Origin of the sequence: Burkholderia sp. SIMBA_062 (assembly GCF_046534765.1) — a bacterium.
GTDB classification, from domain to species: domain Bacteria; phylum Pseudomonadota; class Gammaproteobacteria; order Burkholderiales; family Burkholderiaceae; genus Burkholderia; species Burkholderia ambifaria.
Map to the genome: position 1 here is coordinate 55,198 of NZ_JAWRYD010000026.1, position 47,970 is coordinate 103,167.

Here is a 47,970-nt window from a genome sequence, read left to right on the forward strand (position 1 = left end):
GCGGGCGGCACGCTCGACGTGCCGGCCGATGCGACGCTCGTGCTCGCGCGCGACGAAGCCGCCCAGCTCACGCTGCGCATCGAGGCGCACGGCGCCTGAGCGCACCGCGAAACCGTATCCCGGGCCGCCGGTTCGCGCCGCGGCCCGTTTGCATAGTTGGAATCACGCACACCATGACCACCGACACCACTGGCCGCACCGGCAATCCCGCTGCGGCCGCGAGCCCCGAGCGGTTTCGCTACGGTTTCCTGAAGGGCAACCCGCAGCTCACGAAAAACGGCGAGCTGAAACACCTGCTGTCGATCGAGGGCCTGCCGCGCTCCATCGTCAATCACATTCTCGATACGGCCGAGCAGTTCGTCAGCGTGACGGACCGCGAGGTGAAGAAAGTGCCGCTGCTGCGCGGCAAGTCGGTGTTCAACCTGTTCTTCGAGAATTCCACGCGCACGCGCACGACCTTCGAGATCGCCGCGACGCGCCTGTCGGCCGATGTGCTGAACCTGAACATCAACGCGTCGTCGACGAGCAAGGGCGAGTCGCTGCTCGACACGATCAACAACCTGTCGGCGATGCATGCCGACCTGTTCGTCGTGCGTCACGCATCGAGCGGCGCGCCGTACCTGATCGCCGAGCACTGCGCGCCGCACGTGCACGTGATCAATGCCGGCGACGGTCGCCATGCGCACCCGACGCAGGGCCTGCTCGACATGTACACGATCCGTCACTACAAGCGCGACTTCACGAAGCTGCGCGTGGCGATCGTCGGCGACATCCTGCATTCGCGCGTCGCGCGCTCGGACATCCACGCGCTCACCACGCTCGGCGTGCCGGAAGTGCGCGCGATCGGCCCGCGCACGTTGCTGCCGGGCGGTCTCGAGCAGATGGGCGTGAAGGTGTTCAACAACCTCGACGAAGGGCTGAAGGGCGTCGACGTGATCATCATGCTGCGCCTGCAGAACGAGCGGATGAGCGGCGCGCTGCTGCCGTCCGCGCAGGAGTACTTCAAGACCTGGGGCCTGACGCCCGAGCGCCTCGCGCTCGCCGCGCCCGACGCGATCGTGATGCACCCGGGCCCGATGAACCGCGGCGTCGAGATCGACTCGCAGGTCGCCGACGGTCCGCAGTCGGTGATCCTCAACCAGGTCACGTTCGGCATCGCCGTGCGGATGGCGGTGATGGGCATCGTCGCCGGCAACAGCGACTGAGCCCGCTTTCGCGCATCCTGATCCAGGCATTCAACGCAATCAACGCATTCACAGACAGCGCATGAAGATTCATATCCAAGGCGGCACGCTGATCGATGCGGTCGCCGGCACCGAACGGCTGGCCGACGTATTCGTCGCGGACGGCAAGATCGCCGCGCTCGGCACCACGCCGGCCGGTTTCAACGCGGAGAAGACGATCGACGCGTCCGGCCTGATCGTCGCCCCCGGCCTCGTCGACCTGTGCGCGCGGCTGCGCGAGCCCGGCTACGAGCACAAGGCGACGCTCGCGTCCGAGATGGCCGCGGCTGTCGCGGGCGGCGTCACGACCCTCGTGTGCCCGCCGGACACCGACCCCGTGCTCGACGAGCCGGGCCTCGTCGAGATGCTCAAGTTCCGCGCGCGCAACCTGCACCAGGCCAACGTCCATCCGCTCGGCGCGCTCACCGTCGGCCTGAAGGGCGAGGTGATCACCGAGATGGTCGCGCTGACCGAATCGGGCTGCGTCGGCTTCACGCACGCGAACGTGCCGGTGCGCGACACGCAGGTGCTGCTGCGCGCGCTGCAGTACGCGAGCACTTACGGCTACACGACGTGGCTGCGTCCGCTCGACGCGTTCATCGGCCGTGGCGGCGTCGCCGCGAGCGGCGCGCTCGCGTCGCGGCTCGGGCTGTCCGGCGTGCCGGTCGCGGCCGAGACGATCGCGCTGCATACGATCTTCGAACTGATGCGCGTGACCGGCGCGCGCGTGCACCTTGCCCGCCTGTCGTCGGCGGCCGGCCTCGCGCTCGTGCGCGAGGCGAAAGCCGAGGGGCTGCCGGTGACGTGCGACGTCGGCGTGAATCACCTGCACCTGATCGACATCGACATCGGCTATTTCGATTCGCAGTTCCGGCTCGACCCGCCGCTGCGCGGCGAGCGCGACCGCGAAGCGATCCGCGCAGCCCTCGCCGACGGCACGATCGACGCGATCTGCTCCGATCACACGCCGGTCGACGACGACGAGAAGCTGCTGCCGTTCGCCGAAGCGACGCCCGGTGCGACGGGGCTCGAACTGCTGCTGTCGCTCACGGTGAAGTGGGCCGATGAAACGAACACGCCGCTTGCGCAGGCGCTGCGCCGCATCACGGCCGCGCCGGCCGACGTGCTGCAGCTGCCGGCCGGCCGCGTGGCCGAAGGCGCCGCGGCCGACCTGTGCGTATTCGACCCGCGCGCGCACTGGCGCGTCGAGCCGCGTGCGCTGAAGAGCCAGGGGCACAACTCGCCGTTCCTCGGCTACGAACTGCCGGCCTGCGTGCGTGCGACGCTCGTGGCGGGGCGGGTCGCGTTCGAGCGCCACTGAACCACGCCGGATCCTCGCCATGACCGCTCTTCGCAAGCTGCGTCTCGTCTTTCACCTGCTGCGCGGCATGGCGATCGTCGCGCTGCGCTTTTCGCACGTCACGCCCGCGCGCCGCGCCGAGCTGATACGCCGCTGGTCCATCAAGATGCTGCGCATCTGCGGGATGCGTCTCGTCGTCCACAACGACGGCGCGCGGCTCGACGCGAGCGCGCTCGTGGTCGGCAATCACGTGTCGTGGATCGACATCTATGCGATCAACGCGTGGCGGCCGACGCCGTTCGTGTCGAAGGCCGAGGTGCGGCAGTGGCCGGTCGTCGGTTGGCTCGCGGAGAAGCTCGATACCGTGTTCCTGCAGCGCGAGAAGCGTACCGAGGCGATGCGGATCATGCACGAGATGGCCGAGCGCCTGCGCAACGGCGGGCTGATGTGCGTGTTTCCGGAGGGCACCACGTCGGACGGGCAGGCGCTGCTGCCGTTCCATGCGAACCTGTTCCAGGCCGCGGTGTCGGCCGGCTGCGCGGTGCAGCCGGTCTGTCTGATGTACGAGGACGCGCAGCGGCGGCAGTCGGTCGCGCCGGCCTACACGGGCGAGTTGTCGCTCGGGAAGTCGCTCGACATGGTGTTGCGCGGCGGCCCGCTCGTCGCGCACCTGTACGTGTGCGAGCCGATTGCACCGGGCGGTGACCGCCGCGCGACCTCCGCGGCGGCGCGCGACGCGATCGCGGCCGCGCTCCAGACGCTGCAGGCGAAGGTCGGCAAGCCGTCGCCCGAGTCGCTGGCGGAACTCGAGCGGCATGCGTATCCGGCAACCGAAGTCGGTGCCGGTGCGGCGGGTGAGGCGGCGGCCGAGGAGCCGGTGCCGGGGCGCGAGGGGTGATGTTTTTTCGCCCGCGCGTGTCGCGTGCGGGCTATTCGCCGCCCTGCGTGCGGCACGCTTCGCACTGCACTTGCGTGACCGTACGCTGTGCCGGGTCGGCCGTCAGTTGCACGGCCGACAGCTGGTTTCCCCACACGCATCCCGAATCGAGCGCGACGACGTTGTCGCGCAGCATCAGGCCGAGCGCCGCCCAGTGGCCGAACACGAGCGTCACGTCTTCGGTGCGGCGGCCCGGCACGTCGAACCACGGCAGGTAGCCGGGCGGCGCGCTGTCGGGGCCGCCGTTGGCCTTGAACTCCATCGCGCCGTCGGGCGTGCAGAAGCGCAGGCGCGTGAACGCGTTGAACGCGACGCGCATCCGGTCGCGTTTCTTCAGGGTGGGACTCCATCGATTCGGCTCGTTGCCGTACAGGTTTTGCAACGTTTCCCGCCAATCCGGCGCGCGCAGTGCGCGCTGCAATTCGTCAGCGAGTTCGAGCGCGAGCGACGTGTCCCATTGCGGCAGCACGCCCGCGTGCACGAGCAGCATCCCGTGTTCGAAATGCGCGAACGGGCGGTGGCGGACCCATTCGAGCAGGGCGTCGGCGTCGGGCGCGTCGAGGATCTCGCCGATGGTGTCGCCCGGGCGTTCGGTGCGGATGCCGGCGGAGACCGCGAGCAGGTGGAGGTCGTGGTTGCCGAGCACGACGGTCGCGCGCGGGCCGAGGTCGACCAGCGCACGCAGCGCGGCGAGGGATTCGGGGCCGCGGTTGACGACGTCACCGGCGATCCATAGCGGGGTGTCGGCGGGGGGGGAGAGCTTTTCTAGTAGCGACTGGAAGGCTGAGTGGCAGCCTTGGATGTCGCCGATGGCGATGGGGGGCGGGAGCATGGAGTCGTGAACGTGCGGTTCTGATCTAGGCGTACGTTAGCAGAAAGTCGCACAAAAACGGGCCGTCCGCGAGCTACCGTCCGAGCCGGAGGAATCCTCAAACGCGTATTTCCGCTTAGTCGACGCGGGTTTGGCGCGCTGTTTCAAGTTGTTAGCAGCATGGCTTTTGCGCCCGCAGACTTCTTATAATTCTTGGTTTCCTCCCGAAAATTACCATCAGATGACGCTGGCGGGCATGGCGACCGGGTAAAATGCCCGGCCTGAGGCGCCTCGGATAGATTGCCCACCTGCGCAATATGGGGCGTGGCAACGGCCGGGGCGGCGCTTGCCGTGCACTCCCGGGGCGCCAACAAGCCGATGCGTGCGGTGGTGCCTTCCGTCATTTTGCGGCGGGTGGGCTCATCGATGGGCCGGGGCGCCCCCTATTCCTTCATTTTTGAATGCTTGCATGCTGACCCTTTCACTTGCTGACCTAAAGAAAAGCATCACGGCGTGGCGGTTATGGACCCTGCTTGGCTGGCTCGAAATCCGGCAACGCTATGCGCGCTCGCGCTTGGGGCCGTTCTGGCTCACGATCAGTATGGGCGTGATGATCACGTCGTTGGGTATTGTCTACGGGACGTTGTTCGGGCAAAAAATCAACGAATATCTGCCGTTTCTAGCCGCGAGCATCGTGCTGTGGGGTTTGTTTTCGACGACCATCGTGGAAGGCAGCACCGCGTATATCAGTAGCGCGCCCTATATTCGGCAAATGTCCACGCCGAAACTGATCTACATCCTGCAGGTCGTGTGGCGAAACGTCATCGTCCTTGCCCACAACTTCGTGATCGTTGTCGCGCTGCTGGCAATCTACGGTGTGAAGAGTTGGGAGACGTTGCCGGTGTTCATTCCGGCACTGCTGGTGTATGTCCTGAACGCCACGTGGATCGCAATGGTGGTGGGCCTGCTGTCGGCTCGCTTTCGCGATCTGCCGCAGATCGTCAGCGCATTGCTTCAGGTTGCGTTCTACGTCACACCGATCATTTTCCGCCCCGATGCGCTGAATCGTTTCTCGTTCATTGTCGAGTGGAATCCGCTCGCGTATCTGATCGACCTCGTGCGCGGCCCGCTGATCGGGCAAATGCCCAGTGAATTGACCTGGGGAGTGACGATTGGCATGGCGGCGATCGGTTGGCCTGTTGCCATGTTGATGACCGGACGTTATCTGAAGCGCATTCCGTACTGGGTCTGAGAGAGACGATATGGCGTTTATCGAATTGCAGAGCGTAACGCTCGATTTACCGATTTTCGATGTACAGGGGCGCTCGCTCAAGAAGCAGGTGCTTAACATGGGGCGTCGCAACAGGATCGCCGAGGGCAACGACGGCGTGATCGTCGTGCGCGCGCTCGACGACGTGAGTTTCCGCTTCGAGCGCGGTGATCGCGTGGGCCTGATCGGACACAACGGGGCGGGGAAATCGACATTGCTTCGCGCGATGGCGGGCATCTATCCGCCGTCGGCGGGCCAGTTGTCGCGTGAAGGAAAAGTGGTGCCGCTCCTCGATATCGGCCTCGGTATGGACGAGAACTCGACCGGCATGCAGAACATCCGGCTCCGAGGGCTGCTGCTCGGCATGTCCGATGCGGAGATTCGTTCGAAACAGCGCGACATCGCGGAATTCTGCGAACTCGGCGATTATCTGGACCTTCCGATCCGTACGTACTCCAGCGGGATGAAGGTGCGGCTCGCGTTTGCAGTATCGACGGCAGTCGATGCCGAAATCCTGTTGCTCGACGAGGTAATGGGAGTCGGCGACGCATCGTTCATGCACAAGGCCGAAGCGCGATTGGCGGACCTGCATAGCCGTGCGGAAATCGTCGTGCTGGCGATGCACTCGAACTCCGAAATCCGCAAAGTATGCAACAAGGTCCTTTGGATGGAGCGTGGCCGTGTACGCGCTTTCGGGCCGACGGAAGAGGTCGTGTCGGCTTATGAGGCGACAACAGGCTGAGCGTATCGACCGGCCAGGCGTGCATGCGTGATGGCGGCGGCACACGACGGAACGATGTCCGGCGACGAGCCACTCCTGGCGGAGTGCGATCGGCTGCCTGCGTCTTGTCGTGCTGGGCCGGCCATGCCGCCGGACATCTCCGTTCAGGACAGCGAATTGCTCGATATCTGAGCGATGTACTTCACGAGTGCGCGCAAGAATATAGGTTGCGGCGGCGCCCCACCTGTACAAGCCGCCCACACGGCGGTTCCCGAGTCGTCGCTGGCGCGCGATGTGCCGAGGCCGAGCGCATGATTGTTGCGCACACAGCATGTTTTGACCTAGTGATCGTTGATGGTCTGCAGTGCCCGGCTACCTCATTGTGGCCTTTCTGCATCATTTCCCCCGCATTGCGGATAACGACCTCTGCGTCACTGGGCAACTTGATGTCGGCGGCGCACGGTTCGCGTTTCTCGGAGCGTTGCCGATTCTGCTGAGAGCACGCGATCGGCACGCGTGCCGCATCGCAGAGTGGTGCCGGCGACGCGATCCGTCACGGTTTGCCAGGTAGCATGCGTGGCACGATTCATCCAGTCCAGTTCATCCATTCGATGTGTGTCCTCCGCGAGATGGCAGTGCGGGACGATGTTGTCGCGCGATCATGGTCGACGCGATTGTGGCGAAGCAGTGGGTTCTTTACATATTCTGACGACGACAAGATAGACGCGTCTGGCGTTTGTCACGACCCGTATTTCGAATGTGCCTGGGACTCGTGTCTCTTCTATTCGCAGAGCATGTTTTGCCGCCTGGACGCGCTCCACAAACGGCTCCCGGAGAAGGGGCGGACTTCATGTCGGCTTCGAAGGTTCGCTGGATTACGACTTTGCGTTGCGCTGCATCGAGCAGTTCGATGCAGCCGGCATCCATCAACATTCCACAGCGACTGTATTGGCGACGCGTGCTAGCCGCGGGTGCGGCTTCGCTTGCCGACGCGAGGCCGTGTCCGATCGAGGGCGGCGAGCGCCCGCTGAACCAGCATTTCCTGCGGCGCGGCATCTGGGTTCCGTCGAATAGACGGGGCGAATCGGCCGTGCCCGCTACTCGCAGAAGTCCGTGCCACCTCTTGTGAGCCTCACCCTTCCGACACTGCGGCCTGCACCTGACTCGTCGTTGCGTCGGCAGTATTGTCGCGAAGACGCAGTACCCCGCACTTTGAAATCGTTATGGTCAATAACGGATCGGGCAATTCGATCAAGCTTGCGCATGTCAAATCGGTCGTGAGCGAGACGCGGATCCGTGTGCTGCGCGACGAGCGACCGTCCAATTGTTTCGCACTGCTAATGCGGCCATCAAGGACACCGACCGGCCACCCACCGCAGCCGCGTTATGGGTACTTCCGCCGTACTGCCGCGAATCGGTGGTTTTGGGGTCGCGACAGTGATGGGTTGCGGGGACAACCGGGAAAGGCAGGCGCACGTTGTGCCCGAAATCGCCCACATGCACAAGTGCTGGGTTGTGCTCGTGGCCGGCGATCCCCTGCAGGTTACATCTGTCTTTGGAGATTGACGACTTCCGTCTCCGTCGCCCTGCCACCGCGCGGCGAGCAATTGTGTTGAGGCCCACGACGCATCGCACTTGCTGTCGTCTCCTTGGGAGGGTCAGGTCGTCGGTAGCGTAGTGTCTGTATAATTGTTGGGGTTGTAACGTTTGCAGCATCATGTGCTATTCCATCGTTGAAGTCGATTGCGGTCGCGAAGTGTTGACGGGAAAGCAAATGGTTAAAATTTGGAGAGTTTTGGAATGGCGGAATCTGAAGAAAGCGTCTTGATCACGGGCGCTGGTGGGGTGATCGGCCACGCATTAAAGCAGGAATTGGCGGACTCGGGCTACTCGAACGTCGTCGCAATCACGAGCAGTGACGTCGATCTTAGAGATCAGAGCGCGACTGAAAAAATGTTCGATGAATTGCGCCCGACTATCGTTTTCCATATGGCGGCGCGGGTGTACGGCATCATGGGGAATATGTCCAATCGGGGCATCGCGTATCTGGACAACGTTCGAATCAACACCAACGTAGTCGAGGCTGCACGTCAGACAGGGTGCAAGAAGTTTGTCGCCATGGGCTCGACGGCCATTTACTCTGATCAGGTCCGTCTCCCGATGTCCGAGGAGCAAATCTGGGTTGGGGCGCCGCATCATTCCGAGGCTCCGTACGCACACAGCAAGCGCGGTATGCTTGCGCAGCTCGAGGCCTACAAAGATCAATACGGAATGGACTACGCATTTTGCGTATCCACCAATCTCTTTGGTCCGCACGACAAGTTCGACGAGAAATTCGGACATGTCATTCCGTCGCTTGTGTCGAAGTTCTATCGTGCATCTGTTCTAGGGCAGCCCATTTCCGTCTGGGGGTCTGGGAAAGCTGAACGGGACTTTCTCTTCAGTGGCGACGCTGCGTACGCGCTTCGCCTTATCGCCGAAAATCACACGGGCGCAATCAATCTGGCGACCGGTCAATCGCACACGATTCGGCATACGGTCGACACGCTTTGCCAGATTTCGGGCTTCAGCGGCAGCGTGGAATGGGATGCGACAAAGCCGGATGGCCAAAAACTGCGTGCATACGACATCTCGCGTCTGACGGCGTTGGGCTTCAAGCCTCGACTCTCGTTCGACGAAGCGTTGGCGATTACTTACGACTGGTATTGCAAGAACGTCGCGTCTGCCAGAAAGTAATTGCATGGCATTGCCCCTGGTGTGCTTGCGTGTAAAGGGACCGCACACCATCTCTCTAACGTGTGGTCATTCGAGTTGTTTGATCGATGAAATTTGTATCGTACGCGCAGAACTATGAAGATGTGATGCTCCGGCGCGCGCTCGCTAAAGTCGATCGCGGATTCTACATAGATGTCGGCGCAGCCGAGCCATATGCAGATTCGGTAACCGCAGCATTCTACGAGCGTGGCTGGCGTGGCATAAACATCGAGCCGATGCCTGGGCCGTTCGATAGACTGGCCCAGGCGCGACCTCAAGACGTCAATCTACAAGTTGCCGTGGAGAACAAGCAGACGGTCGCCCAGTATTTCGCAGTGGATGGCGGTAACGGGATTTCGACGGGCATTCAAAAACTTGCCGAAGGGTATAGGAGCGCGAACTGGGACATCAGCCAGGTAACCGTTGCGGTCACGACATTGCGCGATATATGCGCGACGTATGTCGGCGAGAGGCCGGTCCATTTCCTCAAGATTGATGTTGAAGGTAACGAGAGAGAGGTGCTGGCGAGTGCCGATTTCAATACCTTTCGCCCCTGGATCATCCTGGTCGAGGCCACGGAGCCGAATTCCCAGATACCGTCGCATGACGGCTGGGAAGCCCTTTTGCTGGAAGCTAAATATCATTTCGTCTATTTCGATGGTCTGAATCGCTTCTACGTGTCGGCGGAAAAGATGGATGAATTGAAACACGCCTTTATGGTTCCGCCAAACTGGTTTGACGGATTTATTCGGGCATCGGAGTCCGACATGATTCGGCGTACGACGGATCTGGAGCAGCAGCTCATTGAATCGCGGAAGCAGCTGCAAGAGGCTCATGAGGGATGGTCTTTGGAAAAGGGCGCACGAGAAGAATTAGAGGTGCGATTGAACAGCAAATATCACAACATGACCGATCAGCCGCATGACGAGCAGGCGTCGCAAGTTGTTTTGAAAGACACAAGCCAAGATTGTGTCGTGAAGAATTCCAACATCTCGCACGACGAGATCGACCAACTCAAGGCGCGGGTTGCGGCAAGTGAGGGAGATTTGGAGAATCATCGCGCCCAATTGGCCGAATTGCGCGCGCGATTGACCGAGAGTGAAAAGTCCGGACAGGTGCTGAGCGCGGAGCGCGACACGGCTTACCAGGAACTGTTCGAGTCATCCAGACATGCTGCTTGGCTGAGCCAGGAAAGAGTGCGCTTGCAGGAAAGGATCGACGAATCATCCAGACATGTTGCTTGGTCGAACCAGGAAAGGGGACGCCTGCAGGCGAAGGTCGACGAACTTGAGCACATGATCGGTCCGCTCCGCTTACAAGAGGAGCGTGTGTCGGCCGCGCTGCATGCGGTGCTTCAGAGTACATCGTGGAAATTGACCGGCCCGCTGCGTTGCATAAAGCGCATGATGCAACGCCGATCCCAGTATTAATGGAGCAAATTTTGGTATCGAATTCGATTTGCGTCATTGGTCGCTGTACTTTCGGGACTGGAATTGGCGCTGTGACTTATGCAGCGTGTGAGATGTTGAGCCGATTTTATGCTGTTTCCATTTTTCCGACCGAGCCACATCTCCGTACTGAGCGCGAAATCGTACTGCCGAACGGAACGGTGGTCCCGGTTTGCACCGATCTTTCGCAGGCGAAGGTTGTCTTCTATACGGACGTGCTATGGAACGGCGCGTATGACGTGAATTACACCCTGGTTCCGCCCGGTGCATTGCGATTTGCTCATATCGCTTACGACTCCGATGAGCTACCGTCTCAATGGGTCAAAGTCCTTAACGAGCACTTCGATTTTGCGCTCTTCATGAGCCGGCACTTGGAAGACGTGGCTCGGAAATCGGGCGTCGAGATAGGGATGGGTACGCTGCCACTCGCCTTGGACATTGAAGGACTGTTGAGCCGCCCCTATCGGGCTTCGTCGGGTGGTAAGATCAAATTCTGTTCGATTGCAGCATTTCATGCCCGTAAAGGTGTCGAGGCGCTTGTTGAGGGGTTCATTCGTGCTTTCGGTGATCGACAGGACGTGGAGCTCACGATACATTCAAATCTCGCGATCGGCTCAAGTTTTGAGCGCGTCAAGAAACTGGTCGACTCTAGAAAGGCAACGAATATTGTCATCAGTTGTGCTCCCCTGACTGATCAAGAGAAAAATTCGCTGATCGAGGATTGTGATGTTTTCGTGAATTGCTCCCGCGGTGAAGGATATTCCATCGGGCCGCGAGAAGCCCTCGCATTGGGGAAAGTACTCGCGATAACAGCTGTTGGTGGTCATAACGATCTGATTTCGACGCCTGGCGTTTTTGCTATACCGGCTACTATTGCGATGCCGGCACGCTACCCCGAAATCGATAATCTCGTCGTCGGCCGGCAATTTGCTGCGGATATCGACGACATCAGCATGGCACTCACGGACGCTTTTGAATACATTTCGTCCGGCATAAGTGCGACGACGGTCCGTGCGCGGCGGCAACTCGCCGCCGAGTTCAGTTTTACTGGTCTGGAGCTGAATTACGGCGAGTTGATCGATACCAAACTTCGGTCGTTTCGGCCCCGGCAATGCGGTTCACGCTTTACCAGATTGCCGGCCGAATTGCCAGCGACCGTGGAGCGGCTTCTGGGACATCGTTCTGCATCACTTCCTGGTGTTGATCGTACCGTTGTGCAGTCTCATGACGGCGGCTTCTTTTCGGTATTCAACACATTCATGAGCCATTTGGTGTGGGATCAGCGTGACAAGCGGTGTCACATGGTCTTGCCAGACTGGAACGTGGATCGCATGATCAAGCGCGTAGGTACGGCTCAATTCATGAGCTTTTGCTATGGGCGCCCGAACGAGGGAAATGTCTGGTCCAAACTGTTCGAGCCGCTCTACGGCCTCAGCGACGCAGATATGGACGACGAGGGCTTCCTGTACGCAAAGGGGCGTCCACCTGCCGCGGTGTTCAATCATGAACGTGAGCCGCAACTTACTTATGTCCACGCGTATAAATTGTATAAGAGCGGTCAATTTTCTCGTATTCGCTCGCAATACAACACGGTGTTCAGGGATCATGTGCATTTGCGCCCTCGATACCAGCGCGAATTGGATGAATTCCGGGCGAACTTTGCCGGGAAGTTTATGATTGCGGCGCACGTCAAGCATCCGAGCCACGTGATCGAGCAGCCGAGCGGAAAAATCGCACACATCCAATCGTATATAGACGGGATTAAGCGCCAGCTCGAGGCTCGTGGATTTGAAAAGGATTCTCCGGGCTGGGCGGTATTTCTTGCGACGGATCAGGATCGAGTAATCAACGTCTTCAAGGAAGAATTTGGCGACAAGATCTTTTGCTACGAGGATGTCCGTCGAACAACCGAGGCTGAAGATGCACGCTACGACCAGTTGGGGGCAGAGGAGCGCCGTGCAGAAGGCTTTCAGGTGCAACACTTGGTCGCTGCAAATCCGGATAACTGGAACATTAGGATGGCTTGGGAAGTGATTCGCGATGCGATGACCATGGCGCATTGCAATGTGCTTCTCCACATTGTCAGCAATGTTTCGACAGCAGTGTCGTACATGAATCCGGACATCGAACTGGTTTTCTGTTCCGCCGAAGAGGGTGAGTCCTCACGTCACTGAATGCTTGCTTTGCGTTTGGCGCCGAGGGGCATGCGCAGCGTCGAGCGCGCGCTGGGCTTAGTCGCTGGGCCTGATGGAAAACAAGTGGAGTCGACAAGCAAGTGCCGGTGCGCATGACAAAGCTAGTGGGTCTGCGTGACAAGTGCACCAGGCCTATCTGGTGACTTGTGTCTTAAGCGTGACGCTGTATTAGCGCTTACGGTGTCGCACCGCACGATGTGCCGCCGGTCAGTCGAATCGGTACGGCCTATCGACAGATTGTCGGTTGTGGCGGGACGTTTGATTCCAACACCGGCCGGCGATACGAGCGTGGGGGAGGAACGTCGCGGATTGAAGCGACTGTGTGAGACCTTTGGTTTTTAGAGTGTATATGCGAGTTACAGGAGATAGTTTGTCCACCAACGCTCAGGATCGCCCGTCTAGTGAAATTTTGCGTATCGCGGTGGTGAGTTCCCCGCGGAGCGGTAATTCGTGGATCAGATCGACGCTCGCGGGCGCACTGTCCATGCAGGAGATCGCGATTCACAATTATCTCGATGCTCCGGCCGTTTTACCGCCGAGGTGTTTTCTTCAGATCCATTGGTATCGCGAACCGAACTTTCAAGCTTGGCTTCGCGCGAATCAATTCCGAATATTGACGGTAGCAAGACATCCGCTCGACGTTCTCGTGTCGGCGCTGCACTACATTCGATACGAACCGGGAACGAGCCGATGGCTTGAGGGGAATGTGAAATTGCCTGGGGAATTGGCGAATGCCAGCCCGTCCTCCGCCGAATTTCTCGAGTACGCTCTTGGCATGGGCGCCGAAGATCTGCTTTCGATCACGTATCAATGGTGGAACGATCCCGAGGTGCTTCGCCTTCGATACGAAGATGCCGTTGCGAACCCTGAAGTGGTGCTTGGCAATCAAATCGCCGCATTAGGGGGCAGTGCACAGGATGTTGTTCCCTGGCTGGCGCACCTCAGTATCGACAAGATGCGTGCGACGCCGAACCGCCACGGATGGCAAGGAAGCCCGGGGCTCTGGCGCCGTTTGATTGTCCCTCAAGACGCCATTCGCATCTACAGAAGGCATCGAAGAATTTTTGATACCTTGGGCTATGCGATTCGGCCGTACTTTCTGACGCGTGCGGCGGCCTATCGTAACTGGATGGAGCGACTTTAGCAGGTCGCGCTTGCTGAATGGTCGTGTTTCATCACGTCACGGCTGGGTGTATGCCTAGCAAATTCCCGCTCGTCCAATAAGGCGGGGGCTATGTGTTTCATCAAGCGCTCGGGGTTGACTTGGGTTGGTAAACAGTGCCGTTCGCAGCATGGAGGACAGAACATCGCGGCGTCGCCGTGAGAGCGCAACGAGCGCTTGACTCTGACGCGGGCGTAGTAAGCCCGCGAGACGGTCTCGCGATGCCAGGAAGGCAGATAGGAGCAAGGCGCTTGAGCACCTTGTTGTCGCGTCCGGACGGAGGCTCACCGCGTATCGGCGAGCCCGAGCGTCGGATGACGGGGTAAGGTCGGCGTAGGCAGATGGGCAACTGAAGACTTTCCGGGAGACCGCGGTCAGGAGTGTGGCGGCGATCCTGACGCCGGCTCCCGGCATACTGGTCAGGGCCGGTCAAAGATCGTGAGCAAGCACCCGCCATTTTGCTTCGACAGTGAACGCCTCGCATTGCTTACGCGCGGCGGCAAGTTGCGGGGTCAAAGTGAGGCGCGACAATAGTGGGGGCCTGTGGGCGGGGCACGATCACGGCTTGTTCGCTCAGTGCTGAGCAATCGCAGTCGCCGGACGCTTACTTGCATCGCAGTTTACGCCGAGTGACGGGTACGGGGCACGTTGCAAAGCCGGCGGGTCGGTAGAACAGAATGCTATATCGGGAGCGATCTTAACGCCACTTCAACCGGTTGATTGTTTCGCCGATGCACGGGCCGGGCCTTGTATCAATTTGTTACCCGCATGAGTCTTGCTTCGCGCAATTTCCTATAATTGCCTTTTTCTCGCAAAAATTAGCACTTCGTGACAGTGACGATCATGGCGACCGGTTAAAATCCGGGACCTGACGTGGCTCGGGCGTTGCCACCCGTGATATGTCATGCGATGAGCGCCCGCCGGGCGGGCCGCACATTTCTAAAGGAAGTCTCATGATCCTGGTGACGGGGGGGGCGGGTTTTATCGGCGCCAACTTTGTTCTCGATTGGCTGCACCACAGCGTCGAGCCCGTGCTCAATGTCGACAAGCTGACCTACGCAGGCAATCTGCGCACGCTACAGTCGCTGAGTGGTAATCCGAAGCACGTGTTTGCGCGTGTCGACATTTGCGATCGGGCCGCGCTCGACGCACTGTTTGCCGAGCACAAGCCGCGCGCCGTCGCACACTTCGCAGCCGAGAGCCACGTTGATCGTTCGATTCATGGTCCCGCCGATTTCGTGCGGACCAACGTCGTCGGCACGTTTACGTTGCTCGAGGCGGCGCGCGCGTACTGGAGCGGGTTGAACGATACCGACAAGGCCGGATTTCGCTTCCTGCACGTGTCGACCGACGAGGTATTCGGCTCGCTGTCCTCGACCGATCCCCAATTCTCCGAAACGACGCCGTACGCGCCGAACAGCCCGTATTCGGCGACCAAGGCCGGCTCTGACCATCTCGTGCGTGCCTATCACCATACCTACGGCTTGCCGACGCTGACGACGAATTGCTCGAACAACTACGGCCCATATCAGTTTCCCGAGAAGCTGATTCCGCTCATGATTGCGAACGCACTTGCGGGCAAGCCACTGCCGATCTACGGCGACGGCCAGAACGTGCGCGACTGGCTGTACGTCGGCGATCATTGCAGTGCGATCCGCGAGGTGCTTGTGCGTGGCATGCCGGGCGAGACATACAACGTCGGCGGCTGGAACGAGAAAAAGAATCTCGACGTCGTGCACACGCTCTGCGACCTGCTCGACAGCGCGCGTCCGAAGGCGGCGGGTTCCTATCGCGACCAGATTACCTACGTGACGGATCGTCCCGGTCACGATCGCCGCTACGCGATCGACGCGCGCAAGCTCGAGCGCGAACTAGGGTGGAAGCCGGCAGAGACGTTCGAGACGGGCCTGGCGAAGACTGTCCGCTGGTATCTCGATAATCAGGCGTGGGTTGACGACGTCGTGTCGGGCGAATATCGCAACTGGGTCGAGACGAATTACGCGCAACGTACTTGAGGGCATGGTCGATGGCACGTAAAGGCATCATTCTCGCGGGCGGCTCCGGCACGCGGCTGTATCCGATCACGCATGTCGTATCGAAACAGCTCCTGCCGGTCTACGACAAGCCGATGATCTACTATCCGTTGTCCACGCTGATGGTGGCCGGAATTCGCGACATTCTGATCATTTCGACACCGCAGGATACGCCTCGCTTCGAGGCGATGCTCGGCGACGGCAGCCAGTGGGGAATGAATATCCGCTATTCGGTGCAGCCGTCGCCGGACGGGCTCGCGCAGGCGTTCATCATCGGGCGGGATTTCATCGGCAACGATCCGTCGGCGCTGATTCTCGGTGACAACATCTTCTACGGGCACGATCTGGCGAAACAGCTCGAGCGTGCGGACGCGAAGCAGTCGGGCGCGACCGTGTTCGCGTATCACGTACAGGATCCCGAGCGTTACGGCGTCGTCGAATTCGACAGGGACTTTCGCGCGCTGTCGATCGAGGAGAAGCCGGCGGTGCCGCGCTCGAACTATGCGGTGACCGGCCTGTACTTCTACGACAACCAGGTGTGCGACATCGCCGCCGGCATCAAGCCGTCCGCGCGCGGCGAGCTCGAGATCACCGACGTGAATTCCCGCTATCTCGCTGCGGGTGAACTCGACGTCGAGATCATGGGCCGCGGCTACGCATGGCTCGATACCGGCACGCACGATTCGCTGATCGAAGCAGCGACGTTCATCGCAACGTTGCAGAAGCGGCAGGGGCTCGTCGTGGCCTGCCCGGAAGAGATTGCCTATCGCAGGCAGTGGATCGACGCAGATCAGTTGCGCAGGCTGGCCGTGCCGCTGGCAAAGAACAGCTACGGGCGTTATCTCGAACACCTTCTTTCGGATCAGGTCGCATGGCAATTCAAGTAACGGCAACCGCGCTGCCGGAAGTCAAAATCGTCGAGCCGAAGGTGTTCGGCGATGCGCGCGGCTATTTTTATGAAAGCTTCAATGCGCGCGAGTTTGCGGAGCACGTGGCGGCTGGCGTCGAATTCGTTCAGGACAATCATTCGCGCTCCGCAAAGGGCGTGCTGCGTGGTTTGCACTACCAGATTCGGCATGCACAGGGGAAGCTTGTGCGCGTCGTGGAGGGCGAGGTATTCGACGTTGCGGTCGACATCCGCAGGAGCTCGCCGGATTTCGGCAAGTGGGTTGGCGTCGTCCTGTCGGCCGAGAATCATCGGCAAGTCTGGATTCCACCTGGTTTTGCGCACGGTTTCGTCGTACTGTCCGACGCTGCGCAGTTCCTGTACAAGACGACCGACTACTGGTATCCCGAGCATGAGCGCTGTATCGTCTGGAACGATCCGGAAATCGGCATCGAATGGCCGGTCGATGTGGACCCGTTGCTGGCGGCCAAGGACGCCGCAGGGGCACGACTCAGCGAAGCCGAGGTCTACGCTTGAAACAGGACACAAGGCACACGCCCACGATTCTCGTGACCGGGGTAACCGGTCAGATCGGCTTCGAATTGTTGCGGGCGCTCCAGGGGCTCGGCCGAGTGGTGCCGTGTGACCGTTCGGTGCTCGATCTCGCCGATCTCGATCGGGTGCGTGCTTTCGCGAGAGATCTGAAGCCGGCACTGATCGTGAATCCGGCCGCTTATACGGCGGTGGACAAGGCGGAGAGCGAAGTCGAGCTCGCGCGACGGCTGAATGTCGATGTGCCGCGCGTATTCGCTGAAGAAGCGGCGCGTAGCGGTGGCACGCTGATTCATTACTCGACCGATTATGTGTTCGACGGCACGAAAGTGGGCGCGTATGTGGAAACCGACGCACCGAATCCGTTGAACGTGTATGGGGCGACGAAGCTGGAGGGTGAGCAGGCGATCGCCGCGACCGGATGTGCGCACATGATCCTGCGCACGAGTTGGGTATATGGCCGGCGCGGCAGGAACTTCCTCCTGACGATGCTCAAGCTCGGTGCCGAGCGCCCGGAATTGCGAATCGTCGCGGATCAAGTCGGCGCGCCGACCTGGGCGGCGACCATCGCCGCCGCGACGTCGCACATCATCGCCCAGGCCGCCGCGTCGGGCGACACCGACTGGTGGGCGCGCCGGGCCGGCGTCTATCACCTTACATCTGCCGGAGCGACTTCGTGGTGTGGCTTTGCCGAGGCGATATTCAGTATCGCCATGGCTTCTCATGCGCCGAGGGTTGTGCCGATTTCCTCGGACGACTACCCGACGCCCGCGAAGCGGCCGGCCAATTCGAAAATGGCGCTGGGGAAGCTGGCGGAGGTCTTCGGCATGCAGATGCCGGATTGGCGCGATGCATTGCGGTTGTGCTTGAGCGAATGAGCGGTCATGGTGACGTTCGCCGGCGGCCCGCATGAAGGTCGGGCCCCTTTCCCCGCGGTTGTTCGGCGGCCCGGCAGTTTCCGGGGAAAGTAGTTCGCCGGCTATAATTCGCGTTTTGGTCCGGTTTGGCCGGCCTACACCGATGCCGGTAGTGTAATGAGGCAAATGGCGAAGGCGTTGACCTTGCCAACGGCTACTAAATCTCTGGAGTGTATGTGATGTTAATCCCCGTCATCCTGTCCGGTGGTGCTGGCACCCGACTGTGGCCAGTTTCCCGCGAAGGGCATCCCAAACCTTTCATGAAGCTCGCCGACGGCGAGAGCTTGCTCGTGAAAACTTACCGGCGGGCGGCAGCGGTGGTTGGCGGCGATGCGGCAGCGCAGCGCGGAGAACTCCTGACGGTCACGAACCGCGACTACTACTTCATGAGCAAGGACGAGTTCGGCTATGCCGCGCTCGGCAATCAGCAGTCCGGTGTGTTCATGCTCGAGCCCGCCGGCCGCAACACCGCCCCTGCGGTGGCGATGGCGGCGCATCATGTAGCGGACAAATACGGTCGCGATGCGCTGATGCTGGTGCTCGCAGCCGATCATCTGGTGCAAGACCAGGAAGGTTTCGCGGCCGCCGTGTCAAGCGCGGTCGAACTGGCGAAGCAGGACAAGCTGGTCACGTTCGGGATCGTGCCGACGAGCCCGGACACGGGCTTCGGCTACATCGAAGCCGGTGAGAGCGTCGGTGGCGGCCGCGCCGCGCTGCGCTTCGTCGAAAAACCCGACGCTGTGAAGGCCGCCGAATATGTTGCGGCGGGCAACTACTTGTGGAACTCGGGCATGTTCTGCTTCAAGGCCGGCGTCATTCTCGACGAGATGGCGCGTCACGCTCCCGACGTTGCCACGGCCGCCGATGCATGTTGGGCCTCGCTGCAAGCGGACAAAGGCTCTGCACAGATGCTCGAGATTCCTGCCGAGTCGTTCGAGAAGATGCCCGACATCTCGATCGACTATGCGGTGATGGAGCGTTCGTCCCAAGTGGTGGTGGTGCCGTCCAGTTTCGGCTGGAGCGATATCGGCTCGTGGAGTGCCGTACGCGAGCTGGTCGCGCCCGACCAGGACAGCAACCGGGCCGTCGGCGAGGCGATCTTCGTCGACAGCCGGAACACATACGTGCAAAGTCAGGATCGCGTCGTGGCTGCGGTTGGCGTCGCCGACCTGATGATCGTCGATACGCCGGACGCGCTGCTGGTTGCGCATCCGGATCGCGCGCAGGACGTGAAACAGGTTGTCGCTCGGCTGAAGAAGCAGAATCACGACGCGTACAAACTGCATCGCACCGTGAGCCGCCCGTGGGGTACCTACACGGTGCTTGAGGAAGGCCCGCGCTTCAAGATCAAGCGCATCGAAGTCAAGCCTGGCGCGAGCCTCAGTTTGCAGATGCACCATCATCGCAGCGAGCACTGGATCGTCGTGTGCGGGATGGCCAAGGTCGTCAACGGCGATCAGGAAATCTTCGTTCGAACCAACGAATCCACCTACATTCCTGCCGGTCACAAGCACCGCCTGGAGAATCCCGGCGTGCTGGACCTCGTGATGATCGAGGTGCAAAGCGGCGAATACCTGGGAGAAGACGATATCGTTCGCTTCCAAGACGTGTACGGACGGGCTTGATGCCGGGAACGATGAAAGCCCAGTGGATTCGCCGGGCTTCATGGCGCGGCCTGGGCTGTTTTTGAGCGACGATGATCAGTTCGCTGGGCGGGCGTGCCCGGCTGTCTGATGTCGACAACGGCTTCGCGTACAGCATCCACCTGTATGCACGCATGTTGCCGCGGAGCACGTGCGTCAGAATTGCCGGCCGCGCCCATAGCGTGTTTATCGACAACGTCGATCTGATCAAGAAGCTGAGCTTCACCCGGCTCTGCTTGCCGGTGATGGATAATTTCGTCAGTGTGGCCTGCCTGCAGACGATGGTGAGGAGTTTGCCGTAGTGGATAGCTTTTATCGCGCGTTTGAAGATCAGCATCGAGGCTCAAGGGAACTGATCAAAAGTCGGCTGGCGAAATACCAGCCGTTCATTGCGCCCCTTGCGACGCTCCATCCGGGCGGGAAGGCGTTCGATCTGGGTTGCGGTCGCGGTGAATGGTTGGAACTGATGGTCGAATCGGGGTTCAACGCGCTCGGCGTGGACCTCGATGTCGATATGCTGCAAGCATGTCGGGAGCGCGGTCTGCCCGTATTGCAGGGCGACGCTATCGAGTATCTTGCGGCGCTTGATTCGAATAGCCATGCGCTTGTGTCGGCGTTTCACGTCGTCGAGCATGTGCCGTTCGAGCAAGTTCGGAGAGTCGTCAGCGAAGCGTTGCGCGTACTCAAGCCAGGCGGGCTATTGATCCTCGAGACGCCGAACCCGGAAAATGTCGTCGTTGCGGGCTGCAATTTCTATCTGGATCCCAGCCACAATCGGCCGATTCCTTCTGAACTCCTGAGTTTCCTCGGCAAGCATGCCGGATTTGCCAGAGTCAAGCAGCTTCGGCTGCAGGAACCTCCTGCGTTGCACGAGGCTGGCGCGCGGATTCGTCTTCTCGATGTACTGGGCGGTGTAAGTCCGGATTACGCGATCGTTGCCCAGAAATCCTGCAGCGAAGCAGAGGCCGGATTGTTCGACGAAGCGTTCGATGAGGATTATGGGCTGTCGTTAGCCGAGCTTGCCGCGCGTTTCGACGCAGGAGCCGCCCGGCAGCATGAGCACGCCGCCGAACAGATCCAGCGGACCCACGACGAAGTGCGGCGCCTTCATGGCGAGCTGGGCTTGATCCACGAAGAGCTGACCCGCACCCGCAGCGAACTGACGCAAGCTGTCGATGAACTGGGGCAGGTCCGGCGCGACCTCGGGCGTGTCCGGAGCGACCTGGGGCAAGTGAACGGCGAACTGAAGCGGGTCCACGACGAAGCACAGCACACCGCCGGGCAATTGCAGGCAGTCTATGGCAGCACGTCATGGCGTATCACTGCGCCCATGCGAAACGCCGTCACGTTCGCTCGTAGCGCGAAAGGGGCGTGCAAATCCGGCATGCGGCGCGTGCTGTTCAAAAGCGTCGCATACGTTAACCGCAATCCCCGCCTGCGGCGATTGGCGGTGCGAGTGCTAGGCGCGATGCCCGGCGTGAAGCATCGGCTCGTTCGGATTATCGTTGGGGCTCCTATGCAGCGGGTGCATAGAAGGCCGATAGACGATGATGGTTTGACACCCCGCGCGCGCGAAGCGTACATGGCACTGAAGTCAGCCTTCGCGCCCGACAATGGGGATATTGAATAATGCGTATCGTTGTTGACATGCAAGGGGCGCAGAGCCTCAATTCGCGCAATCGCGGCGTGGGCCGTTACACCGAGTCCATCGTCAAAGCGATGATCCGGAATCGCGGCGATCACGAAATCGTACTGGCGCTCAACGGCGCGTTCGAGGAGTCCGCCCGCATCCTGCGCGGGCAGTTCGAAGCGTTGCTGCCGAAGCGAAACATTCACGTCTGGTATTCGGCAGCGCCCGTCGCCCATGCAGATAAAGCCAATCGCTGGCGCCGAGAGTCCAGTGAATTGACCTATGAAGCGTTTCTGACGAGCCTGCGGCCGGATTTCATTTATATCGCCAGCTACTTCGAAGGCTTCGGCGACGATTCGATCACAAGCATCCACGCGCTTCAGACGAATGTTCCGGTCGCGGTCACGCTGTACGACCTGATTCCATATCTCTATGCCAAGCCTTATCTCGAGAATCCTCTTTTCAAGGATTGGTACCTGGAGAAAATCGAACATCTGCGCCGCGCGGATCTCTGGCTTGCCATCTCCGAATCGTCGCGCTCGGAAGGGATCGAACATCTCGATCTCGCGTCCGAGTGGTCGGTCAACATGTCCGCCGATGTCGATGCATGGTTCCGTCCCGAGCAGATTTCTTCCCAGCGCGAAACGGCGTTGCGGAGCAAGTATGGTCTGACAAAACCGTTCGTGCTGTATACGGGTGGTATCGATCATCGCAAGAACGTCGAGGGCATGATCCGCGCGTTCGCCTTGTTACCGCCCGAGTTGCGGCAGTCGCACCAGTTGGCGATCGTATGCTCCATTCAGCCGGCGAGCCGCGATGCATTGATGCGCCTGGCCAAGCAAGTCGGCCTCGAAGCGGCCGATGTCGTGTGCACAGGTTTTGTGCCCGACGAGGATCTGTTGGCCCTTTACAACTTGTGCCGCTTGTTCGTGTTTCCTTCATGGCATGAAGGTTTCGGCTTGCCTGTGCTGGAGGCGATGCGTTGCGGCGCGCCTGTAATCGGCGCGAATACGTCGAGCGTTCCCGAGGTCATTGGCTGGGACGATGCGCTGTTCGATCCCAAATCCGACGATGCGATTGCGCACCAGATGCAGCGTGGCCTGACGGATGAAAACTATCGTCAGGCGCTGGTCGAACACGGAAAGCGCCAGGCCGGGAAGTTCTCGTGGGATCGCAGCGGACGGTGCGCGCTCGATGCAATGGAGCGGCGGCGTGAGGCCTGGCTCGCCGAAGCGCGCGAGCCGGAAGGCCAGTCGCGACGTCCAAAACTGGCGTACGTGTCGCCATTGCCGCCGGCCCGCACGGGGATTGCGGACTACAGTTCGGAATTGCTGCCCGAGTTGGCGCGCTTTTACGATATCGACGTGATCGTCGACCGGGATGCAGCGACGGAAATTCAGTCAGGTCCGTTCGCGCACGTCTCGGTGAAAACACCGGCGTGGCTGCGCAAGCATGCGGATTCGTACGATCGGGTGCTCTATCATTTCGGGAACTCGTCGTTCCACGAGTACATGTTTCCGCTACTGGAAGCCGTGCCGGGCGTGGTTGTGCTGCACGATTTCTTTCTATCGGGCGTCCTCGCGCACATGGCCATTCATGGGAATCGTTCCGACTTGTGGTCCAAGGCGCTGTACGATGCACACGGATACGGCGGCCTGCGAGCGCGCCATCTGAGCGCGGACATCGCGGACGCCGTCTGGGACTATCCGTGCAGCTTGGGCGTGATCCAGAAGGGTCTGGGCGTGATTGTTCACTCGCCCAATTCAGTGCGACTGGCCCGCCACTGGTATGGCGGGGACGCGGTCGAATGGTCCGTGATTCCGCACATGCGCGAGGCGACTACCGCGTCGAGCGGCGAGGAAGCGCGCGATGCATTGGGAATCGGCAAGGACGACTTCGTGGTATGCGCGTTCGGCGGGCTCGGGCCGTCCAAGCTGAATCATCGGCTGCTCGATGCGTGGAGCCGCTCGTCCCTCGCGCGCGATCGGGCTTGTCATCTGATATTCGTCGGAGAAAATCAGCCGACCGAATATGGCGAGAAACTCGCGCGCACCATTCGACAAATGGCCGCGAAGGACCGGGTCCGCATTACCGGTTGGGCCGATGCGCAAATGTTCCGCCAGTATCTGGCGGCGGTCGATGTCGGCGTCCAGTTACGGACGCTGTCGCGCGGCGAGACGTCGGGAACGGTGCTGGATTGCATGAACTACGGCAAGGCGACGATCGTCAACGCCAACGGAAGCATGGCAGACCTGGATCGCGACGCTGTATGGATGCTGCCGGACGAGTTTTCCGACGAGCAACTGATCGACGCGCTCGATACGTTGCGGTCGGATCCGGCGCGCCGGCAACGGATGGGCGCGCGCGCCCGGGAAATCATCGTGACCGCTCATGCGCCCGACGTCTGTGCGCGACAGTATCGCGATGCCATCGAGCGATTCTATCTTCGGGCCAATGCGAATCCGATTGTACTGTCTCGCGCAATCGCGCTTCGAGCAGGTCAAGCAAGCGACGACCAGTTGCGCACGTGGGCGCTGACAGTGGCGAGGAGCTTCGTTCCGCGCAACGAAAAACGGCAATTATTGGTTGACATCTCCGAACTCGTGCAGGTGGATGCCAGAAGCGGGATCCAGCGTGTCGTGCGCAATCTGCTGAAGGAATGGCTGGATGCTCCGCCCGACGGATTCCGGGTGGAGCCCGTTTATGCCACCACCAAGGACTCCTATCGCTATGCGCGCGATTTTACGGCGAGGCTGATGGGATTCGATGACGGCTGGCTGCAGGACGAGCCGATCGACTATGCGGCGGGAGACGTGTTCGTCGGCCTGGATCTGCAACCGCGGGTGGTTCCGGCACAGCGGGCGTTCTATCAAAACATGCGATTGCAAGGGGTGCAGGTCAAGTTTGTCGTCTACGATTTGCTATGTGTGCTGCTCCCTCAGTACTTTGTTCCGGGCGCTGCCGATGGTTTTACGGGCTGGCTGGATGTCGTGGCGGAAGGCGACGGAGCTTTGTGCATTTCGCAGGCCGTGGCCACGGATTTGTCGTCGTGGCTGGCGGCGCATGCACCGCAGCGGGCACGGTCCTTCGAAATCGACTGGTTCCATTTGGGCGCAGACATCGAGAATTTCACGACGTCTTCGGAAATCCCGCGCGACGGCACCAAGGTACTTCAGCACCTGCGTGATTGCCCGACGTTCCTGATGGTTGGGACGCTGGAACCCCGCAAGGGGCATGCCCAGGTTCTGGATGCGTTCGAGCAGCTGTGGCGCGACAACGAGAACGTCAACCTGGTCGTCGTGGGACGACAGGGGTGGATGGTCGAGGATCTGGTCGCGCGGTTGCGAGCGCACAAGGAACAGGGGCGCCATCTGTTCTGGCTGGAAAATGCGTCGGACGTATATTTGGAGAAAATCTATGGCGCAAGCTCGTGCCTGATTGCGGCCTCCTATGGCGAAGGCTTTGGTTTGCCGCTGATCGAAGCCGCTCAGCACGGATTGGCGATCATTGCGCGCGATCTGCCGGTGTTTCGTGAAGTGGCGGGCGAGCATGCGTTTTATTTTTCCGCGCAGGAAGGGCAGGATCTGGCGACCGAGATCAAGGCATGGCTGGAGCTTCGGGCGAAGCAACAAGCGCCTTCGTCTCGCGGTATGCCGTTCATGACTTGGGCGCAGAGTGCTCGCCAATTGGCAAAAATTCTCACGCGCGATGAAGCGTATTCTTAAAGTAGGACCATTATGTCTAAGAAAACTTCCATCATCACTGGTATCACCGGACAAGACGGTGCTTATCTGGCCGAGTTGCTGCTCGACAAGGGCTACACGGTTTACGGTACCTACCGCCGCACCAGCTCGGTGAACTTCTGGCGCATCGAGGAACTGGGCATTGCCAAGCACCCGAACCTCCATTTGGTCGAATACGACCTGACCGATCTGTCGGCGAGCATTCGCCTGCTTCAGACGACCGGGGCCACGGAGGTTTACAACTTGGCGGCGCAGAGCTTCGTCGGCGTGTCCTTCGACCAGCCGGTCACGACCGCAGAGATTACCGGCATCGGTCCGTTGAACCTGCTCGAGGCGATTCGCATCGTCAATCCGAAGATCCGCTTCTATCAGGCAAGCACGTCCGAAATGTTCGGCAAGGTCCAGGCGATCCCGCAGATCGAATCGACGCCGTTCTACCCGCGCAGCCCGTACGGCGTGGCCAAGCTGTATGCGCACTGGATCACGGTGAACTATCGCGAGAGCTACGACATGTTCGGCTGCAGCGGGATCCTGTTCAACCACGAGTCGCCGCTGCGCGGCCGCGAGTTCGTCACGCGCAAGATCACCGACTCCGTTGCCAAGATCAAGCTCGGGCAACTCGACGTCCTCGAACTGGGCAACATGGATGCCAAGCGCGACTGGGGCTTCGCGAAGGAATACGTCGAAGGCATGTGGCGCATGCTGCAGGCAGACGAACCGGACACGTTCGTGCTGGCCACGAACCGTACCGAGACCGTGCGCGATTTCGTGCGCATGGCGTTCAAGGCGGCTGATGTCGACCTCGAGTTCAAGGGTAGTGACGAGAAGGAAATCGCCATCGATGTCGCCACTGGCAAGACGCTGGTCCGCGTGAATCCGAAGTTCCATCGGCCGGCCGAAGTCGATCTGCTGATCGGGAATCCCGAGAAGGCGAAGCAGAAGCTGGGCTGGGAGCCGAAGACGACGCTCGAGGAGCTGTGTGCGATGATGGTTGAAGCGGACTTGCGACGAAATGAGCGCGGCTTCTCGTTCTGATGTCCCGCGCGCGCTGGTAACGGGCCTCGGCGGCTTTACCGGCCGCTATCTGGCGCAGTCGCTGCGGGCGGCCGGCTATCGCGTGTTCGGCACGACACACGGGGCCGACACGATCGAACCCGATACGTATCGGGTCGACCTGTGCGACCCGGTGGCGCTCGCGGACGTCGTCACGGAAGTGCAGCCAGACATCGTCGCGCATCTTGCGGCGGTGTCGTTCGTCGCCCACGGCGACGCGGACGCGATCTATCGTACCAACGTGGTCGGTTCACGGAACCTGTTGGAAGCGCTCGCGAATCTGGAGAATCGTCCACGCGCGGTGTTGCTGGCGAGCAGCGGGAACATCTATGGCAACGCGGCGGTCGAGCTGATCGACGAATCGGTCGAGCCGAATCCCGCGAACGATTACGCCGTCAGCAAGCTGGCGATGGAATACATGGCGCGCCTGTGGCGCGACAAGCTGCCGATTGTCGTCGCGCGTCCGTTCAACTACACGGGCGTCGGGCAGTCACCGCAGTTTTTGCTGCCGAAGATCGTCGGTCACTTCCAGCGGGGCGAGCGTGAGATCGAACTCGGCAATATCGACGTCGAGCGAGATTTTTCCGACGTACGTCGCGTGGCGGACGCCTATCGGCGACTACTGGAACTGTCGCCGGCCGGCGGCGTGTTCAATGTCTGTTCGGGGCGCGCGGTGTCGCTGAAATCGGTGATCTCGATGATGGAACGGATTGCCGGCTATGCGATCGAGGTACGCGTCAATCCCGCATTCGTGCGCGCGAACGACGTGCGTCGACTGCAGGGCGATGATGCGCGGTTGCAGAGTGCCATCGGGCCGCTTGAGGACATTCCGCTGGAGAACACATTGCGCTGGATGTTCGAAGAGGGGCATGGGTGACAGCCAGTCTCGGTACGGCGGCATGGGTACCGCGCGGCGCGTTGGTTTTGCCGAGGCAGTGTTTGCGGTTTGTCGAACATGCAGGGCACGGCGAGGTGTCGAGGTCGCGCGGCGCGGTTGCGCGATTCTTGGCGCGGAGCGGTAGGCTTCGTGTCGCCGGCGTGTACGGACAACACGTTCATCGTCTGCGGCGCCGTGCCGGGCGAACCCCGTCGCTTATGAGTCGGTTCGCATGAGGAGTATCGCGTGAAGTTGGGGGTGGATATCACCTGGATGGTGGGCAACTACCGCGGCATGGGGCGATTCGCTCGGCAACTGGTGGAGCCGGTCAGCGCGTCGGTGCTGGGTCTGGCTCCGAGCGGCGTGCATGCCGACGAATGGCCGTGCGTGAGTCAAGGGCACGGTTTCTTTCCGTGGTGGGAACAGGTCGAGTTGCCGCGCTTGTGCCGCGAGCAGCAACTCGACTATCTGCTGTGTCCGTATAACACCGGGCCGCTGCGGTCCACCGGCAACACGCGGGTGGTCGCGGTCATCCATGATCTGATCTATATGGAGCCCTGGCACGTGCTGCCGCCGGCGCGATCGCTTTATCAGACCGTCGGCCGCCTCTATCGTCGCCATGTGGTGCCGCGGCTTGTGCGTCGGGCCGACGTCGTGCTGACCGTCTCGCGATTCACTCAGCGGGAGCTGGTCAAGAACTTCGAGTTGCGCGAGGGGGACGTACGCGTTGTTCCGTGCACGATTTCCGACGACTGGTTTGCGCCTCCGTTGAGCCGCATGGCGCGCCAACCATACTTGTTCACAGTGGCTGGCGAGGTGCCGAGCAAGAACGTCGGTCGTCTGCTACAGGCGTTTGCGATTGCCCGCCCGGCGCTGGGTGACGACGCGCGGCTCAGGATCGCCGGAATCAAGACCGAACATCATGCGCATTTTCTCGGGCTTGCGGATTCGCTCGGGCTGACGAATGCCGTCGAGTTGCTCGGTTACGTGTCGCGCGGAGAACTGCGCGAGCAGTACCGGCAGGCTCGCGCGTTCGTCTTTGCATCGTTGTTCGAAGGCTTCGGGATTCCGCTGCTGGAGGCGATGGCGTCCGGCACGCCTGTCGTATGCAGCAATACCACGTCGATGCCCGAGATAGCTGGCGACTGCGCGTTGCAGTTTGATCCGCGTTCGGTTGAAGACATGGCGGAGCAGATCCGCGCGGTATGGGACGACAGTGCGCGATTCGAGGTCGCGATCGGCGAAGGCGTGAATCGGGCTCGCACGTACTCGGAGTCCGCAGTGCGTCCGTCGATCCAGGATTTTTGGGCGGGTCTGGCATGAGTCGGGACATGAAGAAACTGCTGGTGCTGACCCCTCGGTTTCCGTACCCGGTAATCGGCGGCGACAAGTTGCGGATCTATCACCTGTGTCGGGTGCTGTCTCGTCACCACTCGCTGACGTTGCTGAGCCTGTGCGAGACCGAAGAAGAGCTGCACGCCGAACCGCCCGACGACGGCGTTTTCGATCGGGTCGAACGGGTCTATCTGCCGCGCTGGCGCTCCTACGTCAATACGTTGCTCGCATTGCCTACGCGCACACCGTTGCAGGTGGCGTACTACCGGAGCGGGGCGTTTGCGGCGGCCGTCTCCCGGCTGCTGCCGTCGCACGACGGCGCATTGGTCCATCTGGTGCGTTGCGCCGAGTACGTGCGCACATCGGACAAGCCGCGCGTCCTCGAGATGACTGACGCGATCTCGCTCAATTACAGTCGTGTCAAGCAACTCAGGAACGCGCGCGGGCTCAAGTCGCGTGTGTTCGGTATCGAGGCGAAGCGTCTGCTCGACTACGAGCGTGCCATCGTCGACGATTTCGACCTGTCGGTGCTGGTTTCGAAGACCGACTGCGACTATCTGTTTCCCGGCGCATCCGCGACGAATGTGATGGTTTGCTCCAATGGCGTGGATCTGTCGGGGCTGCCGTATACGGTGCGGAATATGGCGAGCCGGGTCCTGATCTTCATCGGCGACATGCGCACGGTCCAGAACCAGGACATGTGCCATTTCTTTGCGGAGGCCGTGCTGCCGCTGCTACGCAAGCGTGGCGATTATCGTTTCCGGCTCGTAGGGTCCATCGCGCCCGCGCTGGCCGAGCGGTTTCGTGCGTACGATGGCGTCGAGGTGACCGGTCGGGTCGCATCGGTCGCGGAGGCGGCGTCCGACGGGGCCGTCGGTGTATGCCCGATGCGCATCGGTGCAGGCGTGCAGAACAAGATCCTCGAATACATGGCGCTTGGGTTGCCAGTCGTCACCACGTCGCTGGGACATGAGGGCCTGCGCGCGAAATGCGGTGAGGATCTGCTGATCGCGGATACGCCGGAAGAATTTGTCGAACGCATCGAGCAGCTCGTTGCCGACGAGGCTTTTGCGGTCGAGATGGCGCGGCGTGCGCGGGCGTTCGTCGAGCGAGAGCACGGATGGGAGAGGATGGTCGCGCCGCTCGTCGAGAAGGTCGACGCGTTGCTGGCCAGGCCGGCGGCGCCCGGCGCTCGCGGCGATCTCGCGTCGTCTTGCGACGACGCCAGCAGGTCCGACGGGAGGCTGCGATGATGCGTCTGGTCATCACCGGCGCGAACGGCTTCGTCGGCCGTGCCGTCTGCCGTCGCGCGCTGGACGCCGGGCATACCGTCACCGCGCTGGTGCGGCGCCCGGGCGCATGCATCGATGGCGTGCGCGAATGGGTGCACGGCAGCGCCGATTGGGAGGGGCTCGATGCTGCCTGGCCCGCCGACCTCGCCGCCGATTGCGTGATCCATCTCGCCGCACGCGTACACGTGATGCGCGACGACTCGCCCGATCCCGACGCCGCATTTGATGCGACCAATGTCGCGGGCACGCTGCGTCTCGCCGAAGCCGCACGCAAGTCCGGCGTGCGCCGAATCGTATACGCGAGCAGCATCAAGGCGGTCGGCGAAAGCGACGGCGGGGCGCCGCTATCGGAAAGCTGGCCCGCCGACCCGCAAGACGCATACGGCCGCTCGAAGCTGCGGGCCGAGCAGCAACTCGCGTGCTTCGGCACGTCGGCCGGGCTCGACGTCGTCGTCGTGCGTCCGCCTCTGGTCTATGGCCCGCATGTCACCGCCAATTTCCTGCGGATGATGGACGCGGTCGCACGCGGGATGCCGCTACCGCTCGGTTCCATCTCCGCTCGCCGCAGCATCGTCTACGTCGACAATCTGGCCGACGCGCTGCTACAGTGCGCAACCGACCCGCGGGCGGCGGGCGAGTGCTTCCACGTTGCCGACGACGATGCGCCGTCAGTCACCGGCCTGCTGCGTCTGGTGGGCGATGCCCTGGGCAAACCGGCGCGGCTTCTGCCGGTCCCCACGGCGGCACTACGCGCGCTCGGCATGCTGACTGGCCGCAGCGCGACGATCGACCGCCTGACGGGCAGCCTGCAGCTCGACACGGGCCGCATTAAGCGCGTACTGGGTTGGCAACCGCCGTATACGACTCGACAGGGCCTCGAAGCCACGGCGGCATGGTATCGTTCGCGCGATATACAACAGTAGCCGACATGCCTCTCCCGATATCCACGTGGCCCGCCGTGATCGCGGTGGCGCTGGTCGCTGCCATCGCATCGACGGCCATCCTGCGCATGCTGCTCGCGACCGGCCTCGCGTGGCGCCTCGCCACCGACATTCCAAACGATCGTTCGCTCCACACGCTGCCGACGCCGCGCGTCGGCGGTTGGGGCATCGTGCCGGTCTGCGTCGTCGCGCTGCTGGTTCTGACGCCGCACCTGTGGCTGATCGCCGCCGCTGCCGCGGGGCTCGCCGCGTTGTCTCAGGTCGACGACCGACGCGGCTTGCCTGCCCGCGTGCGGTTCTCGGCGCATCTTGCGGCGGTCGTCGCACTGATCGTCGTTTTTCCTGCCGATGCGCCGTGGTGGCTGCTCGCAGGCGTCGGTTTCGTGATGGTCTGGCTGACGAACCTGTACAACTTCATGGACGGTGCCGACGGCCTCGCGGGCGGCATGGCGCTGTTCGGCTTCGCCGCATACGCTGTCGCGGCGATGATGGGCGTGAATCCGTTGCCCGACCTCGCCGTGGCCGGCGCGGCGGTGGCGGGCGCCGCCCTCGGCTTTCTGCTGCTCAATTTTCACCCGGCGCGGCTGTTTCTCGGTGACGCGGGCTCGATTCCGCTCGGTTTTCTGGCCGGCGCCCTAGGCTACTGGGGCTGGCGTACCGGTGTCTGGCCCATTTGGTTCCCGGCACTCGTGTTCGCGCCTTTTATCGCTGACGCATCTGTAACACTTTTGAGACGTCTGTTACGCGGCGAAAAGTTCTGGCAAGCGCACCGGGAGCATTATTATCAGAGGATGGTTCGAGCGGGTTTAGGCCACCGCCGGACCGCTCTTTATTGGTACCTCATCATGCTCGCAGGCATAATCGTGGCCGTGTGGGCAAAGGGCCGCCCGGAATGGCAGCAATGGCTGTCGTTCTTCGCGTGGTACGGCGTCCTGGTATGTATCGGATGGGTGATTGACATGCGCTGGCGCCGGTCCCAGTTGGCAGCCGAAAACAATTCTTGAGGTTTCCCGCCGATGTTCCGATCCAAAGCATCGTGGCTTTCACTGAGTGCTTTCCTGTTCGACCTGACGGCGGTTGTCGCGTCGTGGTTGTTTGCTTACCTCGTTCGTTTCAACGGCAGTATTCCGGCTGATTTTCTCGGCGGCGCACTGCAGGCGCTCGTCTGGGCGTTGCCGATCTACGCGCTGATGTTCCATCTGTTCGGCCTGTACCGCGGCCTGTGGGTATTTGCGAGCCTGCCGGACCTGATGCGTATTTCGAAGGCAGTCGGAGGCGGCGGCGTGATCGTGATGATCGGTGCGGTGATGTTCCAGCCGTCACCGATCATTCCGCGCTCGGTGCTGATCGTGTCGCCGCTGATGCTGTTCCTCGCGATGGGCGGTGCTCGCGCGCTGTACCGCGCGACAAAGGAGTTCTACCTGTATGGCGGGCTGGTCGGGCAGGGCAAGCCGGTGCTGGTGCTCGGCGCCGGCACGGCAGGCGCGAGCCTCGCGCGTGAGCTGTCGCGTTCGGGTGAGTGGCGTCTGGTTGGCCTGCTCGACGACGATGTTACAAAGCAAGGGCGCGAGATCTATGGCTACAAGGTGCTCGGTTCGTTCAACGACCTGAAGCACTGGACCGACGCGATGAAGATCGAATACGCGATCATCGCGATTCCGTCGGCATCGGTCGAAACGCAGCGGCGCGTCGCGACGCTGTGCGTGCGTGCGGGCGTGAAGGCGATGGTACTGCCGTCGCTGACCGCGTTGATGCCGGGGCAGGGGTTCCTGTCGCAAGTGCGCAATATCGACCTCGAGGATCTGCTTGGCCGCGACGCGGTGACGATCGACACGCCGCACGTCGAGGCATTGCTGCGCGGCCGCGTCGTGATGGTGACGGGCGCTGGCGGTTCAATCGGTTCGGAGCTGTGCCGGCAAATCCTTCGTTTCGCGCCGGCGCAGCTCGTTGCGTTCGACCTGTCCGAATACGCGATGTACCGGCTTGCCGAAGAGTTGCGCGAACGCTTTCCCGATCAGCCGGTGGTGCCGATCATCGGCGATGCTAAGGATTCGCTGCTGCTCGATCAGGTGATGTCGCGTCATGCGCCGCACATTGTGTTTCATGCGGCGGCGTACAAACACGTGCCGCTGATGGAGGAGCACAACGCGTGGCAGGCGCTACGCAACAATGTGCTCGGTACGTACCGCGTTGCATGCGCAGCGATCCGCCACGACGTGCGCCATTTCGTGCTGATCTCTACCGACAAGGCCGTCAACCCGACCAACGTGATGGGCGCGAGCAAGCGTTTGGCGGAGATGGTCTGCCAGGCGCTGCAGCAGACGAGCGGCGGGACGCAGTTCGAGACTGTGCGCTTCGGCAACGTGCTCGGCAGCGCCGGTAGCGTGATTCCGAAGTTCCAGCAGCAAATCGCCAAGGGCGGCCCGGTGACGGTCACGCACCCGGAGATCACGCGGTTCTTCATGACGATTCCGGAAGCGTCGCAGCTCGTGCTTCAGGCGTCGAGCATGGGGCATGGGGGCGAAATCTTTATTCTCGAGATGGGGCAGCCGGTCAAGATTGTAGATCTCGCGCGGGATCTGATCCGCCTGTACGGCTTCTCGGAAGGGCAGATCCGGATTGACTTCACCGGGCTGAGGCCAGGCGAGAAGCTCTACGAGGAACTCCTCGCGGACGACGAGACGACGACGCGCACACCGCATCCGAAGCTGCGGATCGCACGGGCGCGCGAAGTGCCGGACCACCTGCTCGACGAACTGTTGCCGTGGCTGATGCAGCGTAGGGTACTGAGCGACGACGAAGTGCGTCGCGATCTGCGACGCTGGGTGCCGGAATATCAGACGGCCGCGAGTCCCGCCCTTCAAACTGTATCCACGTTGTTCCCCTCGAAGTCGGCGGCGCGAGATTAGCGGGCGCCCCTTGCCGGTGCGCGACCGCCAGTCAGTCGTGGCAGGTTGCCCACGGTGACCACAGCTTCGCATCGAATCCGCATCCCTCATCAAGCAATGACAGCGTCACCTGATCGATCTCGTTGTCGAGTCGGGTGTGTCGCTTTTCCGACGTGAGTAGTCGGATTTGTCGCTGCCTCAGTGCGTCTCCGAGTAACCGGGCCCCTGGTCTGGAGCGATAAACGAATCATTGCCGATAGGCTGGCCGGACCACAACAACATGCGCGTGGCGAAGTGGTCTTGCCAGTTTCCTCCGATATGCACGCCGGATCGAGCTCGAATTTACGGGCACGCGCTCCCTGTCGCCGCCGAAACCGCGTCCGCATAGTGCCGGAGCACTTGATCGACAAACTGCTTCGCGGGATCGATGGCGCACCGTGTGCTGCGCGATGACCAAGTCCAGCGTGAATCCGTGTAACGAATGTCGAAACCCCGGTCAACGTTGCGTGCGTACTGCCTATGTTGCCGGACGTGCGTCCCATGCCGAGGTATCGACCGTCGCCTTTGCGCGGCGTTATGGTCCGCTCTCGCAGTGGCCGTATTCATTTGACTACCGGCCGATTCCTTCCTACCTTTTCCTCAAGGTAGCCGTGCAATTGCCGTAAAGAACAAAGGTGAAAAGCCAAATACGAGCTCTACGGTCCATACCAATCCGATGAACATTGCATATCTTGCCAGGGGAATGAGCGCGGCACTCATGGTGCTCGCGCTTGCAGGCTGCGGCGGCGACGACGCGAGTCCGGTGGTGGCTACGGCGCAGTCCGGTAAACTGTCGGCGCTGCGAACTGCAGGCAACGCGGTGAGCGCGGCACCGATGAGCGCAACGGCGCCGGTCCATGTAGCGTTGATACTCAAGCTGAACGACGAAGCCGGGTTGAACCGGTTTCTCGAGCATGCGCGAACGCCCGGCAGCGCCAGCTTCGGGGCCGTGCTGACCTCCGCGCAGATTGCCGCGCAGTACGCACCCACCGCCGCCCACGTGGCCACCGTGAAGGCCTTTTTGGCAAGTAAGGGCTTCACGAACATCAAGGTGGCCGACAACAACATGATCGTGGAAGCCGATGCGCCGGCCGGGGTGATATCCGGCGTATTCCAGACGACACTCGTTCCGGTTGCGATGGCGGACGGCAGCAGCACGCATATCAACACCGCGCCGGAGACGGTGCCCGATGCGATCAGCGGGGTCGTTCGAGGCGTTCTCGGACTCGATACCGCGACTCGCCTGCGTCCGAATTTCGTGCGCGCCTCCAACGCCGCTGCTGCACCCACGGCAAATGCGTCGCCAACGATATCCGCGGTCACGGTCGGCCACAACCCGACGCAATTTCCCGGCATCTATTCCGTCGGTAGTACCCCGACCGCCGCCAACACCACCATCGGCATTATTGCCGAAGGGGACGTGACGCAAGCCGTCATCGACCTGGCGACGTTCGAAAGCCACAACCAGTTGCCCGCCGTACCCGTTTCAGTGATCCATGCCGGGCTGTCAAGCGCGGACACGAGCGCGAACCTCGAATGGTCGCTCGATAGCCAGACCATCGTCGGGATGTCCGGCGGCCTCAAGCAGCTGAATTTCTACGTTGCGCGGTCCTTTTCCTGGAGCGATATCGCGCTTGCAATCAATCGTGCCGTGAGCGACAACACTGCCCGTGTCATCAACATGTCGATCGGCGGTTGCGAGAACTGGGCGCCGACGGCGGCCATTGATACGCTGTTCCAGCTCGCCGTTGCGCAAGGACAGACTTTCTCGGTCAGTTCCGGGGATTCAGGCAGCGTGGCATATGGCTGCACCGGTACGTCGGTGCAATACCCGGCGACATCCCCGTATGTCGTGGCCGTTGGCGGCACGACGCTCTATACGAACGGGAATGGAAGCTACGCCGGCGAGACGGCCTGGGAAGCCAGCGGTGGCGGCATCAGTGGCTTCGAGCCGATCCCTTCGTGGCAGTCGAACGTACCCGCGCTCAAGGGGCGGGCGTTCCGAGGCATGCCGGACCTTGCGTTCGATGCCGATCCCGACAGCGGCGCGCAAATCATCGTCGGCGGACAGTTCGTGACGGTGGGCGGCACGAGTCTCTCCGCGCCGCTGTTCAGTGCTACCTGGGCGCGCTTGCTGTCCGGCAGTTGCGCGACGAGCCTCGGATTCGCGGCGCCGGCAATCTACAGCGTTCAATCGACGACCGCATCGATTTTTCGCGATATCACCAACGGCAGCAATGGTGCATACAGTGCCGGTTCGGGATGGGACTTCGTGACCGGCTGGGGCACCCCGAACGTCAGCTTGCTCCATTCGTCGCTATGCGGTTCGACGTCGGTGTCCTATAGCGGCGGAATTAACGAAGGTACGACGCTGAAGGCAGGGCAAGCCGTCTATTCCGCGTCCAGGAATCATCAACTTCTGATGCAGGGCGACGGTAATCTCGTCCTTTACAACACGACGAATGGCGCTGCGGTGTGGAATTCCGGGACGTATGGAAATGTCGGAGCGTACGCCGTCTTTCAGAACGATGGCAACTTCGTTGTCTACAGTGCGAATGGTGCGGCGCTGTGGTACTCGGCGACCAACGGAGCGTCAGGCAGCCAATATCTTTCCGTGCAGGACGACGGCAACATGGTGATCTATCAGTCATTCGTGCCAGTATTCGCGACCGCGACCGGCACGTCGAGCTACGCGATCTCGGCGAGTGGTTCAGCTGTCTGGAAGGGGGGCGTGGTCCTGAGTAGTGGCCAGAGTTTTACGTCCGGCAATGGGGCGAACGTGCTCATCATGCAAGGTGACGGGAATTTGGTGCTGCTTCGCCAAGGCGTTCCGATATGGAACTCGCGAACCTTCGGTCATTCGGGCGCCTTTGGTGTAATGCAAGGTGATGGCAATCTGGTCGTCTACAGCGCGGCGGGTGCGCCACTCTGGAACTCCGGCACCGGTGGTAACTCGGGCGCGAGCGCTTACATTCAGGACGACGGCAACGTCGTGATCTATACGCAACGGCCGAGCTGGAACTCGAATACCGCAGGCGCGTAGTATCCCACTCGTCGAATCGCGGTTGCGCGGTCACGGCTCGTTGACGACGGCGAGCCGTGCGATTCCACCCACCCCCTCAATGCCCGCGCCGTTCCTTCCTCACCACCATCCACCTAGGCACCTTGAACCTTACGATGCTGAGATAAAGCCACACATACGTCAGCGCGAACAGCACGACAAAAACGAACAGGTGCACGGTATGCCGCCAGAACAGCGTCGCGGGAATCACCGCGACGAGGCACAGCAGCCAAAGATAAGGCGATGTGAGCGAATTCCGCCGCGTCAAATCATGCGCATGCTTCGTCCCGACGGCCCATCGCATCAGCCGCTTGTACACCAGCATATGCAGGTGCACGCCATCCGGAATCCCCGGCGACATCCCGCGAATGAACTTCTTGCGGTAGATCGAGAAGCAGGTCTCGAAGATCGGATACATGAACAGCAGCACCGGATACCACGCGGACACTTCCCGGTTGCGCATCACCAGCATGATCGCGAGTTCGGCGAGCATGAAGCCGATGAAATACGCGCCGCCGTCGCCGAGGAAGATCAGGCCGGCTGGGAAATTCCACAGGAAGAAGCCGAGCACGGCGCCCATCATGATGATCGACGCGGACATTACGACCGGGTCGTTGACATGGAACGCGACGTAGGCAAGCGACGCGAACATCATGAAGCTGACCATCGACGCGAGGCCGTTGAAGCCGTCGATGATGTTGATCGCGTTCGCGAGCGCCGCGACCGCGAGCACGGTGATGAACGCCGAAATGGCCACGTAGTGGAGCAGGAAGTCGAGCGGCGGCACGCTAATGCGCGTGACCGCGATGTTCAGCAGCCAGAACGCCAGCGCGGCGGCGCTCATCGTGCACAGCAGCCGCGCGCGCGGCGACACGCGCTTGGTCAGGTCCTCGACGAGCCCTGACAGGAACGCCGGCAGTCCGCACGCGACGATCCCGAGAATGCTGCCGGAGATCGTCGGGTAGCGCCGGGACAGCACCAGCGCGGCAACGACGACGCCGGCAAGGATCCCGATGCCCCCGACGCGCGGCACCGGCCGCACGTGGAATTTCTGCACGCCGGCCAGGTCGCTGTCGATCGAGAATTTCTCGTGCAGATGCGCATAACGCACGATGAACAACGTGACGAGCAGGGAGACGATGAAGCCGGACGCGAAGCTGAGCATGGGATCGCTCGAAAAATGGACAGCGGATTATACAAAACCGCGCGGGTTCGCCTCCTGCCATTTCCAGTGGTCGGCACACATCTCGTCGATTCCGAGGGTCGCGCGCCAGCCGATGAGGTCGGCCGCGGCCTGCGGATTCGCGTAGCACTCGGCGACGTCGCCCGGGCGGCGCTCGACGAGTTCGTACGGCACCGGGCGGCCCGACGCCTTCTCGAACGCGCGCACGACTTCCAGCACGCTGTAGCCCTGGCCCGTGCCGAGGTTCACGACGAAGCTCGCGTCGCGCGTCGCGAGCGCGTCGAGCGCGGCGATGTGCCCCTTCGCGAGATCGACGACGTGGATGTAGTCGCGCACGCCAGTGCCGTCCGGCGTCGGGTAGTCGGAGCCGAACACGCGTAGCTTCTCGAGCTTGCCGACCGCGACCTGCGCGACGTACGGCATCAGGTTGTTCGGGATGCCGGCCGGATCCTCGCCGATCAGCCCGCTCGCATGCGCGCCGACCGGGTTGAAGTAGCGCAGCGTCGCGATGCGCCACGACGGGTCCGAGACCTCGAGATCGCGCAGGACCTGCTCGGCCATCAGCTTCGACTGGCCGTACGGGTTGGTCGCGGACAGCGGGAACGATTCGTCGATCGGCGAGCGCTCGGGCACGCCGTACACGGTCGCCGACGAGCTGAACACGAACTGCCTGACGTTGCGCTCGCGCATCACGTTGAGCACGGTCAGCAAGCCACCGAGGTTGTTCCGGTAGTACTCGAGCGGTTTCGCGACCGATTCGCCGACCGCCTTGAGCGCCGCGAAATGGATCGTGCCGGTGATCGGATGCGCGTCGAACACCTTCGCGAGCGCGGCTTCGTCGCACACGTCGACCTGATGGAACGCGGGCGTCTTGCCCGTGATCCGCTCGATGCGCCGCACGGACTCGGCCTTGCTGTTGACGAGGTTGTCGGCGATCACGACATCGTAGCCGTCGTCGAGCAGCTCGACGGCCGTGTGCGAGCCGATGTAGCCCGCACCGCCGGTAACGAGGATGGTGCCTTTAGCGGTCATGCTGATGCGCTCCTTCAGAGTGTGATGCCGGTCAATGTATGAATGGTCTGCCGGTAACGTTCGACGACCTGCTGCTCGTCGAATTCCTCGGCCACCTTGCGGCGGCCGCGCGCGCCCATCGCGTCGCGTCCGGCGCTCCCGAGTTCGATCATGCGGACCAACTGCTGCGCGAGGCTCGCGCTGTCGCGCACGCGGCACAGGAAGCCGGTTTCGCCGTCGGCGACCACGTCGCGGCAGCCCGGCACGTCGGTCGCGACGATCGGGCGGCCCATCGCGGACGCTTCCATCAGCGTGCGCGGCACGCCTTCGCGGTACGACGGCAGCACGACGCAGTCGGCCGCCGCGATGTGCGGGCGCACGTCGTGCGCCTCGCCGAGATACTCGACCACGCCTTCGCCGACCCAGGCGTCGACGTCCGCGCGGCTGATCGCGCTCGGGTTGTCGACACCGAGCGGCCCGAGCAGCTGGAAGCGCGCGTCCGGGTAGCGGGCGCGCACCACGCGCGCGGCCTCGACGTACTCACGCACGCCCTTGTCCCACAGCAGCCGGCCGATCAGGATGAACACCGGGCCGTGGCCGCCGGGCAGCGGCACCGGTGCGAACTGGTCGAGATCGACGCCTTCGCCGTGCAGCAGCCGCGCGCGGTCCGGGTGCGCGAGCAGCTGCTCGTCGGTGAAGGTCGCGAGATCGTCGCGGTTCAGGAACCAGACTTCGCGGGGGAAGCGGAACGCGAACCGGTACAGGCGTTTCGCGACGCTCGCCGCGCGGCTTTTCTGGATGAACACGTAGCCGAGGCCCGTGGTGACCGCGATCGACGGCACGCGCGCGAGCCACGCGGCGACCGATCCGTAGATGTTCGGCTTGATCGTGTAATGAAACACGAGAGCGGGCTGCAGCGCGCGGTAATGGCGCACCAGCGCGGCGAGCGTGCCGAGATCCTCGCGCGGGCTCGTGCCTTTCGACGCGACGGCGAGCGCGACGTAGCGGCAGCCCATCTGCTCGAGCAGCGGCACCGTGCGGTCGTGCGGCGCGATCACGACGACCTCGGCGCCGCGCGCGACGAGCGCACGGATCAGCCCGTGGCGGTACGTATAGATCGCCCAGGCCGTGTTGCAGACGAGCGCGATGCGCAGCGAGGAGGTAGCGGACATGAAAATAAAGAAAAAATAAAGCGTCGAAAATGCCGGGCGTGAACAGGCCCTATGCGGACGGTCGCGCCGCGAACAGCATCTGCTTGATCCGCTGCAGCGTACGGTACGGCGTCACGAAATGCAGCAGGTTCTTGGCGAGGCCGGCCCAGTCGTACGGGTTCAGCGCGTTGAAGTGGCGCAGCAGCAGCGACAGCGTCGAGATCAACTGGCGGCGCCGCCGGGTCGCGCTGATCCCGCCCTCGTTGAGCTCGTAGTAGAGGCCGAGTTCGGGCAGGTTCGCGCAATCGTAGCGTTGCATTAACCGTAAAAAAAGATCGAGATCCTCGGCCGCACGGTACTTCGCGCGGTAGTTGCCGACTTCGCGCACCGCGTCGATGCGCAGCATGACCGACGGATGCACGAGCGGCGAGCGCAGGAAGCGCGTGCGGCGCAGCATGCGCGGATCGGCCGGCGGGGTCAGCATGAAGCGCGGCTCGCCGGCGCGCGACACGACCTGGGTCCACATGCCGACGCAGGCGACGCGCGGATGGGCGTCGAGATACGCGCGCTGCTTCGCGAGCCGCCGCGGCGCGGCGAGGTCGCCGGCGTCGATGCGGGCCGCATAGCGGAAGCCGCGCGCCGCGAGCGCGTCGATGCCGGCCTCGAGCGCGCGCTCGATGCCGCCGTTTTGCGGCATGCGCAGCACGTCGACCGCGAGGCCGGGCAGCGCGGGCGCGACGATCGGCGGCGTGCTGCCGTCGTCGACGATCAGCACGTGCACCGGCGCGTCCTCGCTGAACGACGCGAGGGTGCGGGCGACGTCGTCGTGTCCGTTGTAGGCCGGCATCAGCACGGCCACGTCGTCGAGCGGGAGCGGGCAATCGGGAGACGTCATGGGCGCAGCCTGAAACGAATGTAATAAAAATTGACGGCGGCGGCGGCGACATAGCCGGCCGCGAGCCCGACGAGCGCCCCGTACAGGCCGAGCCGGGGGATGGCGATCACGTTGACGAGCGCGGCGAGCGCGAGCGCGAGCACCCATTTCGCCAGCAACACGAATTTTGCTTGATATTTGAGAACGATAAGATTGCCTATCGCCTCGATGCCGGCCGGCACGGACAGCCAGACGGCCCAGCGGAAGATGTCGACGGACGCCTCGTAGCCGTGGCCGAACACCTTGCCGACGATGAGCGGCGCGGCCGCGTCCAGCACCAGCGCGCCGGCCGTCATCAGGCCGGCGGTCATCGCGGTCAGCCGGACGATGTTGCGGCGCAGGCGGGCGACGTCCTGCACGCGGTACACGAAGGCGGGCGCGATGGTCTGCGCGAGCATCAGCGCGAGCGTGATCCAGTTCTCGTTGAGCTGCTGGGCCGCCGCGTAGCGGCCGAGGTCGGCAAACGACACGTGACGCTCGAGCATCAGGCGGTCGAGCTTCAGGAACAGGTACATGCAGATCAGGCCGAGCCAGAACACGGTGCCGGCGGTGGCGAAGTGCCTGAACAGCGGTTTGTCGAACGTCCAGCCGAGCGCGCCGCCGTTACGATGGCGGTAGTACAGCACGAGCGCGAAGCCGATCGCGGCGGCCTCCAGCGCCCACAGCCACGCGAAGCGGGCAGGGCCGGCGGCCGCGCGCACCAGTAGCCAGACGAGCAGGGCCTTCGCCAGCGCGGTGACCATGCTGGTCAGGAGCTGCGGCTTGCTGTAGGTCATGCTCTGCAGCCACGCGTTGATCACGCCGACGAACGGCTCGCGGAACACCATCGTGACCGCGAGGCCCGCGAGCATCGCGCCGACGAGCGGGTCGAACGCGCCGGCGCCGATCGCGATCCAGGTCGCGACGAGCGCGACGGCGGACACGCCGATGCGCAGCGCGAATGCGCTGCCGAGCACCGCGCCGAGTTGCGCGGGCGGGCGCTGGACGATGGTCGGAACCAGGATTTCGGCGCCGCACACCCAGGTGAGCGGCGCCAGTACGAGGAGAAGCGTATTCGCATACTGCCATTTGCCGAACACGTCCGGCCCGAAATAACGGGCCAGAAGACCGCTGACCGCGATCGCGACGCCGATCTGCGTGAGCCGTTCGAGCCCGAGCCAGACGAGATTCGCGACGGCCTTCGCGACGTCCGGATTGCCGAATCGTTTCAGCATGCGGGGCGGCCGCACGCGCTTGGGGCGGCCGGCGGGGCGCCGGGAGGCGGAAGGTTGGTGGCGGCAGAACGGCTAGGCATTAAAATGGACAGAATGCGCGTCATCAAAACCCGCGATTATAAGTTGGGCCGCACCAGCCGCCCCGTTCCTTGTCGTGCAAGGCCCGCACGTATGATGCCGGGCATGCGCGAAAGGCGGCCAGATTATTTTCCATGCACGCAACCGAGAGAGAATCGATGATCTCCCAATCCATCTTCAAGGCATATGACATTCGCGGTGTGGTCGGCAAGACGCTCGACGCCGACACGGCGCGCGGGATCGGCCGGGCATTCGGCAGCGAAGTGCGCGCGCAGGGCGGCGACGCGGTCGTCGTCGCGCGCGACGGCCGCCTGTCGGGGCCCGAACTCGTCGGCGCACTCGCCGATGGCCTGCGCGCGGCGGGTGTCGACGTCGTCGACGTCGGCATGGTGCCCACGCCGGTCGGCTATTTCGCGGCGAGCGTGCCGCTTGCACTGAAGGGCGGCGAACGCCGCGTCGATTCGTGCATCGTCGTCACGGGCAGCCACAACCCGCCCGACTACAACGGCTTCAAGATGGTGCTGCGCGGCGCCGCGATCTACGGCGAGCAGATCCAGGCGCTGTATCGCCGCATCGTCGACGAGCGCTTCGAAACGGGCAGCGGCACGTTCGAGCAGTTCGACGTCGCGGACCAGTACATCGCACGCATCGTCGGCGACGTGAAGCTCGCGCGCCCGCTGAAGCTCGTCGTCGACGCCGGCAACGGCGTCGCGGGCCCGCTCGCGACGCGCCTGTTCAAGGCGCTCGGCTGCGAACTCGTCGAGCGCTTCACCGACATCGACGGCACGTTCCCGAACCACCATCCCGATCCCGCGCACCCGGAAAACCTGCAGGACGTGATCCAGGCGCTGAAGGACACCGACGCCGAACTCGGCTTCGCGTTCGACGGCGACGGCGACCGCCTGGGCGTCGTCACGAAGGACGGCCAGATCATCTATCCGGACCGCCAGCTGATGCTGTTCGCGGAGGAAGTGCTGTCGCGCAATCCGGGCGCGCAGATCATCTACGACGTGAAGTGCACGCGCCATCTCGCGCAGTGGGTGAAGGCGAAGGGCGGCGAGCCGCTGATGTGGAAGACGGGCCATTCGCTCGTGAAGGCGAAGCTGCGCGAGACGGGTGCGCCGCTCGCCGGCGAGATGAGCGGCCACGTGTTCTTCAAGGACCGCTGGTACGGCTTCGACGACGGCCTCTACACGGGCGCGCGCCTGCTGGAGATCCTCGCGAAGACGGCCGATCCGAGCGCGCTGCTGAACGGCTTGCCGGACGCGATGAGCACGCCCGAACTGCAGCTCTGGCTCGACGAAGGCGAGAACTTCCGCCTGATCGACAAGCTGCAGAAAGAGGCGAAGTTCGACGGTGCCGAGGAAGTCGTGACGATCGACGGCCTGCGCGTCGAGTACCCGGACGGTTTCGGCCTCGCGCGTTCGTCGAACACGACGCCGGTCGTCGTGATGCGGTTCGAATCGGAGACCAAGGAAGGGCTCAAGCGCATCCAGGACGACTTCCGCCGTGTGCTGACGGCCGCGAAGCCGGACGTCAAGCTGCCGTTCTGAACCCCGGCGGCCTTGGGGCCGCCGCCGGTGCGACGGTCGAACGAGCCGTCGCGCCATCCCCCGAAAAGCGGCGCACGCTGACGCGTGCGGCCGCTTTTTGTCTGTCTGACGTCCCGGGCGCGATAAAATCGCGTCTTTATGCCTGTCGCCGGCCGTCCGCCGGCGTTTTTTCAGCGTGCAAAAGATCCTGATCGTGCGCGTGTCGTCGCTGGGCGACGTCGTGCACAACATGCCGGTGATCGCCGATATCCGGCGTCGCCACCCCGATGCGCAGATCGACTGGCTCGTCGAGGAGAGCTTCGTCGACCTCGTGCGGCTCGTCGACGGCGTGCGCGACGTGCTGCCGTTCTCGCTGCGCCGCTGGCGCAAGAAGCCGTTCTCGGGCGCGACGTGGCGGGAGATCCGCGCGTTCCGCAAGCGGCTCGTGGCCGAGCAGTACGACCTCGTGATCGACTGCCAGGGCCTGATCAAGACCGCCTGGGTCGCGAGCTGGGCGCGCGGCCCGCTCGCCGGTCTCGGCAACCGCACCGACGGCGCCGGCTACGAATGGCCGGTGCGCTTCTTCTATCGCCAGCGCGTGCCGATCGCGCCGCGCACGCACGTGGTCGAGCGCTCGCGCCAACTGGTCGCGGCCGCACTGGGCGACCCGGCGCCGACGCCGGCCGATCCGGTCGATTTCGGCCTCGATACGCGCGCGGCGGCGCTCGCGGTCGCGGCGCTCGGCCTGAACCTGCCGGTGCCGTACGTGGTGTTCGTGCACGCGACCTCGCGTGCCGACAAGCAGTGGCCGGACGCCGCGTGGATCGAGCTCGGCCAGGCGCTCGTGCGGCGCGGCGCGTCGCTCGTGCTGCCGTGGGGGAACGATGCGGAGCGCGCGACCAGCGAGCGGCTCGCGAAGGAGTTCGGCGCGGCGGCGATCGTGCCGCCGAAGCTGTCGCTGCCGGCCGTCGTCGGCCTGATCGACGGCGCGGCCGCGACCGTCGGGGTTGATACAGGTCTGGTTCACATCGCGGCCGCGCTCAAGCGCCCGACGGTCGAACTGTACAATTTCGCGACGGCCTGGCGCACCGGCGGCTACTGGTCGCCGAACGTCATCAATCTCGGCACGGCGGGGCAGCCGCCGTCGATCGCGCAGGTGAAGGCGGCGCTTGCGGGCTTCGGTCTGCTGTGAGGCCCGTCATGCCTGTCCCGCCTGTCCTGCCCCTCCTGTCCGTCACGCACGCGAACCGATCATGAGCGAATCCCAGATCATCGAAGTCCCGTCCGCCGACTGGAGCGGATACAACCTGTCGGCGCCGCGCGAGCAACTGCTGGCCGCGGTCGAGGAAGGCAAGGTGCTGTATTTCCCGCACCTGCGCTTCGCGATCGAAGGCGGCGAGGAAGCCCTGCTCGATCCGTCGATCGCCGATCCGAAACGCAAGAACATCAGCCTCGCGCCGAACGGCGGCGCGCTCGCCGGCGTGCTCGGCGACAGCGTTACGCAGTCGGCCGTGCGCGCGCTCGTCGCGCGCTTCCAGCAGCAGGCCGGCACGCTCGTCGACGGCCTCTTTCCCGAATACCGCAGCAAGCTGCGCGTCGCGCCGACCAGCCTGCGGCTGATGCAGGTCGAGACGCGCCAGACGTCCTGGCGCAAGGACGACAGTCGGCTGCACGTCGACGCGTTCCCGTCGCGGCCGAACTACGGCGAGCGGATCCTGCGCGTGTTCACGAACGTGAACCCGGCCGGCCAGCCGCGCGTGTGGCGCGTCGGCGAGCCGTTCGAGGACGTCGCGAAGCGCTTCCTGCCGAAGATCCGGCCGCAGTTGCCGGGCTCGGCGTGGTTGCTGAACCTGCTGCACGTGACGAAGTCGCCGCGCAGCGCGTACGACCACCTGATGCTGAACCTGCACGACGGGATGAAGGCCGATCTCGACTACCAGAAAGCCTGTCCGCAGCAGACGATGCCGTTTCCGCCGGGCAGCGTGTGGATATGTTTCTCGGATCAGACTTCGCACGCTGTGATGTCCGGCCAGTTCATGCTCGAGCAGACCTTCTTCCTGCCGGTCGACGCGATGGTGCGCCGCGAATGCGCGCCGCTGGGGATTCTCGAGCGCCTGACCGGCAGGGCGCTGGTTTGAGCGCGCCCCGCATTGTTCGCGGTGACGGAGCCCGCTCATGCTGAGGGCGATCTATCGAGCGCTGTGGTGGCTCGTCGCGCCGATCGCCGTCATCCGGCTCTATGTGCGCTCGCGCAAGGAGCGCGGCTACCGCGAGCATATCGGCGAGCGCTTCGGCCAGGTCGCGGGCCGTTCGCCCGACGATCGCGCGCCGCTGATCTGGGTGCATGCGGTGTCGGTCGGCGAGACGCGCGCCGCGCAGCCGCTGATCGACGCGCTGCTGCGTACGCGTCCCGACGCGCGCATCCTGCTCACGCACATGACGCCGAGCGGCCGCGCGACCGGCGAGCAGATCTTCGGCGAGCGCGTGCTGCGCTGCTACCTGCCGTACGACATGCCGGGCGCCGTGCGGCGCTTCCTGCGCGCGTGGCGGCCGACGCTCGGCCTCGTGATGGAAACCGAGGTGTGGCCGACGCTGATCGACGAGTGCCGCCGCGCGGACGTGCCGCTCGTGCTGACCAACGCGCGGATGTCCGCGCGCTCGCATCGGCGCGCGGCGAAGTTCGGCGCGGCGACGCGCGACGTGTTTGGCGGTTTCTCGCGCGTGCTCGCGCAGAGCCCGGCCGATGCGGAGCGGCTGACGTCGCTCGGCGCGCGCAACGTGACGGTGCTGGGCAACCTGAAATTCGACATGACCACGCCGCCGGAGCTGGCCGCGCGCGGCCATGCATGGCGCGACGCGATCGGCACGCGGCCCGTGTGGGTCGCCGCCAGCACGCGCGAGAACGAGGAGGCGCTGGTGCTGCAGGCGTTCGCCGCGATGCGCACGCCGGGCGCGCTGCTGATCCTCGTGCCGCGTCATCCGCAACGGTTCGGCGAAGTCGAGGCGCTCGTCGAGCGCAGCGGGCTCAAGTGCGTGCGGCGTTCGGTGTGGGGTGCGGACGCGGCGGCCCTGGCGGCCGGCCGGCCCGCTGCGGCGGAGCCGTTGCCGGCCGACGTGACGGTGTTGCTCGGCGATTCGATGGGTGAGCTCGGCGCGTACTACGCGGCCGCCGACGTCGCGTTCATCGGCGGCAGCCTGCTGCCGCTCGGCGGGCAGAACCTGATCGAGGCGTGCGCGGTCGGCGTGCCGGTGCTGATCGGCCCGCACGTGTTCAACTTCACGCAGGCGACCGCCGATGCGGTCGCGGCCGGCGCGGCGATGCAGGTCGCGGATCCGCTCGATCTCGCGCACGTGCTCGACGCGCTGTTCGCCGACAACGCGCGGCGCATCGCGATGGGCGCGGCGGGTGCCGCGTTCGCGGCGCGCCATCGCGGCGCGACCGCGCGCTCGGTCGACGTGCTCGCGGCGTTGTTGCCGCCGGTCGAGAACGGCACGCATTCGACGCAGGACGGGAAAGACGATCAGGGTGGCAACTCTGTGTAGCGACATGCATTCGAGCGCGCCGCGCTCGAATGAGTTGCGGCCAGTTGAAAGCCAAGATGGTGTCCAGTGAACCTTGAGTCGGGTAAGGGCGTGCTTGGCCTTCTGTCCTCTTATAGAGGCATGGGGCGGCATAACGACATACGATGCGACAGAGCGAGCAGGCCGATAAACAGCACGATATTTAAAAGCATGCAGGTGCGGCTGTTCTCAGGCGTCATTTCTCAATAAGGTTTTTACGATGGTGTCGCCACATCCGCATGATCGCTACGTAGGCGAGCACTGTCGTGATCAGTTCGATAGTTACCCACACCATGAAATACAAATCGTCGGGATCGCGAACGCCGAGCCATTCTGAAGCACGCCACCATGCGCGCGCTTCGGCTGGGGTCCACTCATAGTGATATGGACGGATATAACGAAGCGATAGAGCGAGCAGGCCGATAAACAGCACGATCTTGAAGAGCCTACGGGTAAAAGTGATCATTCTCGGACGCTATTGATCAATATGTTTATTTGCCACGATAGTGTTTCCATAGGAACCTGTCCGCATTTTTGTGGGCGAGGCGGTTGAACAACAGGTTATCCACGCGCCTGCGTGAATCGCTCGCCGAAC

The 47,970-nt window shown here is 62.9% G+C and carries 38 protein-coding genes and 1 pseudogene (1 of these 39 only partly in view); 30 read left to right on the forward strand and 9 right to left on the reverse strand.

Going from position 1 to position 47,970, the window contains the following annotated elements:
• The 4 genes from pyrR to SB786_RS25365 all read left to right on the forward strand — a co-directional run.
• A protein-coding gene (gene pyrR / locus SB786_RS25350; protein WP_410729884.1) for a bifunctional pyr operon transcriptional regulator/uracil phosphoribosyltransferase PyrR crosses the window boundary here: on the forward strand, positions 1-99 show its 3' portion. It extends 417 nt beyond the left edge of the window; 99 of the gene's 516 nt are visible here — the last part of the coding sequence; its start codon lies beyond the left edge, outside the window; its stop codon occupies positions 97-99.
• A 74-nt stretch (positions 100-173) separates the two neighbouring features.
• Entirely contained in the window at positions 174-1,205 is a 1,032-nt protein-coding gene (locus tag SB786_RS25355; protein ID WP_006751103.1) for an aspartate carbamoyltransferase catalytic subunit, read from the forward strand.
• Positions 1,206-1,266: 61 nt separating this feature from the next.
• Positions 1,267-2,544: a dihydroorotase gene (locus tag SB786_RS25360; RefSeq protein WP_410729885.1), complete on the forward strand. Its 1,278-nt coding sequence runs from the start codon at positions 1,267-1,269 to the stop codon at positions 2,542-2,544.
• Between the two features lie 19 nt (positions 2,545-2,563).
• Positions 2,564-3,421 carry a lysophospholipid acyltransferase family protein gene (locus SB786_RS25365; protein WP_410729886.1) on the forward strand — a complete coding sequence of 286 codons (858 nt, stop codon included), beginning with the start codon at positions 2,564-2,566 and terminating at the stop codon, positions 3,419-3,421.
• Positions 3,422-3,452: 31 nt separating this feature from the next.
• Here SB786_RS25365 and SB786_RS25370 read toward each other — a convergent pair whose 3' ends face one another.
• On the reverse strand, positions 3,453-4,292 hold the full coding sequence (locus tag SB786_RS25370) for a symmetrical bis(5'-nucleosyl)-tetraphosphatase (RefSeq protein WP_410729887.1): 840 nt from the start codon (positions 4,290-4,292) through the stop codon (positions 3,453-3,455).
• Positions 4,293-4,740: 448 nt separating this feature from the next.
• On the opposite strand from SB786_RS25370, the gene SB786_RS25375 reads away from it, so the two are divergent.
• Together SB786_RS25375 and SB786_RS25380 are read left to right on the forward strand one after the other, a co-directional pair.
• Positions 4,741-5,523 (forward strand): ABC transporter permease, encoded by a 783-nt coding sequence (locus SB786_RS25375; RefSeq protein ID WP_410729888.1) that lies wholly within the window; start codon positions 4,741-4,743, stop codon positions 5,521-5,523.
• 10 nt (positions 5,524-5,533) lie between these two features.
• On the forward strand, positions 5,534-6,283 hold the full coding sequence (locus tag SB786_RS25380; protein ID WP_011656124.1) for an ABC transporter ATP-binding protein: 750 nt from the start codon (positions 5,534-5,536) through the stop codon (positions 6,281-6,283).
• A gap of 410 nt (positions 6,284-6,693) precedes the next feature.
• Here SB786_RS25380 and SB786_RS25385 read toward each other — a convergent pair whose 3' ends face one another.
• The gene (locus SB786_RS25385) at positions 6,694-6,870 is read right to left on the reverse strand and encodes a hypothetical protein (protein ID WP_410729889.1); all 177 of its coding nucleotides are present in this window, start codon (positions 6,868-6,870) and stop codon (positions 6,694-6,696) included.
• Positions 6,871-8,062: 1,192 nt separating this feature from the next.
• Between SB786_RS25385 and SB786_RS25390 the strand changes: the two genes are divergently transcribed.
• The 4 genes from SB786_RS25390 to SB786_RS25405 all read left to right on the forward strand — a co-directional run bounded on the left by SB786_RS25390 (position 8,063) and on the right by SB786_RS25405 (position 13,803).
• Positions 8,063-8,998 (forward strand): GDP-L-fucose synthase family protein, encoded by a 936-nt coding sequence (locus SB786_RS25390; protein WP_410729890.1) that lies wholly within the window; start codon positions 8,063-8,065, stop codon positions 8,996-8,998.
• Between the two features lie 86 nt (positions 8,999-9,084).
• Complete coding sequence (locus SB786_RS25395; RefSeq protein ID WP_410729891.1) at positions 9,085-10,446, forward strand: FkbM family methyltransferase; 1,362 nt, start codon at positions 9,085-9,087, stop codon at positions 10,444-10,446.
• Positions 10,383-12,638, forward strand: coding sequence for a glycosyltransferase (locus SB786_RS25400; protein WP_410729892.1), 2,256 nt, complete (start codon positions 10,383-10,385; stop codon positions 12,636-12,638). The genes SB786_RS25395 and SB786_RS25400 overlap by 64 nt, the downstream gene beginning before the upstream one ends.
• A 391-nt stretch (positions 12,639-13,029) precedes the next feature.
• Entirely contained in the window at positions 13,030-13,803 is a 774-nt protein-coding gene (locus SB786_RS25405; protein ID WP_410729893.1) for a sulfotransferase domain-containing protein, read from the forward strand.
• Positions 13,804-13,903: 100 nt separating this feature from the next.
• Here the strand turns inward: SB786_RS25405 and SB786_RS25410 are convergent.
• Positions 13,904-14,401, reverse strand: a pseudogene (locus tag SB786_RS25410) (transposase); the annotation flags it as partial.
• Positions 14,402-14,774: 373 nt separating this feature from the next.
• Between SB786_RS25410 and rfbB the strand changes: the two are divergent.
• From rfbB to SB786_RS25490, 16 genes are all read left to right on the forward strand, one after another.
• The gene (rfbB, locus tag SB786_RS25415; protein WP_410729894.1) at positions 14,775-15,836 is read left to right on the forward strand and encodes a dTDP-glucose 4,6-dehydratase; all 1,062 of its coding nucleotides are present in this window, start codon (positions 14,775-14,777) and stop codon (positions 15,834-15,836) included.
• Positions 15,837-15,847: 11 nt separating this feature from the next.
• Entirely contained in the window at positions 15,848-16,741 is an 894-nt protein-coding gene (rfbA, locus tag SB786_RS25420; protein ID WP_410729895.1) for a glucose-1-phosphate thymidylyltransferase RfbA, read from the forward strand.
• Positions 16,726-17,277, forward strand: a complete 552-nt coding sequence (rfbC, locus tag SB786_RS25425) for a dTDP-4-dehydrorhamnose 3,5-epimerase (protein ID WP_410729896.1) — start codon at positions 16,726-16,728, stop codon at positions 17,275-17,277. Before rfbA ends, rfbC begins: the two co-directional genes overlap by 16 nt.
• Positions 17,274-18,170, forward strand: coding sequence for a dTDP-4-dehydrorhamnose reductase (gene rfbD / locus SB786_RS25430; protein WP_410729897.1), 897 nt, complete (start codon positions 17,274-17,276; stop codon positions 18,168-18,170). The genes rfbC and rfbD overlap by 4 nt, the downstream gene beginning before the upstream one ends.
• A gap of 218 nt (positions 18,171-18,388) precedes the next feature.
• The gene (locus SB786_RS25435; RefSeq protein WP_410729898.1) at positions 18,389-19,834 is read left to right on the forward strand and encodes a mannose-1-phosphate guanylyltransferase/mannose-6-phosphate isomerase; all 1,446 of its coding nucleotides are present in this window, start codon (positions 18,389-18,391) and stop codon (positions 19,832-19,834) included.
• Positions 19,835-19,905: 71 nt separating this feature from the next.
• Entirely contained in the window at positions 19,906-20,154 is a 249-nt protein-coding gene (locus SB786_RS25440) for a hypothetical protein (RefSeq protein WP_410729899.1), read from the forward strand.
• The gene (locus SB786_RS25445) at positions 20,154-21,482 is read left to right on the forward strand and encodes a methyltransferase domain-containing protein (RefSeq protein ID WP_410729900.1); all 1,329 of its coding nucleotides are present in this window, start codon (positions 20,154-20,156) and stop codon (positions 21,480-21,482) included. Before SB786_RS25440 ends, SB786_RS25445 begins: the two co-directional genes overlap by 1 nt.
• Positions 21,482-25,207 (forward strand): glycosyltransferase, encoded by a 3,726-nt coding sequence (locus SB786_RS25450; protein ID WP_410729901.1) that lies wholly within the window; start codon positions 21,482-21,484, stop codon positions 25,205-25,207. The genes SB786_RS25445 and SB786_RS25450 overlap by 1 nt, the downstream gene beginning before the upstream one ends.
• 12 nt (positions 25,208-25,219) lie before the next feature.
• Complete coding sequence (gmd, locus tag SB786_RS25455; protein WP_410729902.1) at positions 25,220-26,260, forward strand: GDP-mannose 4,6-dehydratase; 1,041 nt, start codon at positions 25,220-25,222, stop codon at positions 26,258-26,260.
• Positions 26,238-27,155 (forward strand): NAD-dependent epimerase/dehydratase family protein, encoded by a 918-nt coding sequence (locus tag SB786_RS25460; protein ID WP_410729903.1) that lies wholly within the window; start codon positions 26,238-26,240, stop codon positions 27,153-27,155. The genes gmd and SB786_RS25460 overlap by 23 nt, the downstream gene beginning before the upstream one ends.
• A gap of 246 nt (positions 27,156-27,401) precedes the next feature.
• Positions 27,402-28,478 carry a glycosyltransferase family 4 protein gene (locus SB786_RS25465; protein ID WP_410729904.1) on the forward strand — a complete coding sequence of 359 codons (1,077 nt, stop codon included), beginning with the start codon at positions 27,402-27,404 and terminating at the stop codon, positions 28,476-28,478.
• Between the two features lie 8 nt (positions 28,479-28,486).
• Positions 28,487-29,743: a glycosyltransferase gene (locus tag SB786_RS25470; protein ID WP_410729905.1), complete on the forward strand. Its 1,257-nt coding sequence runs from the start codon at positions 28,487-28,489 to the stop codon at positions 29,741-29,743.
• The gene (locus SB786_RS25475) at positions 29,740-30,705 is read left to right on the forward strand and encodes a UDP-glucose 4-epimerase family protein (RefSeq protein ID WP_410729918.1); all 966 of its coding nucleotides are present in this window, start codon (positions 29,740-29,742) and stop codon (positions 30,703-30,705) included. The genes SB786_RS25470 and SB786_RS25475 overlap by 4 nt, the downstream gene beginning before the upstream one ends.
• 5 nt (positions 30,706-30,710) lie before the next feature.
• Positions 30,711-31,727 carry an MraY family glycosyltransferase gene (locus SB786_RS25480; protein ID WP_410729906.1) on the forward strand — a complete coding sequence of 339 codons (1,017 nt, stop codon included), beginning with the start codon at positions 30,711-30,713 and terminating at the stop codon, positions 31,725-31,727.
• 12 nt (positions 31,728-31,739) lie between these two features.
• Positions 31,740-33,632 carry a polysaccharide biosynthesis protein gene (locus SB786_RS25485; protein ID WP_410729907.1) on the forward strand — a complete coding sequence of 631 codons (1,893 nt, stop codon included), beginning with the start codon at positions 31,740-31,742 and terminating at the stop codon, positions 33,630-33,632.
• Positions 33,633-34,368: 736 nt separating this feature from the next.
• On the forward strand, positions 34,369-36,693 hold the full coding sequence (locus tag SB786_RS25490; protein WP_410729908.1) for a protease pro-enzyme activation domain-containing protein: 2,325 nt from the start codon (positions 34,369-34,371) through the stop codon (positions 36,691-36,693).
• 76 nt (positions 36,694-36,769) lie between these two features.
• Here SB786_RS25490 and SB786_RS25495 read toward each other — a convergent pair whose 3' ends face one another.
• The 5 genes from SB786_RS25495 to SB786_RS25515 are packed head-to-tail and all read right to left on the reverse strand — an operon-like array spanning position 36,770 to position 42,204.
• On the reverse strand, positions 36,770-37,876 hold the full coding sequence (locus SB786_RS25495; protein ID WP_410729909.1) for an MraY family glycosyltransferase: 1,107 nt from the start codon (positions 37,874-37,876) through the stop codon (positions 36,770-36,772).
• Positions 37,877-37,903: 27 nt separating this feature from the next.
• Positions 37,904-38,926, reverse strand: a complete 1,023-nt coding sequence (gene galE / locus SB786_RS25500) for a UDP-glucose 4-epimerase GalE (protein WP_410729910.1) — start codon at positions 38,924-38,926, stop codon at positions 37,904-37,906.
• 14 nt (positions 38,927-38,940) lie between these two features.
• A complete protein-coding gene (locus tag SB786_RS25505) occupies positions 38,941-40,077 on the reverse strand; it encodes a glycosyltransferase family 4 protein (RefSeq protein ID WP_410729911.1) in 1,137 nt (378 codons plus the stop codon).
• 49 nt (positions 40,078-40,126) lie between these two features.
• Positions 40,127-40,951, reverse strand: coding sequence for a glycosyltransferase (locus SB786_RS25510; RefSeq protein ID WP_410729912.1), 825 nt, complete (start codon positions 40,949-40,951; stop codon positions 40,127-40,129).
• The gene (locus SB786_RS25515; RefSeq protein ID WP_410729913.1) at positions 40,948-42,204 is read right to left on the reverse strand and encodes a lipopolysaccharide biosynthesis protein; all 1,257 of its coding nucleotides are present in this window, start codon (positions 42,202-42,204) and stop codon (positions 40,948-40,950) included. The genes SB786_RS25510 and SB786_RS25515 overlap by 4 nt, the downstream gene beginning before the upstream one ends.
• Before the next feature lie 236 nt (positions 42,205-42,440).
• Here SB786_RS25515 and SB786_RS25520 point away from each other — a divergent pair, with 236 nt between their 5' ends.
• From SB786_RS25520 to waaA, 4 genes are all read left to right on the forward strand, one after another.
• A complete protein-coding gene (locus SB786_RS25520) occupies positions 42,441-43,835 on the forward strand; it encodes a phosphomannomutase/phosphoglucomutase (protein ID WP_006762132.1) in 1,395 nt (464 codons plus the stop codon).
• A 175-nt stretch (positions 43,836-44,010) separates the two neighbouring features.
• Positions 44,011-45,006: a lipopolysaccharide heptosyltransferase I gene (waaC, locus tag SB786_RS25525; RefSeq protein WP_410729914.1), complete on the forward strand. Its 996-nt coding sequence runs from the start codon at positions 44,011-44,013 to the stop codon at positions 45,004-45,006.
• 61 nt (positions 45,007-45,067) lie between these two features.
• The gene (locus SB786_RS25530) at positions 45,068-45,952 is read left to right on the forward strand and encodes a Kdo hydroxylase family protein (protein WP_410729915.1); all 885 of its coding nucleotides are present in this window, start codon (positions 45,068-45,070) and stop codon (positions 45,950-45,952) included.
• A gap of 37 nt (positions 45,953-45,989) precedes the next feature.
• A complete protein-coding gene (gene waaA / locus SB786_RS25535) occupies positions 45,990-47,357 on the forward strand; it encodes a lipid IV(A) 3-deoxy-D-manno-octulosonic acid transferase (protein ID WP_410729916.1) in 1,368 nt (455 codons plus the stop codon).
• 214 nt (positions 47,358-47,571) lie between these two features.
• Here waaA and SB786_RS25540 read toward each other — a convergent pair whose 3' ends face one another.
• Positions 47,572-47,841, reverse strand: coding sequence for a hypothetical protein (locus tag SB786_RS25540; protein WP_410729917.1), 270 nt, complete (start codon positions 47,839-47,841; stop codon positions 47,572-47,574).
• Positions 47,842-47,970 lie beyond the last annotated feature (129 nt).

Coding starts and splice junctions, on each gene's coding strand:
- SB786_RS25355 (WP_006751103.1), top strand. CDS start 174: ATGACCACCGACACCACTGGCCGCACCGGCAATCCCGCTGCGGCCGCG.
- SB786_RS25360 (WP_410729885.1), top strand. CDS start 1,267: ATGAAGATTCATATCCAAGGCGGCACGCTGATCGATGCGGTCGCCGGC.
- SB786_RS25365 (WP_410729886.1), top strand. CDS start 2,564: ATGACCGCTCTTCGCAAGCTGCGTCTCGTCTTTCACCTGCTGCGCGGC.
- SB786_RS25370 (WP_410729887.1), bottom strand. CDS start 4,292: ATGCTCCCGCCCCCCATCGCCATCGGCGACATCCAAGGCTGCCACTCA.
- SB786_RS25375 (WP_410729888.1), top strand. CDS start 4,741: ATGCTGACCCTTTCACTTGCTGACCTAAAGAAAAGCATCACGGCGTGG.
- SB786_RS25380 (WP_011656124.1), top strand. CDS start 5,534: ATGGCGTTTATCGAATTGCAGAGCGTAACGCTCGATTTACCGATTTTC.
- SB786_RS25385 (WP_410729889.1), bottom strand. CDS start 6,870: ATGGATGAACTGGACTGGATGAATCGTGCCACGCATGCTACCTGGCAA.
- SB786_RS25390 (WP_410729890.1), top strand. CDS start 8,063: ATGGCGGAATCTGAAGAAAGCGTCTTGATCACGGGCGCTGGTGGGGTG.
- SB786_RS25395 (WP_410729891.1), top strand. CDS start 9,085: ATGAAATTTGTATCGTACGCGCAGAACTATGAAGATGTGATGCTCCGG.
- rfbB (WP_410729894.1), top strand. CDS start 14,775: ATGATCCTGGTGACGGGGGGGGCGGGTTTTATCGGCGCCAACTTTGTT.
- rfbA (WP_410729895.1), top strand. CDS start 15,848: ATGGCACGTAAAGGCATCATTCTCGCGGGCGGCTCCGGCACGCGGCTG.
- rfbC (WP_410729896.1), top strand. CDS start 16,726: ATGGCAATTCAAGTAACGGCAACCGCGCTGCCGGAAGTCAAAATCGTC.
- SB786_RS25435 (WP_410729898.1), top strand. CDS start 18,389: ATGTTAATCCCCGTCATCCTGTCCGGTGGTGCTGGCACCCGACTGTGG.
- SB786_RS25440 (WP_410729899.1), top strand. CDS start 19,906: ATGATCAGTTCGCTGGGCGGGCGTGCCCGGCTGTCTGATGTCGACAAC.
- SB786_RS25450 (WP_410729901.1), top strand. CDS start 21,482: ATGCGTATCGTTGTTGACATGCAAGGGGCGCAGAGCCTCAATTCGCGC.
- gmd (WP_410729902.1), top strand. CDS start 25,220: ATGTCTAAGAAAACTTCCATCATCACTGGTATCACCGGACAAGACGGT.
- SB786_RS25460 (WP_410729903.1), top strand. CDS start 26,238: ATGAGCGCGGCTTCTCGTTCTGATGTCCCGCGCGCGCTGGTAACGGGC.
- SB786_RS25470 (WP_410729905.1), top strand. CDS start 28,487: ATGAAGAAACTGCTGGTGCTGACCCCTCGGTTTCCGTACCCGGTAATC.
- SB786_RS25475 (WP_410729918.1), top strand. CDS start 29,740: ATGATGCGTCTGGTCATCACCGGCGCGAACGGCTTCGTCGGCCGTGCC.
- SB786_RS25480 (WP_410729906.1), top strand. CDS start 30,711: ATGCCTCTCCCGATATCCACGTGGCCCGCCGTGATCGCGGTGGCGCTG.
- SB786_RS25485 (WP_410729907.1), top strand. CDS start 31,740: ATGTTCCGATCCAAAGCATCGTGGCTTTCACTGAGTGCTTTCCTGTTC.
- SB786_RS25490 (WP_410729908.1), top strand. CDS start 34,369: ATGGTGCTCGCGCTTGCAGGCTGCGGCGGCGACGACGCGAGTCCGGTG.
- SB786_RS25495 (WP_410729909.1), bottom strand. CDS start 37,876: ATGCTCAGCTTCGCGTCCGGCTTCATCGTCTCCCTGCTCGTCACGTTG.
- galE (WP_410729910.1), bottom strand. CDS start 38,926: ATGACCGCTAAAGGCACCATCCTCGTTACCGGCGGTGCGGGCTACATC.
- SB786_RS25505 (WP_410729911.1), bottom strand. CDS start 40,077: ATGTCCGCTACCTCCTCGCTGCGCATCGCGCTCGTCTGCAACACGGCC.
- SB786_RS25510 (WP_410729912.1), bottom strand. CDS start 40,951: ATGACGTCTCCCGATTGCCCGCTCCCGCTCGACGACGTGGCCGTGCTG.
- SB786_RS25515 (WP_410729913.1), bottom strand. CDS start 42,204: ATGCTGAAACGATTCGGCAATCCGGACGTCGCGAAGGCCGTCGCGAAT.
- SB786_RS25520 (WP_006762132.1), top strand. CDS start 42,441: ATGATCTCCCAATCCATCTTCAAGGCATATGACATTCGCGGTGTGGTC.
- SB786_RS25530 (WP_410729915.1), top strand. CDS start 45,068: ATGAGCGAATCCCAGATCATCGAAGTCCCGTCCGCCGACTGGAGCGGA.
- waaA (WP_410729916.1), top strand. CDS start 45,990: ATGCTGAGGGCGATCTATCGAGCGCTGTGGTGGCTCGTCGCGCCGATC.
- SB786_RS25540 (WP_410729917.1), bottom strand. CDS start 47,841: ATGATCACTTTTACCCGTAGGCTCTTCAAGATCGTGCTGTTTATCGGC.